This window comes from Saccharothrix sabaoui (assembly GCF_051756985.1).
Lineage (GTDB): Bacteria > Actinomycetota > Actinomycetes > Mycobacteriales > Pseudonocardiaceae > Actinosynnema.
Genome location: NZ_JBPKJK010000002.1, coordinates 57672 through 114257, shown reverse-complemented (window position 1 = coordinate 114257; position 56586 = coordinate 57672). Strand labels below are relative to the sequence as shown.

56 protein-coding genes and 2 tRNA genes (2 of these 58 running past the window's edge) are annotated in these 56586 nt (G+C 71.7%); 38 read left to right on the top strand and 20 right to left on the bottom strand.

Annotated features, from left to right (window positions below):
* Both ACR807_RS01320 and ACR807_RS01315 read left to right on the top strand, forming a co-directional pair.
* On the top strand, window positions 1-768 hold the 3' end of the coding sequence (locus tag ACR807_RS01320; RefSeq protein ID WP_438919292.1) for a hypothetical protein. 3270 nt of this gene lie to the left of the window's left edge; 768 of the gene's 4038 nt are visible here — the last part of the coding sequence; the start codon falls outside the window, past its left edge; its stop codon occupies window positions 766-768.
* 195 nt (window positions 769-963) lie between these two features.
* A complete protein-coding gene (locus tag ACR807_RS01315) occupies window positions 964-5946 on the top strand; it encodes an NAD-glutamate dehydrogenase (protein WP_438919291.1) in 4983 nt (1660 codons plus the stop codon).
* A gap of 49 nt (window positions 5947-5995) precedes the next feature.
* On the opposite strand, the gene ACR807_RS01310 is transcribed toward ACR807_RS01315, so the two are convergent.
* Window positions 5996-7660 (bottom strand): carbohydrate-binding module family 20 domain-containing protein, encoded by a 1665-nt coding sequence (locus ACR807_RS01310; RefSeq protein ID WP_438919290.1) that lies wholly within the window; start codon window positions 7658-7660, stop codon window positions 5996-5998.
* A gap of 121 nt (window positions 7661-7781) precedes the next feature.
* Here ACR807_RS01310 and ACR807_RS01305 point away from each other — a divergent pair, with 121 nt between their 5' ends.
* The 6 genes from ACR807_RS01305 to ACR807_RS01280 all read left to right on the top strand — a co-directional run bounded on the left by ACR807_RS01305 (window position 7782) and on the right by ACR807_RS01280 (window position 15145).
* Window positions 7782-9341: a glycoside hydrolase family 13 protein gene (locus ACR807_RS01305; protein WP_438919289.1), complete on the top strand. Its 1560-nt coding sequence runs from the start codon at window positions 7782-7784 to the stop codon at window positions 9339-9341.
* An 11-nt stretch (window positions 9342-9352) separates the two neighbouring features.
* A complete protein-coding gene (locus ACR807_RS01300; protein WP_438919288.1) occupies window positions 9353-10348 on the top strand; it encodes a LacI family DNA-binding transcriptional regulator in 996 nt (331 codons plus the stop codon).
* Between the two features lie 97 nt (window positions 10349-10445).
* On the top strand, window positions 10446-10877 hold the full coding sequence (locus tag ACR807_RS01295) for an acyl-CoA thioesterase (RefSeq protein WP_438919287.1): 432 nt from the start codon (window positions 10446-10448) through the stop codon (window positions 10875-10877).
* Complete coding sequence (locus tag ACR807_RS01290) at window positions 10870-11508, top strand: DUF8010 domain-containing protein (protein WP_438919286.1); 639 nt, start codon at window positions 10870-10872, stop codon at window positions 11506-11508. Before ACR807_RS01295 ends, ACR807_RS01290 begins: the two co-directional genes overlap by 8 nt.
* 75 nt (window positions 11509-11583) lie before the next feature.
* A complete protein-coding gene (locus ACR807_RS01285) occupies window positions 11584-14610 on the top strand; it encodes an AfsR/SARP family transcriptional regulator (RefSeq protein WP_438919285.1) in 3027 nt (1008 codons plus the stop codon).
* 91 nt (window positions 14611-14701) lie between these two features.
* Entirely contained in the window at window positions 14702-15145 is a 444-nt protein-coding gene (locus ACR807_RS01280) for an NlpC/P60 family protein (protein WP_438919284.1), read from the top strand.
* 86 nt (window positions 15146-15231) lie between these two features.
* On the opposite strand, the gene ACR807_RS01275 is transcribed toward ACR807_RS01280, so the two are convergent.
* The 5 genes from ACR807_RS01275 to ACR807_RS01255 all read right to left on the bottom strand — a co-directional run bounded on the left by ACR807_RS01275 (window position 15232) and on the right by ACR807_RS01255 (window position 21939).
* Entirely contained in the window at window positions 15232-16827 is a 1596-nt protein-coding gene (locus ACR807_RS01275) for a glycoside hydrolase family 13 protein (protein WP_438919283.1), read from the bottom strand.
* Between the two features lie 57 nt (window positions 16828-16884).
* Window positions 16885-17271: a globin gene (locus tag ACR807_RS01270; protein ID WP_438919282.1), complete on the bottom strand. Its 387-nt coding sequence runs from the start codon at window positions 17269-17271 to the stop codon at window positions 16885-16887.
* 56 nt (window positions 17272-17327) lie between these two features.
* Window positions 17328-18734 carry a deoxyguanosinetriphosphate triphosphohydrolase family protein gene (locus ACR807_RS01265; protein WP_438919281.1) on the bottom strand — a complete coding sequence of 469 codons (1407 nt, stop codon included), beginning with the start codon at window positions 18732-18734 and terminating at the stop codon, window positions 17328-17330.
* A gap of 197 nt (window positions 18735-18931) precedes the next feature.
* Window positions 18932-19762 (bottom strand): mechanosensitive ion channel family protein, encoded by an 831-nt coding sequence (locus ACR807_RS01260; RefSeq protein ID WP_438919356.1) that lies wholly within the window; start codon window positions 19760-19762, stop codon window positions 18932-18934.
* An 86-nt stretch (window positions 19763-19848) separates the two neighbouring features.
* On the bottom strand, window positions 19849-21939 hold the full coding sequence (locus tag ACR807_RS01255) for a prolyl oligopeptidase family serine peptidase (RefSeq protein ID WP_438919280.1): 2091 nt from the start codon (window positions 21937-21939) through the stop codon (window positions 19849-19851).
* A gap of 152 nt (window positions 21940-22091) precedes the next feature.
* Here ACR807_RS01255 and ACR807_RS01250 point away from each other — a divergent pair, with 152 nt between their 5' ends.
* Window positions 22092-22748, top strand: coding sequence for an HNH endonuclease (locus ACR807_RS01250; protein WP_438919279.1), 657 nt, complete (start codon window positions 22092-22094; stop codon window positions 22746-22748).
* Window positions 22749-22761: 13 nt separating this feature from the next.
* Here ACR807_RS01250 and ACR807_RS01245 read toward each other — a convergent pair whose 3' ends face one another.
* A complete protein-coding gene (locus ACR807_RS01245; RefSeq protein ID WP_438919278.1) occupies window positions 22762-23088 on the bottom strand; it encodes a DUF2345 domain-containing protein in 327 nt (108 codons plus the stop codon).
* 462 nt (window positions 23089-23550) lie between these two features.
* Between ACR807_RS01245 and ctaJ the strand changes: the two genes are divergently transcribed.
* The gene (ctaJ, locus tag ACR807_RS01240) at window positions 23551-23799 is read left to right on the top strand and encodes an aa3-type cytochrome oxidase subunit CtaJ (RefSeq protein WP_438919277.1); all 249 of its coding nucleotides are present in this window, start codon (window positions 23551-23553) and stop codon (window positions 23797-23799) included.
* On the top strand, window positions 23786-24265 hold the full coding sequence (locus ACR807_RS01235) for a DUF5130 family protein (RefSeq protein WP_438919276.1): 480 nt from the start codon (window positions 23786-23788) through the stop codon (window positions 24263-24265). The genes ctaJ and ACR807_RS01235 overlap by 14 nt, the downstream gene beginning before the upstream one ends.
* 47 nt (window positions 24266-24312) lie before the next feature.
* Here ACR807_RS01235 and ACR807_RS01230 read toward each other — a convergent pair whose 3' ends face one another.
* Together ACR807_RS01230 and ACR807_RS01225 are read right to left on the bottom strand one after the other, a co-directional pair.
* Window positions 24313-24477 carry a DUF397 domain-containing protein gene (locus ACR807_RS01230; RefSeq protein ID WP_438919275.1) on the bottom strand — a complete coding sequence of 55 codons (165 nt, stop codon included), beginning with the start codon at window positions 24475-24477 and terminating at the stop codon, window positions 24313-24315.
* A complete protein-coding gene (locus ACR807_RS01225; protein ID WP_438919274.1) occupies window positions 24440-25318 on the bottom strand; it encodes a helix-turn-helix domain-containing protein in 879 nt (292 codons plus the stop codon). Before ACR807_RS01225 ends, ACR807_RS01230 begins: the two co-directional genes overlap by 38 nt.
* Window positions 25319-25435: 117 nt before the next feature.
* On the opposite strand from ACR807_RS01225, the gene ACR807_RS01220 reads away from it, so the two are divergent.
* Together ACR807_RS01220 and ACR807_RS01215 are read left to right on the top strand one after the other, a co-directional pair.
* Window positions 25436-26284 (top strand): helix-turn-helix domain-containing protein, encoded by an 849-nt coding sequence (locus tag ACR807_RS01220; protein ID WP_438919273.1) that lies wholly within the window; start codon window positions 25436-25438, stop codon window positions 26282-26284.
* Between the two features lies 1 nt (window position 26285).
* Window positions 26286-26558: an HC3 family zinc finger protein gene (locus tag ACR807_RS01215; protein ID WP_438919272.1), complete on the top strand. Its 273-nt coding sequence runs from the start codon at window positions 26286-26288 to the stop codon at window positions 26556-26558.
* Between the two features lie 9 nt (window positions 26559-26567).
* Here ACR807_RS01215 and pepN read toward each other — a convergent pair whose 3' ends face one another.
* Window positions 26568-29129 (bottom strand): aminopeptidase N, encoded by a 2562-nt coding sequence (pepN, locus tag ACR807_RS01210; protein WP_438919271.1) that lies wholly within the window; start codon window positions 29127-29129, stop codon window positions 26568-26570.
* Window positions 29130-29339: 210 nt separating this feature from the next.
* On the opposite strand from pepN, the gene ACR807_RS01205 reads away from it, so the two are divergent.
* Window positions 29340-29954 carry a mycothiol-dependent nitroreductase Rv2466c family protein gene (locus ACR807_RS01205; RefSeq protein WP_438919270.1) on the top strand — a complete coding sequence of 205 codons (615 nt, stop codon included), beginning with the start codon at window positions 29340-29342 and terminating at the stop codon, window positions 29952-29954.
* 68 nt (window positions 29955-30022) lie between these two features.
* On the top strand, window positions 30023-31378 hold the full coding sequence (locus tag ACR807_RS01200) for an aldehyde dehydrogenase family protein (RefSeq protein WP_438919269.1): 1356 nt from the start codon (window positions 30023-30025) through the stop codon (window positions 31376-31378).
* A gap of 199 nt (window positions 31379-31577) precedes the next feature.
* Here the strand turns inward: ACR807_RS01200 and ACR807_RS01195 are convergent, their stop codons facing one another.
* On the bottom strand, window positions 31578-32294 hold the full coding sequence (locus ACR807_RS01195) for a 2-phosphosulfolactate phosphatase (RefSeq protein ID WP_438919268.1): 717 nt from the start codon (window positions 32292-32294) through the stop codon (window positions 31578-31580).
* Window positions 32295-32321: 27 nt separating this feature from the next.
* On the opposite strand from ACR807_RS01195, the gene ACR807_RS01190 reads away from it, so the two are divergent.
* The 7 genes from ACR807_RS01190 to ACR807_RS01160 are packed head-to-tail and all read left to right on the top strand — an operon-like array spanning window position 32322 to window position 37606.
* Entirely contained in the window at window positions 32322-32789 is a 468-nt protein-coding gene (locus ACR807_RS01190) for a ribose-5-phosphate isomerase (RefSeq protein WP_438919267.1), read from the top strand.
* Window positions 32790-32792: 3 nt separating this feature from the next.
* A complete protein-coding gene (locus ACR807_RS01185) occupies window positions 32793-33434 on the top strand; it encodes a hypothetical protein (protein WP_438919266.1) in 642 nt (213 codons plus the stop codon).
* Window positions 33427-34233 (top strand): Fpg/Nei family DNA glycosylase, encoded by an 807-nt coding sequence (locus ACR807_RS01180; RefSeq protein WP_438919265.1) that lies wholly within the window; start codon window positions 33427-33429, stop codon window positions 34231-34233. Before ACR807_RS01185 ends, ACR807_RS01180 begins: the two co-directional genes overlap by 8 nt.
* Window positions 34234-34287: 54 nt before the next feature.
* Window positions 34288-34776, top strand: coding sequence for a YbaB/EbfC family nucleoid-associated protein (locus ACR807_RS01175; protein WP_438919264.1), 489 nt, complete (start codon window positions 34288-34290; stop codon window positions 34774-34776).
* A gap of 37 nt (window positions 34777-34813) precedes the next feature.
* Window positions 34814-35119 carry a type VII secretion target gene (locus tag ACR807_RS01170; protein WP_438919263.1) on the top strand — a complete coding sequence of 102 codons (306 nt, stop codon included), beginning with the start codon at window positions 34814-34816 and terminating at the stop codon, window positions 35117-35119.
* Window positions 35116-36828 (top strand): WXG100 family type VII secretion target, encoded by a 1713-nt coding sequence (locus tag ACR807_RS01165; protein WP_438919262.1) that lies wholly within the window; start codon window positions 35116-35118, stop codon window positions 36826-36828. The genes ACR807_RS01170 and ACR807_RS01165 overlap by 4 nt, the downstream gene beginning before the upstream one ends.
* Window positions 36821-37606: a hypothetical protein gene (locus ACR807_RS01160; protein ID WP_438919261.1), complete on the top strand. Its 786-nt coding sequence runs from the start codon at window positions 36821-36823 to the stop codon at window positions 37604-37606. Before ACR807_RS01165 ends, ACR807_RS01160 begins: the two co-directional genes overlap by 8 nt.
* A 48-nt stretch (window positions 37607-37654) precedes the next feature.
* Here the strand turns inward: ACR807_RS01160 and ACR807_RS01155 are convergent, their stop codons facing one another.
* Both ACR807_RS01155 and ACR807_RS01150 read right to left on the bottom strand, forming a co-directional pair.
* Entirely contained in the window at window positions 37655-38419 is a 765-nt protein-coding gene (locus ACR807_RS01155; protein WP_438919260.1) for a hypothetical protein, read from the bottom strand.
* A gap of 61 nt (window positions 38420-38480) precedes the next feature.
* On the bottom strand, window positions 38481-39683 hold the full coding sequence (locus ACR807_RS01150) for a GNAT family N-acetyltransferase (RefSeq protein WP_438919259.1): 1203 nt from the start codon (window positions 39681-39683) through the stop codon (window positions 38481-38483).
* An 85-nt stretch (window positions 39684-39768) separates the two neighbouring features.
* Between ACR807_RS01150 and ACR807_RS01145 the strand changes: the two genes are divergently transcribed.
* Both ACR807_RS01145 and ACR807_RS01140 read left to right on the top strand, forming a co-directional pair.
* Window positions 39769-40581, top strand: coding sequence for a maleylpyruvate isomerase family mycothiol-dependent enzyme (locus ACR807_RS01145; protein WP_438919258.1), 813 nt, complete (start codon window positions 39769-39771; stop codon window positions 40579-40581).
* Window positions 40582-40648: 67 nt separating this feature from the next.
* Entirely contained in the window at window positions 40649-40771 is a 123-nt protein-coding gene (locus tag ACR807_RS01140) for a hypothetical protein (protein WP_438919257.1), read from the top strand.
* On the opposite strand, the gene ACR807_RS01135 is transcribed toward ACR807_RS01140, so the two are convergent.
* Together ACR807_RS01135 and ACR807_RS01130 are read right to left on the bottom strand one after the other, a co-directional pair.
* On the bottom strand, window positions 40759-41460 hold the full coding sequence (locus ACR807_RS01135) for an alpha/beta fold hydrolase (protein WP_438919256.1): 702 nt from the start codon (window positions 41458-41460) through the stop codon (window positions 40759-40761). The two genes, ACR807_RS01140 and ACR807_RS01135, sit on opposite strands and share 13 nt — an antisense overlap.
* Window positions 41461-41553: 93 nt before the next feature.
* The gene (locus ACR807_RS01130) at window positions 41554-41901 is read right to left on the bottom strand and encodes a VOC family protein (protein WP_438919255.1); all 348 of its coding nucleotides are present in this window, start codon (window positions 41899-41901) and stop codon (window positions 41554-41556) included.
* A gap of 169 nt (window positions 41902-42070) precedes the next feature.
* On the opposite strand from ACR807_RS01130, the gene ACR807_RS01125 reads away from it, so the two are divergent.
* From ACR807_RS01125 to ACR807_RS01115, 3 genes are all read left to right on the top strand, one after another.
* Entirely contained in the window at window positions 42071-42337 is a 267-nt protein-coding gene (locus tag ACR807_RS01125; RefSeq protein WP_438919254.1) for a hypothetical protein, read from the top strand.
* A gap of 290 nt (window positions 42338-42627) precedes the next feature.
* Window positions 42628-43248, top strand: coding sequence for a TRADD-N-associated membrane domain-containing protein (locus ACR807_RS01120; RefSeq protein ID WP_438919253.1), 621 nt, complete (start codon window positions 42628-42630; stop codon window positions 43246-43248).
* Window positions 43249-43690: 442 nt separating this feature from the next.
* Window positions 43691-44251: an HD domain-containing protein gene (locus ACR807_RS01115; RefSeq protein WP_438919252.1), complete on the top strand. Its 561-nt coding sequence runs from the start codon at window positions 43691-43693 to the stop codon at window positions 44249-44251.
* Here the strand turns inward: ACR807_RS01115 and ACR807_RS01110 are convergent.
* The gene (locus ACR807_RS01110) at window positions 44244-44714 is read right to left on the bottom strand and encodes an NUDIX hydrolase (protein WP_438919251.1); all 471 of its coding nucleotides are present in this window, start codon (window positions 44712-44714) and stop codon (window positions 44244-44246) included. The genes ACR807_RS01115 and ACR807_RS01110 overlap by 8 nt on opposite strands.
* A gap of 12 nt (window positions 44715-44726) precedes the next feature.
* Complete coding sequence (locus tag ACR807_RS01105; protein ID WP_438919250.1) at window positions 44727-45470, bottom strand: DUF5919 domain-containing protein; 744 nt, start codon at window positions 45468-45470, stop codon at window positions 44727-44729.
* Window positions 45471-45630: 160 nt separating this feature from the next.
* Between ACR807_RS01105 and ACR807_RS01100 the strand changes: the two genes are divergently transcribed.
* From ACR807_RS01100 to ACR807_RS01065, 8 genes are all read left to right on the top strand, one after another.
* A complete protein-coding gene (locus tag ACR807_RS01100) occupies window positions 45631-46083 on the top strand; it encodes a hypothetical protein (protein WP_438919249.1) in 453 nt (150 codons plus the stop codon).
* Window positions 46084-46099: 16 nt separating this feature from the next.
* A complete protein-coding gene (locus ACR807_RS01095; protein WP_438919248.1) occupies window positions 46100-46291 on the top strand; it encodes a hypothetical protein in 192 nt (63 codons plus the stop codon).
* Between the two features lie 38 nt (window positions 46292-46329).
* The gene (locus ACR807_RS01090; RefSeq protein WP_438919247.1) at window positions 46330-46575 is read left to right on the top strand and encodes an AMED_5909 family protein; all 246 of its coding nucleotides are present in this window, start codon (window positions 46330-46332) and stop codon (window positions 46573-46575) included.
* Between the two features lie 70 nt (window positions 46576-46645).
* The gene (locus tag ACR807_RS01085; protein WP_438919246.1) at window positions 46646-46858 is read left to right on the top strand and encodes a helix-turn-helix domain-containing protein; all 213 of its coding nucleotides are present in this window, start codon (window positions 46646-46648) and stop codon (window positions 46856-46858) included.
* A gap of 358 nt (window positions 46859-47216) precedes the next feature.
* A complete protein-coding gene (locus ACR807_RS01080; protein ID WP_438919245.1) occupies window positions 47217-48686 on the top strand; it encodes an FtsK/SpoIIIE domain-containing protein in 1470 nt (489 codons plus the stop codon).
* Window positions 48683-50287 (top strand): replication initiator, encoded by a 1605-nt coding sequence (locus ACR807_RS01075; protein ID WP_438919244.1) that lies wholly within the window; start codon window positions 48683-48685, stop codon window positions 50285-50287. Before ACR807_RS01080 ends, ACR807_RS01075 begins: the two co-directional genes overlap by 4 nt.
* A gap of 14 nt (window positions 50288-50301) precedes the next feature.
* Window positions 50302-50490 (top strand): helix-turn-helix domain-containing protein, encoded by a 189-nt coding sequence (locus tag ACR807_RS01070; protein ID WP_438919243.1) that lies wholly within the window; start codon window positions 50302-50304, stop codon window positions 50488-50490.
* Window positions 50490-51632 carry a tyrosine-type recombinase/integrase gene (locus ACR807_RS01065; protein ID WP_438919242.1) on the top strand — a complete coding sequence of 381 codons (1143 nt, stop codon included), beginning with the start codon at window positions 50490-50492 and terminating at the stop codon, window positions 51630-51632. The genes ACR807_RS01070 and ACR807_RS01065 overlap by 1 nt, the downstream gene beginning before the upstream one ends.
* Window positions 51633-51699: 67 nt before the next feature.
* Here ACR807_RS01065 and ACR807_RS01060 read toward each other — a convergent pair.
* Window positions 51700-51773 (bottom strand) — tRNA-Gly (locus ACR807_RS01060).
* A gap of 61 nt (window positions 51774-51834) precedes the next feature.
* Here ACR807_RS01060 and ACR807_RS01055 point away from each other — a divergent pair.
* A tRNA-Pro gene (locus ACR807_RS01055) sits at window positions 51835-51908 on the top strand.
* A 45-nt stretch (window positions 51909-51953) separates the two neighbouring features.
* On the opposite strand, the gene ACR807_RS01050 is transcribed toward ACR807_RS01055, so the two are convergent.
* Together ACR807_RS01050 and ACR807_RS01045 are read right to left on the bottom strand one after the other, a co-directional pair.
* On the bottom strand, window positions 51954-52205 hold the full coding sequence (locus tag ACR807_RS01050; protein WP_438919241.1) for a hypothetical protein: 252 nt from the start codon (window positions 52203-52205) through the stop codon (window positions 51954-51956).
* Between the two features lie 181 nt (window positions 52206-52386).
* Complete coding sequence (locus tag ACR807_RS01045) at window positions 52387-53292, bottom strand: LysR family transcriptional regulator (RefSeq protein ID WP_438919240.1); 906 nt, start codon at window positions 53290-53292, stop codon at window positions 52387-52389.
* A gap of 1219 nt (window positions 53293-54511) precedes the next feature.
* On the opposite strand from ACR807_RS01045, the gene tig reads away from it, so the two are divergent.
* Both tig and ACR807_RS01035 read left to right on the top strand, forming a co-directional pair.
* Window positions 54512-55897, top strand: a complete 1386-nt coding sequence (gene tig / locus ACR807_RS01040; RefSeq protein WP_438919239.1) for a trigger factor — start codon at window positions 54512-54514, stop codon at window positions 55895-55897.
* A 113-nt stretch (window positions 55898-56010) separates the two neighbouring features.
* On the top strand, window positions 56011-56586 hold the 5' portion of the coding sequence (locus ACR807_RS01035; RefSeq protein ID WP_438919238.1) for an ATP-dependent Clp protease proteolytic subunit. The gene runs 33 nt beyond the window's last position; only the first 576 of its 609 coding nucleotides appear in the window; it begins with the start codon at window positions 56011-56013; its stop codon lies beyond the right edge, outside the window.

Here is a 56586-nt window from a genome sequence, read left to right as displayed (position 1 = left end):
GCCGCCCGCGCCGACGTGTCGGTTCGGCGGACCGCGCCCTTCCGCGAGGAGGAGCCCGAGCCGGAGCCGTTCGTGCCCCGGCCGTCCCAGCCGCAGCCGGCGCAGCCGGCCGAGGAGCCCGAGCCGCCCCTGCCGCCCGTGCCGGAGCCGGACACGACGCCGTCCGTCCCCGAGCCCAGCCAGGTGCCGCCGGTGCCCGAGCCCGACCAGGTGCCGCCGGTACCGGTGCCGGACCCCGTGCCCTCCGCCCCGCCCGCCCCGCCCGCCAAGCCGTCGCCGTCCGGGTTCCTGGGTGCCGCCGACGTGGAGGCCGAGGAGCCCGAGCAGCCGTTCGTCACGTCCGTCGTGGTCGGCGGTCGCACGATCGAACTGCCCGCCGTGGTCGAGCCGCCGGTGCTGGACTCGCCCAGCGCCACCCGCGCCGCGCGCCGGCCCAAGAGCGACCTCAGCCTCGCGGAGCTGCTGGCCGAGGCGCTGGTGGCCTACGAGGACGCCCGGCGCGAGGGCGACGGGTTCCCGGACGACGACCTGCCGGACGAGGACGGGGACGGGACCGGGGACGGGATCGAGGCCGAGGACGACATCGCGCCGATCGGTGCCGTGACCGGCCCGGCGGGACCGGGTCCGACAGCACCGGGTCCGACAGCACCGGGGTCGGGTCCGGTGGGGGGCGGGTCGGTCGAGCCCGTCCCGGACAACGAGACGACCGTGCCCATCCGCCGCGTGGACACACCCCGGTTCGGCAGCTGGACGCTTCCCGAATCCTGAAATGATTTGAGGTTCTAATAAGGTTTCCCGCCGGTAACAAAGCAGGAAATACACCGTGCTGTGGCGAATTTTCCACTTTCGCGCAAGTGGTTCGATTCAGTGCGAGGGTTGCGGTTAACGGGTTCGCGCGCGTCTGGTTAAGTGGTGCGCGGACCCGGTACACAGAGGTACCGGATAGCGTGGAGTCGCCTGAACATGACCTCGACTGGAGTCCCGTCCCGATCCGAGCACGCCACCGGCAACGGCGCCGTGGCCCGCACGGCCAGTCCCGAACAGGCTCGTGATGAATTGATCGAACGGGCCGCCGCCAACGCCCCCGAGCTCGCCGACCTGATCCGCCTGTACTACCGGCACGTCCCGGCCGAGGAGGTCATCGACGACGACCCGGTCGACCTGGTGGGCGCGGTGCGCTCGAACTACCAGCTCGCCGAGAACCGGGTGCCCGGGCGTCCTGTCGTGCGGATCATCAACCCGACGCGCGTGCACGACGGCTGGGCCTGCCCCGCCACGGTCGTGCAGGTCGTCACCGACGACATGCCCTACCTGGTCGACTCGGTGGCCTCCGAGCTGACCCGCGGCGGCGTGCAGGTGCAGCGGGTCGTGCACCCCATCGTGGTGGTGCGCCGCGACCCGGTCACGGGGGCTCTCCAGGAGGTCCTGCCCACCGCCGACCCGGCCCAGCCGCCCACCGACGCGCTGGCCGAGTCGTGGATGTACGTCGAGGTCGACCTGCTCACCGACCCGGATCGGGCGCGCGAGCTGGAGACCAAGCTGCACACCGTCCTGAACGACGTGCGCGAGGTCGTCGAGGACACCGACAAGATGACCGGCACCGCGCTCCAGCTCGCCGACCAGCTGGAGGGCGACCCGCCGCCGCTGGCGAAGCACGAGGTCCAGGACGGCGCGAACCTGCTGCGCTGGCTGGCCGACGACCACTTCACGTTCCTCGGCTACCGCCGGTACGAGCTGGTCCGCGACGACCCGGCCACCGGGGGCGAGCCGGCGCTGCGCGCGGTCCTGGCCAGCGGCCTGGGGGTGCTCAGGCAGGACAGCCTCGCGGCGCGCAGCCTCACCGCCGGCCCCGACGCGGGCGCGCAGGCGCTGTCACCCGAACTGCTGGTCCTGACCCAGGCCAGCGCCCAGTCGAGCGTCCACCGCTCGGTCTACCCGTATTACGTCGGTGTGAAGACCTTCGACGCCGACGGCAACGTGACCGGCGAGCACCGGTTCCTCGGGGTCTTCTCCACCACCGCCCTGCACGAGGACGTGCTGGACATCCCGGCCATCGAGCGCCGGGTGCGCGACGTCATCCACCGCGCCGGCTTCCCGCTGCACTCCTACTCGGGGCAGCGGATGCTGGAGGTGATCCAGAACTACCCGCGCACCGAGCTGTTCTCGGTCGACACGGACACGCTCTACCAGACCGTCACGGGTGTCATCGCGCTCGCCGAGCGCCGCAGGCTGCGGCTGTTCCTGCGCCGCGACCCGTACGGCCGCTTCTACTCGTGCCTGGTCTACCTGCCGCGCGACCGCTACACCACGACGTCGCGCCTGGCCATGCAGGAAGTGCTGATCGACCAGCTGGACGGCCTGAACCTGGAGTACAGCGCCCGCGTCGGCGAGTCGGCGCTGGCCCGCGTGCACTTCACCGTGCACACCGACCCCAAGAGCCAGGCCGAGCCGGACACCGCGTACATCCAGCAGTTGCTGGCGGAGGCGGTGCGCTCCTGGGACGACCGCATGGTCGAGGCCGTGCTGGAGGACCAGGGGCAGGGGCTGGGCGCCGAGTCGTCGTCGGAGCAGGGCCAGCGGTTCGCCGCGGCCTTCCCGGAGGCGTACAAGGAGGACTTCACCGCGGCCGAGGGCCTGGCGGACTTCCGGCGCATCGAGGCGCTGCGGCCCGGCGACCTGGACATGGTGTTCTACGTGCCGCGCGCCGCCGAGGCCGGTGAGCGGCGGTTCAAGCTGTTCCTGGTCGGCGCCCGGGTCACGCTGTCCGACGTGCTGCCGATGCTCCAGCGCATGGGGGTGGTCGTCGTCGACGAACGCCCCTACCAGCTGGCCCGCGAGGACGGCGCGGAGTGCTGGATCTACGACTTCGGCCTGCGCATCGACCAGGGCGTGCTGGACAAGGTCTCCGGTGACGACCTGGAGTCGGTGCAGACCCGGTTCCAGGAGGCGTTCGCCGCCGCCTGGCGGGGCGAGGCCGAGGTCGACGGCTTCAACACGCTCGTGCTGAAGGCCGGCGTCACGTGGCAGCAGGCCGCGATGCTGCGCGCCTACGCCAAGTACCTGCGCCAGGCGGGCACCCCGTACAGCCAGGACTACATCGAGGACGCCGTCCTCGCGCACACCGACGTGGCGAAGGCCCTGGTGGAGCTGTTCGAGGCCCGGTTCGACCCGAGCCTGACCGAGGAGCAGCGCGGCAGCCGCACCGAGAACCTGGCGTCGGGGATCACGGCCCTCATCGACGACGTGACGAGCCTGGACGCCGACCGCATCCTGCGCAGCCTGCTCACCCTGGTGCAGGCGACGCTGCGCACGAACTACTTCGTGCGCGACGAGCGGGGCGACCCGCGCGCCTACCTGGCCGTGAAGCTGGACCCGCGCGCCATCCCGGACCTGCCGCAGCCGCGCCCCCGCTTCGAGATCTTCGTGTACTCGCCGCGGGTCGAGGGCGTGCACCTGCGGTTCGGGCCGGTGGCCCGCGGCGGGCTGCGCTGGTCCGACCGGCGCGAGGACTTCCGCACCGAGGTGCTGGGCCTGGTCAAGGCGCAGGCGGTGAAGAACGCGGTGATCGTGCCGGTCGGCGCGAAGGGCGGCTTCGTGGTGAAGAAGCCGCCGGCTCCCACCGGTGACCAGGGGCTGGACCGCGAGGCGTTCCTGGCCGAGGGCATCGCCTGCTACCGCATGTTCATCTCCGGCCTGCTGGACCTGACCGACAACCTCAGCTCGGGCACGGTCGTCCCGGCGCCGCAGGTGGTGCGGCACGACGGCGACGACACCTACCTGGTGGTGGCCGCCGACAAGGGCACGGCGTCGTTCTCCGACATCGCCAACGAGGTGTCGGCGTCCTACGGCTTCTGGCTGGGCGACGCGTTCGCCTCCGGCGGCTCGGTCGGCTACGACCACAAGGCCATGGGCATCACCGCCAAGGGCGCGTGGGAGAGCGTGAAGCGGCACTTCCGCGAGCTGGGCCTGGACACCCAGACCCAGGAGTTCACCGTCGTCGGCGTCGGCGACATGTCCGGCGACGTGTTCGGCAACGGGATGCTGCTGTCCGAGCACATCCGGCTCGTCGCGGCGTTCGACCACCGGCACGTGTTCATCGACCCGGACCCGGTGGCGGAGATGTCGTACGCCGAGCGCAAGCGGCTGTTCGAGCTGCCGCGCTCGTCGTGGGACGACTACGACCGCTCGCTGATCAGCGAGGGCGGCGGCGTGTGGCCGCGCACCGCGAAGTCCATCCCGGTCAGCGAGCGGGCGCGGGTGGCCCTGGTGCTGCCCGAGGGCGTCACGAAGCTGTCCCCGCCGGAGCTGATGAAGGCCATCCTGGTCGCCCCGGTGGACCTGCTGTGGAACGGCGGCATCGGCACCTACGTGAAGGCGGGCGTCGAGTCGCACGCCGAGGTCGGCGACAAGGCCAACGACGCGATCCGCGTCAACGGCGCCGACCTGCGGGTGAAGGTCGTCGGCGAGGGCGGCAACCTGGGCCTGACCCAGCGGGGCCGCATCGAGTTCGCCCGCGTCGGCGGGCGCGACGGCAAGGGCGGCAAGGTCAACACCGACGCCCTGGACAACTCGGCGGGCGTGGACTGCTCCGACCACGAGGTCAACATCAAGATCCTGCTCGACGAGCTGGTGCGCGACGGCAGGCTGGAGCAGGGGCAGCGCAACGAGCTGCTGGGCCAGATGACCGACGAGGTCGGCGAGCTGGTCCTGCGGGACAACTACTCGCAGAACTTCGTGCTGGGCGTGTCCCGGGCGCACGCCGCGCCGATGCTGCCGGTGCACGCGCGGCTCGTCGCGGACCTCGAACAGCGGGGCGCGCTGGACCGGACCCTCGAAGCGCTGCCCAGCGCGGCGGAGTTCAAGGCGCTGGAGAAGGCGGGCCAGGGCCTGACCTCGCCGGAGCTGGCCACGCTGCTCGCGCACGTGAAGCTGGCCCTGAAGGAGGAGGTGCTCGCGAGCGACCTGCCGACGGTGGACGTGCTGGCCCGCAAGCTGCCCGACTACTTCCCGAGCGAGCTGCGCGAGCGGTTCGGCGACGCCGTCGCCGGGCACCCGCTGTCCCGCGAGATCATCACGACGGTGCTGGTCAACGAGGTCGTCGACGGCGGCGGGGTGTCCTACCCCTTCCGGTTGGCCGAGGAGCTCAGCGCGTCGGCGACGGACGCGGTGCGCGCCTACGCCGTGGTGACGGCGATCTTCGACCTGCCGTCGCTGTGGCGGGAGGTCCGCGCGCTGGACACCGCGATCCCCACGCACGTCCAGGACGAGATGGTGCTGGAGACGCGCCGCCTGCTGGACCGGGCGTCGCGGTGGCTGCTCACCAACCGCCCGCAGCCGCTGGCGGTGGGCTCCACGATCGCCCGCTTCCAGCCGGTGGTGGCCGCGCTGGCGCCGCGCGTGCCGGACCTGCTCCAGGGCCACGAGCGCGAGTCGCTGCTGGAGCGGGTCGAACGGCTGGTGGCGCACGGCGTGCCCGACGACCTGGCCCGCCGGGTCGCCTCGCTGCTGTTCACCTACGGCCTGCTCGACGTGACCGAGGTGGCGGAGCTGGCCGAGCGCGAGGAGCGCGAGGAGGGCCGGGCGGCCGGTCAGGAGCGGACGCACGAGGAGACGGCCGAGCTGTACTTCGCGCTGTCGGACCACCTCGACGTCGACCGGATGCTCAGCTCGGTGTCCGGCCTGGAGCGCATCAACCGCTGGCACGCCCTGGCGCGGCTGGCGCTGCGGGACGACTTCTACTCGTCGCTGCGCGCGATCACGATCGACGTGCTGCGGTCGGGCGACCCGGGTGACAGCCCGGCGGGGAAGATCGCCGAGTGGGAGCAGGCCAACTCGTCGCGCCTGGGCCGGGCGCGCGCCGCGCTGGACGAGATCAACCGGGTCAACCGGCTCGACCTGGCGACGCTGTCGGTGGCGGCCCGGCAGGTCCGCAGCATGATCCGCTAGTCCGGTGCCGGACGGGGGCGGGCCTCACCGGGGCCCGCCCCCTCCCGCGTCAGGCGCGCCAGGTGTCGTCGAGCGCGGCCGGGGCGGTCGCGGTGCGGTTCGCCCCCGACTCCCACGTCACGTTCCCGGCCCCGTCCTTGCGGACGTACTTGTACTGGAACGCGGTGCCGCTCGTGAGCTGGACGGTCGCCCGCCACGTCGGGTAGGCGGCCGACGACAGCGCCACCGCGTTCGCCGGGTTCCACGAGCCCAGGGACGGGTGGTCGCCGACCACGAAGACGTTCTGGCCCACCGAGGTCGTGGCGTTCACCGCGAACGACGTCGCGCCGGCCGGCGGGGGCGTGGTGCCGCGCGCGTTGACGTGGATCGCCAGCGCCTCACCCGCGCCGAGGGTGGCGGTGAACTGGCCGTTCGAGCCGACGGTGACGCCGGCGCAGCCCTCCTGCTGCACGTTGCAGTACGTGCCGGCGGGCAGGGACGTCTGGAAGGTGCGGGTCAGCGGCGAGGTCTCGCGGTTGATCGCGACGAAGCCCCTGGCTCCCCGGCCGAACGCGATGGCGTCACCGCCGTTGTCCCACCAGTTCACCACCGCCGTGCCGGCCACCGCGTTGCGGAACGGCACCATGTTCGCGATCTGCGTCCACCGGTGCTGGCACTTCCACCCGCTCGTGTAGCACTCGGAGCCGCCGGGCGGGCCGGCGTCGTGGTTGGTGAACTCGTAGCCGGAGTACACGTTCGGGGCACCGTAGGGCCAGGCGAGCATGAAGACGTTCGCCAGCGTGTAGGTGGACCCGTCCTTGTAGGTCAGGGTGGAGCCGTTGCGCTCGGTGTCCCAGTTGTCGACGAACGACCGCGCCTGGCCGCTGGGTAGGTAGCCCCAGGACTGGCCGAAGTTGCTCAGGTAGGCCAGGTTCTCGTTGGTGAAGACCCGCTTGACGTCGTAGGCGTAGCGGAACTCGTCCACGTCGCCCGAGCCGGTGTACTCGCCGGGCTGCACGGCCTCGCCCGCGCCGTAGATCACCTCGTGCACCCAGAACACGTTCGGGTTGCTGAGCCTGGACTTGATCGCCGACATGTCGGCCGCCGCGATGTGCTTGGCCGCGTCGACCCGGAACCCGTCGACGCCCATCGCGATCAGCCGGTTCAGGTACTCGGCGATCTTGCCGCGCACGTGGTCGCTGCCCGTGTTCAGGTCGGACAGGCCGACCAGTTCGCAGTTCTGCACGTTGTCGCGGTTGCGGTAGTCGGTGATGTGCGAGCGGCAGGAGTGGAAGTCCTGGTCGGAGTAGTGGCCGGGGTAGTTGTACTTCGAGTAGGACGAGCCACCGGTGCCGGTGCCGGCCCCCGCGCTCATGTGGTTGATCACCGCGTCCGCGATGACCTTCACACCGGCCGCGTGGCAGGTGTTCACCATGTTCCGGAACGCGGTCTCGTCACCGAGCCGCCCGGCGATGCGGTAGCTGACCGGCTGGTACGAGGTCCACCACTGCGACCCCTGGATGTGCTCGGTGGCGGGGGAGACCTCGACGAACCCGTAGCCCTTGGGGCCCAGGACGTTCGTGCACTCGGTGGCGACGCGGGAGAACGGCCACTGGAACAGGGTGGCGGTGACGTCCTTCGGACCCGGTGGGGCTGCAAAACTTTGCGGAGCCGACAGGAGGCTCAGCACGAGCACGAGCACGGCGAGCAGCGCTCGCCCGGTTGCGGAAACCACGGTGTCTCCTCGGTGGCAGGGATGTGCTCTAGGTCATACCAGCTGCCAGACTTGCTGAAAACACTTGCAAAGTATTTCATTGCCCTCCGGCCGAGGCCGAACCGATCCGGAAGGACCCCCCATGGCTCAGGACTGGTGGCGCGAGGCCGTCATCTACCAGGTCTACGTGCGCAGCTTCGCCGACTCGAACGGCGACGGCGTCGGCGACCTGCCCGGCATCCGCTCCCGGCTGCCCCACCTCGCCGACCTCGGCGTCGACGCGGTGTGGATCACGCCGTTCTACGCCTCCCCGATGGCGGACGGCGGCTACGACGTGGCGGACTACCGCGACGTCGACCCCTCGTTCGGCACCCTCGACGACGCCCGCGCGCTCGTCGCCGACGCGCACGACCTGGGCATCCGGGTGATCGTGGACCTCGTCCCCAACCACACCTCCGACCGGCACCGGTGGTTCCGCGAGGCCCTCGCCGCCGGCCCCGGCTCGCCCGAGCGCGCCCGCTACCACTTCCGCGACGGCCGCGGCGAGGACGGCGCGGCGCCGCCGAACGACTGGGAGTCCGTGTTCGGCGGCCCGGCGTGGACGCGGGTCCCCGACGGCCAGTGGTACCTGCACCTGTTCGCCCCCGAGCAGCCCGACCTGAACTGGGACCAGGCGGAGGTGCGCGACGAGTTCCTCGACGTGCTGCGGTTCTGGCTCGACCTCGGCGTGGACGGGTTCCGCATCGACGTCGCGCACGGCATGGTCAAGGCCGACGGCCTGCCCGACGTCGGCACCCCGAACCACCTCACGCTGCTGGGCACCGAGGCGCTGCCGTTCTTCGACCAGGACGGCGTGCACGAGATCTACCGCGACTGGCGCAAGGTGCTCGACTCCTACCCCGGCCGGCGGATCGGCGTGGCCGAGGCGTGGACGCCCACCCCCGAGCGCACCGCCCGCTACCTGCGCCCCGACGAGCTGCACCAGGCGTTCAACTTCCACTACCTGACCGCCGGGTGGGCCGCCGCCGACCTGCGGCAGGTCATCGACGACTCGCTGGCCGCGATGGCGCCGGTGGCCGCGCCGACGACGTGGGTGCTGTCCAACCACGACGTGCGGCGGCACGTCACCCGGTACGGGGGCGTGGCGCGGGCGCGGGCCGCCGCGCTGCTGATGCTGGCGCTGCCCGGCAGCGCGTACGTCTACCAGGGCGAGGAACTGGGCCTGCCGGAGGTGCTCGACCTGCCCGAGGAGGTCCTCCAGGACCCGGTGTGGGAGCGGTCCGGGCACACCGACCGGGGCCGCGACGGCTGCCGCGTTCCCATCCCGTGGACGCCCGACGGCCCGTCGTTCGGCTTCGGCGACGGCGGCTCGTGGCTGCCGCAGCCCGCGGACTGGGCGCGGCTGAGCGTGGCGTCCCAGACCGGCGACCCGAACTCGGTGCTGGAGCTGTACCGGTCCGCGCTCACGGCCCGGCGCGCCCACCCGGACCTCGGCGCGGGCTCCGAAGTGGAGTGGCTGGACACCCCGGAGGGCGTCCTGTCGTTCCGCCGCAACCGGTTCACGTGCGTGGTGAACACCGGCGCGGAGACCGTGCGGCTGCCCGCCGACGGCGAGGTGCTGCTGTCCTCCGCCGGTGTCGCGACCGAAGGCGCGGACCTCCTCGTGCCGCCGGACACGACCGTGTGGCTCACGCGCCCGTAGAGTCACGGGGTGTGACAGCGCGCCTCAGTGACATCGCGAACCAGGCGGGCGTGAGCGAGGCGACGGTCAGCCGGGTGGTCAACGGCAAGCCGGGTGTCTCCTCCGCCACCCGGCAGGCCGTGGTCGCCGCGATGGACGTCCTCGGCTACGAGCGCCCGCCCAGGCTCCGCCAGCGCAGCGCCGGGTTGATCGGGTTGATCACCCCCGAGCTGAACAACCCGATCTTCCCGGCGTTCGCGCAGGTCATCGAGCAGGTGCTGACGCGCGACGGCTACACGCCGGTGCTGTGCACGCAGACGCCCGGCGGCTCCACCGAGGACCAGCTGACCGAGATGCTGGTCGACCGGGGCGTCACCGGCATCGTGTTCGTCGCGGGCCTGCACGCCGACACCACGGCCGACATGGACCGGTACGTGAAGCTGGCCGGTCGGGGCGTGCCGTTCGTGATGATCAACGGGTTCACCGACCAGGTGTCCGCGCCCTTCGTGTCGGTCGACTACCGCAGCGCCGCGCGCCTCGCCGTGTCCCACCTGGTGGAACTCGGGCACGAGAAGGTCGGGCTCGCCGTGGGCCCGCCCCGGTTCGTGCCGGCGCAGCGCATGGTGGAGGGCTTCACCCTCGTCCGCCCGCACGCGCGCGACCTCGTGGAGCACTCCCTGTTCACGGTCGAGGGCGGGCAGGCGGCGGCCGGCGCGCTGCTCGACCGCGGCTGCACGGCGATCGTGTGCGGCAGCGACCTGATGGCGTTCGGCGCGATCCGCGCGGCCCGCCACCGCGGCCTGTCCGTGCCCCGCGACGTGTCCGTGGTCGGGTTCGACGACTCGCCGCTGATCGTGTTCGCCGACCCGCCGCTCACCACGATCCGCCAGCCGGTCGAGGCCATGGGCCAGGCCGCCGTGCACGCCCTGCTGGAGGAGATCGGCGGCACGCCCGCGCCGCACGCCGAGTTCGTGTTCCAGCCCGAGCTGGTGGTGCGCGGCTCCACCGGCGCGGCGCGCACCCGCTGACCTGCGCCGCTCCGCCCACGTGGACGCCGCCTCAACCGGGGTGTAGTACCTGGATAGGGTTCCTGGCACCGCATCGACACCGGGAGGCGCGTTCAAGTTGGGTGTGTTCGTCACGGGCGTGCGCCCGCGCTGGTCGGACATGGACGCCTACGGCCACGTCAACCACGCCAACACGGTGACGTTGCTGGAGGAGGCCCGCATCGACCTGCTGTTCACCGAGGCCGCCCGGCACGACGTGCCGGACATGGCGCGGGGCGTGGTCGTGGCCAGGCTCGTGGTGGACTACCTCGCGCCGCTGGTGTTCACCGGCGACGAGGTCGTGGTCGAGATGTCGGTGCGGGAGCTGAAGGCGGCGTCGTTCACGCTGGACTACACCGTGCGGGGCGGTCGCCAGGAGGGCAGCGCCGTCGTGGCGACCGCGGAAACCCTCATGGTGCCGTACAACCTGACGGCCGGGCGTCCCCGGCGTCTCCTCGAAGCCGAACGCGACTTCCTCGCGGGTTGGCGAGCCGGAGGTAACGGTGCCTGAACTGGTCTTCGCCGATCCCGCCGAACGGGACGACCTCGGCGCGTTCGTCGCCCGGGCGGTGCGCCTGGACGCCCAGTCCGTGGTGCGGCTGCGCAACCGCGAGTCCGCCGACGGCAGGCCGGACCTGCTGGACGCGTGGGTCGCGACCCCGTTCGACGCGCTGGCCACCCGCACGGTGACCGGCCGGGTCACCCCCGCCGACGTGACGGTGTCCGCGTCCGACCTGCTCACCGGCCTGGCCGTGGTGCGCGGCGCCACCGTCGACCCCGGTCCGGCGCGGGACATGATGTGGCGCTCCGCGCTGCCGCCCGCCACCGGCTGGCTGGCCGTGGACCGGCTGCCCGGCAGCGTCGTGTCCGACCTCGCCGAGAAGGGCGTGGCGGTGGCGCGCGAGAACGCCGGCCCGCGCGGCAACCCGCCCGCGTCCCTGCTCGACCAGACCGTGCTCACCGTCAGCGGCTCCGGCCTGGACGTGAAGGTGCCCATGCGGTGCCTGTTCGCCCTGTCCGGCATGGGTTTCCTCGGCGGCGACGACGTGCGGATCACCGCCACCGACTCGTGGCTGCGCATCGACGCCCGCTTCGGCGCGGTCGTCCGCCGCCGCCACTCCATGCTCCCGCTGCTGGTCTGAGCGACACCCGGTCGGGTGCTTCGCCCCCGTTCGCCGGCTACCCTGGCGATCGTTCGTCTAACGGGGGGCACGCGCGTGGAGTTCAGGGTCCTGGGGCCGGTCGAGGCGCACGTCGGGGGCAACCCGGTCCCGGTGGGGGGACCGAAGCCGAAGACGCTCCTCGCGCTGCTGGCGATCCACGCGGGTCGCGTGGTGTCGCTCGACCAGTTGGTCGACGCGATGTGGGGCGAGCAGCCGCCCGACCAGTCCCGGTCGGCGATCTACACGTACGTGTCGTCCCTGCGCCGCGCCCTGGGCGACGTGCTGTCCCGCAGCGGTGGCGGGTACCTGCTGGCCGCCGACCTCGACCAGGTCGACCTGCACGTGTTCACCGCCGAGGTCACCGAGGGCCGCAAGGCGCTGGCGGAGGGCGACCTGGAACGGGCGGCGGCCCGGTTCGCGGCGGCGCTGGGCGCGTGGCGCGGCACCCCGCTGGGCGGCGCGCAGGGCGCGTGGGCCGAGGCGGAGCGCTCCCGGCTGGCGGAACTGCGGCTCGACGCCCTGGAGGACCGCTTCGACGCCGACCTCGCGATCGGGCGCGGCGAGTCGCTGGTGGCCGAGCTGACCGCCGCGGTCGCCGACAACCCGCTGCGCGAGCGGCTGCGCAGCCAGCTCATGCTGGCCCTGCACCAGGCGGGCAGGCAGGCCGACGCGCTCGCCTGCTACCAGGAGGGCAGGCGCGCCCTGCTCGACGAGCTGGGCCTGGAACCCGGGCCCGGCCTGCGGTCCACCCACGAGCGCATCCTGCGCGGCGAACCCGACTCCCCGCCGCCCGCGCCCGAGCGGCCCGGCCCCGCGCCGACGCCCAGCCAGCTGCCGTTCGACATCGCCGACTTCACCGGCCGCGTCGCCGAGCAGGACCGCCTGGTGGCCCGGCTGACCACGCGGAACGGCGCGGTGCGGGTGTGCGCGATCTCCGGGCCGCCCGGCGCGGGCAAGTCCACGCTGGCCGCGCACGTCGCGCACGCCGTCCGCGACCACTTCGCCGACGGCCAGCTGTACGCGAACCTGCGCGGCGTGCAGGGCGTGCCCGCCGACCCGGGCGAGGTGCTGGCGGGCTTCCTGCGCGCCCTCGGCGTGGCCGACGCGGCGATCCCCGCCGACCCCGAGGAGCGCGCCCGGCTCTACCGCACCCTGCTCGCCGACCGGCACGTGCTGGTCGTCCTGGACGACGCCCGCGACGAGCGCCAGATCCGCCCGCTGCTGCCCGGCGGCCCCACGTGCGCGGTCCTGGTGAGCAGCCGCGAACGCCTCGGCGCCCTCAGCGGCGCGTCCCAGCTGCGCCTGCGCGTGCTGAGCGACGACGAGGCTGTGGAGCTCCTCGACCGCGTCGTCGGCGACGACCGGGCGCACGCCGAGCCGGACGCCGCCGCGCAGATCGTCCGGCTGTGCGGGCACCTGCCGCTGGCGCTGCGCATCGCGGGCGCCCGGCTCGCCGCCCGGCCCCAGTGGCGGCTCGCCCGCCTGGCCGAGCGCCTGGGCGTGCAGCGGCGCGTGCTCAAGGAGCTGACCCTCGGCGACCTGGAGGTGCGCGGCAGCCTCGCCCTGAGCTACGACGGCCTGGCCGAGCGGGAACGCGCCGCGCTGCGCCGCCTCGGCCTGCTCGACGTGCCCTCGTTCGGCGGCTGGCTCGTCGCGCCCCTGTTGGACTGCGGCCCGGACGAGGCGGAGGAGGTCGTGGAGCGGCTCGTCGACTCGCAGCTGCTCGACCTCGCCGGCGGTGACGACGACGGTCCCGCGCTGCGCTACCGCATGCACGACCTCACCAGGGCGTTCGCCCGGGAGCGCGGGGAGGCCGAGGAGTCGCCGGAGCAGGTGCGCGCGGTGTGCACGCGGGCCGCGGGCGCGCTGCTGTCGCTGGTCGAGCTGGCCGGCAGCCGGATGCCGCACGCGAGCTTCGACGGCACGCCGGCCCCGCTGGACCGGCGCTGGTTCCACCCCGGCGAGGTCGACGAGCTGCTCGCCGATCCGGAGGCGTGGTTCGACGCCGAGCAGGCCGGCCTGGTGGGCGTCGTGGACCGGGTGTCCGAGCTGGACCTGACCGACGTCGCGACCCGCCTGGCCGCCGCGCTGTGCTCGTCCCGCTTCTCGGTGCGCAACCTGTTCGGCCAGTGGTGGCGGACGCACTCGGCGGCGCTGGAGGCGGCGCGCCGGGCCGGCGACCGGGCGGGCGAGGCGCGGCTGCTGTCCGGCCTGGGCTGGCTGCGCTACGAGCAGGACCGCTTCGACGAGGCCGCCGCGTACCACGAGCAGGCGCTGGAGGCCCACCGCGCGGGCGGCGACGCCCTGGGCGAGGCCGCGACCCGGCTCGCGCTGAGCACCGTGCTGCGCGAGCACGGCGAGCTGGCCGAGGCCGCCGAGCTGCTGAACGAGGCCCTGCCGGTGCTGCGGTCACTGGGCGAGCGGCAGCTGGAGGCGCAGGCCCTGCACGGGCTGGGCCGCGTGCTCACCGAGCAGGGCGAGCTGGACCGCGCCCTGGAGTCGTGCGAGCGGACGCTGGAGCTGTACCGGGAGGTCGGCGACCGGCGCGGCGAGGCCATCGCGCTGCGCTCGGTCGGCATCGTGCACCGGGCGGCCGGGCGCTGGGAGGCCGCCGCCGAGCGCTGCGCCGAGTCGGTGCGGATGCTGCGCCCCCTGGAGGACCGGCTCATGTCGGCCTACGCCGTGCAGGCGCTCGCCAAGGTCCGCATCCGGCAGGGGCGCGGCGACGCGGTGCGCAGCGAGCTGCTGGAGTGCCTGGCCACGTGCAACGAGATGCAGGACGGGTTCGGCCAGGCCCTCGTGCTGCGCACCCTGGGCGAGCTGGAGCTGGCCGCCGACCGCCCGGACGTGGCCCGCCGCTACCTGGACCGCTCGCTGCACTGGTGGGAGGCGCTGGGGCTGCCCGTGTGGCGGGCCAGGACGCTGCGGGACCTCTCGGCGGCGCTGCTCGCGCTGGACGAGCCCGCGTCGGCCGCCACCGCGTGGGAGGAGGCACTGGGCATCTTCCGCGCCCGCGGCAGCCGCGAGGCCGCCGAACCGCGGCGGGGCGTCCCCGGAGCCCAGCGGAACGCCATCGCCTGACCTGCGTTTTGAGTTTTCTCTCAGCCGCCGGGTGCACGCTGCCGGGCCGGAGGGTGCGCGCCGCGCGCCCCCGGGCAGGAAGGCCGTCGCCGTGCTCCGACCGATCTCCCGCAGCGAAGCCCTGGGCCGGGCCGCGAGCTGGCGGGAGGTGCCGTACAGCCAGACCGCGTTCCACACGAACCGCTACGGCACCTACCGGACCGACTGCTCCGGGTTCGTGTCGATGGCGTTCGGGCTGCCCGACGCGCCCCACGGCGGGCTGAACACGGTCGACCTGATCGCGGTGAGCACCCGCATCGCCAAGGACGAGCTGCTGCCCGCCGACGTGCTGATCGACCCGAACGGCGACCGCACGAGCCGCCACGTCGTGCTGTTCGAGGCGTGGGTCGACCATGACCGCACCCACTACCTGGGGCTGGAGCAGTGCTCCGGGCTCGGCACGGTCCGCCGCACGCTCGCCTACCCCTACCGGGGCTCCCCGGCGGGCTACCTGCCCTACCGGCTCAACCACGTGCTCCCGGTGACGGCGTCCTAGCCCTCCCGGGGCCGGGGCCGGGGGCGGGGGCGGGGCCGGCGGGCGGCGGGGGCGCGGTCCGAAGGGGCCGCGCCGCCCGCACCCGCTCAGACCAGCCAGACCGCCGTGTCCGGTGGCAGCTGGTTGCCGTCCATCGGGCCGCTGGCCAGCAGCACCTCACCGGGCGGCAGCGGCACCGGGCCGCCGGAGGTGTTCAGCGCGCAGATCAGGCCGCCGCCCTTGCGCCGGAACGCGAAGCAGCCCGCCGGCGCGCCGTACCACTCCAGCTCCTCGCCGCTGAACGCCGCGGTCGACTTCCGCAGCTCCAGGGCGTGCCGGTAGAACGACAGCATCGACTCCGGGTCCTCCAGCTGCGACTCGGCGGTCAGGCCCGCCCACTCGTTCGGCTGGGGCAGCCACGTGCTCGCGGCCTCCGAGAACCCGAACGGCGGCGTGTCGCCCTCCCACGGCAGCGGCACCCGGCAGCCGTCGCGGCCCCGGTCGGTGTGCCGGGAGCGGACCCAGATCGGGTCCTGCAACGCCCAGTCGGGCAGCTCGACGTTCGGCAGGCCCAGTTCCTCGCCGTTGTACAGGTAGACGACGCCGGGCAGCGCCAGCTCCACCAGCGCCATCGCCCGGGCCCGCTTCGCGCCCAGCGCGCCGCCGCCGTAGCGGGTCACGTGCCGGGGCACGTCGTGGTTGGACAGCGTCCAGGTCGGCGGCGTGCCGAGGCCGCGCACGGCGTTGAGCGAGTGCTCGATGGCCGACCGCACGCCGTCCGCGTCGAACGGGGCCTCGACCAGCCGGAAGTTGAAGCCCAGGTGCAGCTCGTCGGGCCGCACGTAGGCCGCCCAGCGGGCGTCGTCCTTGACCCAGATCTCGCCGACGGCCATCCGGCCGGGGTACTCGTCGACCACCTTGCGGATCATCCGGTGCACGTCGTGCACGGCGTCGTTGTCGAACCGCGGGTCCACGGCGTTGTCGTGCCGCACGCCCGAGCCCAGCTCGGCCCGCGGGTCCACGTTCCGCAGGTCGTGGGGCTTGGCCATGCCGTGCGCCACGTCGATGCGGAACCCGTCCACGCCCCGGTCCAGCCAGAACCGCAGGGTGCGCGCCAGGTCGGCGGCCACCTCGGGGTTCTCCCAGTTCAGGTCGGGCTGCTCGGGGGCGAACAGGTGCAGGTACCACTGGCCGTCGGGCACCCGCGTCCACGCCGGGCCGCCGAACTGGCTGGGCCAGTTGTTGGGCGGCGCGGAGCCGTCGAAACCGCCGCCGTCGCGGAACACGTACCGCTGCCGCTCGGGCGAGCCGGGGGCCGACCGCAGGGCCGCCTGGAACCACTCGTGCCGGTCGCTCGTGTGGTTGGGCACGAGGTCGATGGTGACCTTGATGTTGTGCTCGTGGGCCTCGGCGACCAGCCGGTCGAAGGCCGCCAGGTCGCCGAACAGCGGGTCCACGTCGCGGGGGTCGGCGACGTCGTAGCCGTGGTCGGCCATCGGTGAGGTGAAGAACGGCGTGAGCCACAGCGCGTCCACGCCCAGCAGTTCGAGGTAGCCGAGCCGGGACCGGATGCCGTCGAGGTCGCCCACGCCGTCACCGTTCGCGTCGGCGAACGACCGGACGTAGACCTGGTAGAAGACGGCGTCACGCCACCAGGCGGACTCGTCGGCGATCTCTTGGGGGAGGTCGGAGGATCGTCGCACGAGAAGTCATCCTGCCATTCGCAACCGACAAGCCGTCCCCGTTAGGGTGATCAACGGTCACGCCCAGGCGTTCATCAGGCTGTTCGCGGCCATGTCGAGGTACGCCCAGAGCTGCTTGCGGTGCTCGTCGGACATCTCCTCGGCGTCCACCGCGACCTTCATGCAGCGCAACCAGGCGTCCCGCTCCACGGGCCCGATGACGAACGGTGCGTGCCGCATCCGCAACCGCGGGTGACCGCGCGTGTCCGAGTAGGTGTGCGGGCCGCCCCAGTACTGCATGAGGAACAGCCGGAAGCGCTCCTCGGCGGGACCGAGGTCCTCTTCGGGGTAGAGGGGCCTCAGGACCGGATCGGTAGCCACCTCTTCGTAGAAGCGCTTGACGATCCGGTGGAACGTGTCGTACCCGCCCACCGCGTCGTAGAAGTTCTCCGGAGGAGTGGTCACCCCTCCATCCTGCCACCCGCCCCGCCCCACCCCCCGGCGAGGCGGGTGCGGGGGTCTCAGACGAACGCGTTGATGTGCCCGCTGACCTGCCCGCTCAGCCGCTGGTGCATCATCGTGGCGTAGGCGTCGGTCATCCCGGCCACGTGGTCGGCGATGAGTCTCAGCACCTCGTGCTTGTTGCCGCTCCGGTCGGCCTGCTGCTTGAGGCGCTTGATGCGCTCGCGGCGGTCGCGCGGCAGCACGTCCAGCGACGAGGCGTTCCCCTCGCACACCAGTGACGCATAGGTCTCGACCAGGAACGACACCACCGCGCGTTGCCCCCTCTGGTGCGTCGCCATCCGGGGGTGCTCGATAACGAACGTCCAGACCAGTTGCTTGAGGATGGCGTTCTCGAGGCGCACCTGGTCGTCGATGACGAGTTTCGCGCGATGCCGCCCGAGAGCGATGTCGCCCTCCGCCCGCGCGCCGTTCACGAACTTCGTGAACAACTCGCTCTTGAGGTGCCGCATCGCCTCCTTCGCTTCGCTGCTGCCGTCGTACTCGGTCCCGAGGTCGTGGAAGTTGGCGAACGCGCCGCTCACCCCGAAGAGGTTTTCGATCGTCGACTCCACGTGCGACTTCGTGGCGTTGATGCGGTTCGACGTAGCGGCGACCACCTCGTCGGCGAGGTGTTGCCGCGCCGCTTTCGACTGGCAGAGCATCGTGAGCGGGATGTACCCCGCATGCCACCAGTCCTCGATATCGTGGGTCGTGTAGGCGACGTCGTCGCTCCAGTCCATCACCTGCGCCTCGAACGACTTCCCGGTGCCGACGACGTCCTCGCGGACCCACTCGAACGCCCAGTCCTCGCTGGGGTAGTAGTTCCACTTGCTGGGGACCGGCGCGGACCGCGAGTAGCTCCAGGGGTACTTGATCGACGCATCGAGCACCGCGCGGGTGAGTTGGAGCCCTCGGTCGTCGTCGCGTGCCCGTCGGAACGACCACACGGCCTGTCGGAAGCTCTGGGCGTTGCCCTCGTAGCCGCCGAGGCGCTCGAAGTCCACCATCCACCTCCCCTTGGCCGCGACCTTCTCCAGGGCTGCGTGGAGGGCGTGCTCGCCGATGTGGCCGAACGGGGGGTGACCGAAGTCGTGCAGGATGGCGGCCGCCTCGCACACGTCCGCCGCCTCGGCCGCGAATCGCTCGTCGACCTCTCGCGTGAGGCGGTAGGCCAATCGGCGGGCTATTTGCGCGACCTCGATCGTGTGCGTGAGGCGGGTGCGGAAGAAGTCGGACTGACCCGGTGTCACCACCTGGGTCTTGCCCTGGAGGCGCCGGAACGCCGCGGTGTGGATGAGGCGGTCGTAGTCCCGGCCAAAAGGGGGACGCCCCGGGTCCTCCGGGAACGGGTGGGTCTTGGCGCGGAGGGGCAACCCGTCGGTCGTCTCGACCGCCAATCGAGCCCTGTCGTGTTCTGCGTACATCGGCATCTCCGATCACCGCCACCCGACTCGGGAGGTGTGTGGTGGATCGCCTTCGCGCTGCCGAACGTTATGCGGCAATGTGCCGTTCACCCGTTCGCGCCCGCAGTGCGGCACGCGGTGTGACCGGCTGGGCACGAGTCATGAATGAAAAGGTCCGGGAATCACAAAGGTGTGATTCCCGGACCTCGGTTATGGCGTCAGGAGGACTTCAGGGAGATGCCGGCGTCCTCCAGGGCGGGCATGAGCTTGGCCCTCAGGGCCCGCTGCACGGCCCACTGGCGGCCCGGCCGCACCTTCACCGTGACGCGCATCGTGATGCCCTCGGGCGTGACCTTTTCCACACCCAGCACCTGCGGCTTGTCGGTCACGTCCTTCGCCATCAGCTCCTCCGCGGCGGCCTTGTCGACCGCCGCCGTGAGCACCTCGGTCGCCGTGCTCAGGTTCGCCCCGTACGCCAGCGGCAGGTCGACGACCGCCACCGCGAAGCCCTGGGACGAGTTGCCGACCCGCAGGATCTCGCCGTTGCGGACGTACCAGACCGTGCCGTTGGTGTCGCGGATCGTGGTGATCCGCAGCGCCACCGCCTCGACGGTGCCGGTCGCCGGCCCCAGGTCGACCACGTCGCCCACGCCGTACTGGTCCTCCAGCATCATGAACATGCCGGCCAGGAAGTCCTTGACCAGGTTCTGCGCGCCGAAGCCGATCGCGACGCCGAGGATGCCGGCGGACGTGAGGATCGGCGCGACGTTCATCCCCAGCTCCGTCAGGACCTGGATGAACGCCACGCCGAACACGATGATCGTGATGAACGACTTGAGCACCGAGCCGATGGTCTTGGCCCGCTGCTCGCGCCGCTCGGACGTGAACGCACCGAGCGCCTGCGGCGCCCTCTCCCGGAGCGGCTTGAGCAACTTGGGCTTCTTGCCCCCGTTGCCGCGCGTCATCCGGTCGATCAACCGCCGCAGCACCGCCCTGACCACCACGGCGATGATCACGATCAGCGCGATGCGGAGGGCACCCTCGGCCATCTTCGGGCCGTTGGTCAGCCACCACTCGACGGCCAGGGTCGACTCCACGTCCACGTTCACCTAGCTGGTCCTCCGTTCGACCGCAGTCACAACTCCAGGCCCGTAGCCCAGGCCAGGAAGGTCAACTGGTCCACGGCGAGCCGCACCGACCGGCTCACCGACCGCCCCGCGTGCCCCACCTCGGTCTCCCGGCGGAGCAGCACCGGGTGCTTCGTCGGGTCGCTCGCCGTCGCGTGCTGCAGCGCGGCGCACATCTTGCGGGCGTGGTTGGGGTCCACGCGGCTGTCCGACTCGAACACCGTGAACAGCACCGAAGGGTACTCAACGCCCGGCCGCACGCGGTGGTACGGGGAGTAGGCCAGCAGCCACCCCAGCTCCTCCGCGACCGACGCCGAGCCGTACTCCTCGGCCCACAGCCGCCCGAGCAGGAAGTTCTCGTAGCGCACCATGTCGAGCAGTGGCGCCGAACACACCACGGCCGCGTACAGCTCCGGCCGCTGGGTCAGCGCGGCCCCGACGAGCAGTCCGCCGTTCGAACCGCCCATGACCGACAGCTGCTGCGGCGTGGTCCACCCGTCGGCGACCAGCCGCTCGGCGGCGGCGTGGAAGTCGTCGAACACGTTCTGCTTGGACTCGCGCATCCCGGCCCGGTGCCACTCCTCGCCCTCCTCGTCACCGCCGCGCAGCGACGCGTGCGCCCACACGCCGCCCGCCTCGACCCAGGCCAGCGCCGTGGCGCTGTAGCCGGGGCCGCGGCCGACCGCGAAGCCGCCGTAGCCGGTCAGCAGGGCTGGCCGGGGCAGGTCCGGGTGCCGGGTCCCGGACACCACGAACATCCGCACGACGGTGCCGTCCGCCGACTCGTAGGCGACCTGCCGGGTGGACAGGTCCGGGATGTCGACCGCGCCCGGCGCGGCGGCGTGCAGCTCCACGGTCCCGGTCGAGACCGAGAACCGGTACACCGACAGCGGCGTGGTGAAGTCCGACCAGCCGAACCACAGCACGTCGCGGTCGCCGTCCGTCCGCACGTCCGCGGTGGACAGCCCGTGCAGCGAACCGGTGCCGGGCAGCGGCACCTCGCGCACCCACGAGCCGTCCGCGGCGTGCAGGTGCAGCTCGGACACCGCGTGCCGGGTCCGCGTCACCACCAGCGAGCCATCCAGCCACACGGCCGACTCCAGCACCGAGTCGGGCTCCTCGGCGACCAGCTCGGTCCACTCGCGCGGGGACGCCGGGTCGGCCGCGCACAGCCGGAACCGCGGCGCGTCCAGGCTGGTCAGCAGGTACAGCCGGCCGTCCGGCTCGACCCACGCCGAGCACTGCGCGCCGTCCTCGGCGAGGATCACCGGGGTCAGCTCGCCGTCGCCGTGCAGGTCCGCGATCCACACCGAGTCCCTGCGCACGGTTCCGGGCGCGCCGTTCACCACGAGCCAGCGACCGTCCTGGGACACCGACAGCCCGTAGTAGTACGTGTGGTCGAGGCCGTCGCCGTGCACGTTCACGTCCTCGGACGCCGGTGCGCCCACGCGGTGCCGCCACACGCGCCGGTGGAACTGCCGCTCGTCCTCCGGCACCAGGGCGGGGTCCACCCGCCGCACGTAGAAGAACTCCTCGCCGCCGGGCAGCCAGCCCACGGGGGAGTACCGGCAGCGGTCGACCGGCCCGTCGAGCAGCTCGCCGGAGTCGACGTCGACGACGTGCAGCAGCGAGTGCTCGTCGCCGCCCACGGACACCTGGTAGGCCAGCCGCGTGCCCTCCCGGGACGGCGACCAGAGGTCGAGCGTGGTCCGGCCGGACGGGTCGAGCGCCGACGGGTCCACCAGCGCCCGCTCCACGCCGTCGACCAGCACGTACAGCACGGCGTGGTCCTGGTCGGGGTCGCGGCGCGTGTAGAACGCGCGGCCGGCCCGCCACACGGGCGTGCCCACCGACCCGGTGCGCATCAGCCCGGCCAGGCGGTCGCCGAGCGCCTCGCGGCCGGGCATCGCGTCGAGCCACGAGCGGGCCAGCGCGTCCTGCGCCTCCGACCACGCGGCGGTGCGGGGGTCCGCGGCGTCTTCGAGCGCGCGGTACGGATCGGCCACCTGGTGTCCGTGCAGGTCCTCGACGAGGTCCAGCCGTTCGGCGGTGGGGTAGGTGATCGTCGCAGGCAGCGCTGCGCGGGAGTCCTCGGTCACCCGGGACAGCGTAGCGACCCTGTTGAAAACGATCACCAATAGGGTTGTGTTCACCGAAGTTTCGGCCACGACTCCGTGACACGTCACATATCACAGGTGATTTTTGGGGGTGATCTGTGGTCTTCTGTAGCTGAACCGGTGGAGGTGGTCGCGTGCCAGACCGACAACCCACCCCGATCGGCGCCCTGGTGAACGCCGGGCTCGCGCCGTCGGTCCCGTCCGGCCAAAAACAGCCCGGTGTGCACGCTGTGGTCGGCGGGGAGGGGCCCGGTCAGGCGCCCTTGGTGCTGCCCTGGGGAAGACGCAAGGTCCTCCTGCTCAACGCCACGTTCGAGCCGCTCACCGCGTTGCCCCTGCGGCGCGCGGTGGTCCTCGTCGTGTGCGGCAAGGCCGAGGTGGTGCACGGCGACCCGGCGGGCGCCGTGGTGCACTCCTCGACCTCCGAGGTCGTCGTGCCGTCGGTGATCAGGCTGTCGAGCTACGTGCGGGTGCCCTACCGCGGCCGGGTGCCGCTGACCCGCGCCGGGCTGATGCACCGCGACCGGTACCGCTGCGCCTACTGCGGCGGGCGGGCCGAGACGATCGACCACGTGGTGCCGCGCAGCCGGGGCGGTCCCCACACGTGGACCAACTGCGTGGCGTGCTGCGCGAAGTGCAACCACCGCAAGGCGGACAAGCTGCTGTCCGAGCTGGGGTGGCGGCTGCGCGTGGTCCCGAACGCGCCCCGCGGGCCGCACTGGCGGCTGCTGGCCGGCGTCACCGAGGCCGACCCGCTGTGGCTGCCCTACCTGGGCGAGCCCGCGGCCTGAGCCGGTCCCGCCGTCAGGCCGCGAGGGCGAGGTCCTCGCGGTGCGCCGTGATGCGCACGGAGTCCGACGCGGTGATCCGGACGGAGTCGGACGCGGTGATCCGGACCGAGTCGTCCGTCGCCGTGATCCGGACGGAGTCGGACGCGGTGATGCGCACCGAGTCGTCCGTCGCCGTGATCCGGACCGAGTCCGATGCCGTGATGCGCACGGAGTCCTCGGAGGTGATGCGCACCGAGTCGGCCGTCGCCGAGAGGTGCCAACTGGCGGTAACTGGCTGGCCCGATTGGGTGTACGGCAAAAGGGTGAGGGCGGCGACCTGGGCGCGGTTTGCGGTGTGCATGTCGTGTCCTCCGAGGCTCAACGGGCGCAAATCGGTAACCAACTTTGATGCGCAAGACCCGTACAGGTGAAAGTTAGAAGCCGAGTGGGCCCAGGACAAGACGCCAAACCGGCCGCGTTGAACACCCGTACGGCGGCAGGCCGCCTGGGTGTACGCACTGCGACGATCGAGAGCCCGAACTAGTGCATCCGGCACCGATCGGCACCGACGGTGACGTTCTCGCTGGTAGGGGTAGTCCACATCACACCGGCACGTGGCGTGCGGCGGGACCCCCGGCGGTGATCCACGCCGGCGTCCGGCCCCTCCGGAACGCCCCGTTGCCCGATCACCGCGCCGTGCGTGGTCGGACGGATCGCGAGGAGGGGTCGCGTTCACAGTTGTGCGCCGCGGGCGGCCGGCCCGACCGGCGCGAACGGTGCCCTCGACCGGACGCGCGCGGACCGATCGGTTACCGTAACCGCCGTGACCATCGTGGAGACCGTGCTCGTCTTCGCGCTGATCCCGCTGGCCATCTACGGCGTGATCACGCTACTGACGCTGAGGCCGAAGGCCACCCGCATCCAGCGGTACCGCCCGGGCCAGGAATGGGGCTACGCCCCCGTGTGGTGGACCGCGAACCCCGCCGGCCTGTCCGGCGGCGGCGCGCACCCGCCCGTCGCGACCCCGGCCGGGGGCCGCACCGCCAAGGGAGGCGCTCGTGGCAACTGGTGAGCTGAACCGGGTCGAGATCGACCCGTCGACCCTGCCGGTCGGCGCGGCCGTCACCAACAGCGGCCGCGTGTCCGTGGCGAAGATGTACGAGCCGCACGCGCCGAGCCTGCCGTTCACGCCCGTGCAGCTGGCGAGCCTGGACGAGGCCCTGACCCTGGCCGGCCGCACCACCGGGCTGGACTTCAGCGTCTACCTGGGCGAGCTGGGCGCCGACACGCGTGCCCGCGCCGAGGAGCTGCACGCCTCCACCGACCGCCCCGCGCACGCCGTGCTGATCGCGGTGTCGCCCGGCGAGCGGGTCGTCGAGGTCGTGACCGGCGAGGAGTCCCACCGCCGGCTCGCCGACCGCGGCGCCAAGCTCGCCGTCATGAGCATGGTCGCGTCCTTCAAGGAGGGCGACCTCGCCGGCGGACTCGTCAGCGGCCTGCGCATGCTGACCGACCAGGCCGGGCACGCGCCCCGCTAGGTCCCGCGGAACAGGAGGCCCCGGTCACCCGACCGGGGCCTTTTTCATCAGGATTTCTTGGCCGCCTGTACGAAAGCCCGCAGGCTCCGGGGGCTGATCTCCAGCACCTCGGACGGGTTCTTGCTGTCCCGCACCGCGCCCAGGTGACCCGCCACCTCCACGCAGTCGTTGGCGCTACCGCTCCTGCGCGACTTCCTCCACCGAACCGCCATGCGCGCCCTCCAGGTCGTCGAGGTGTCGCGTGATCAGCGAGGCCGTCTCCTCCTCGCCCAACGCGACCTCCACCAACCTTGGCAGCCCGTCGCGGTAGCGGGCCACCACGTCCTCCTCTTGGACGAACAGGCAGCCCGCGGTGTTCTCGAAGTGGACGTAGGACGCCGCCGCGTCGTTGACCAGCAGCGAGAACTGGCCGTCGTGGCCGAGGTGCCAGGAGGTGTCGCTCGGCATCACGTGCAGGTGGACGTTGGGCCGTTCGGCCATCCTGAGCAGGTGCGACAGCTGTTCGCGCATCACCCCGGGGCCGCCGAACCGCTGGCGCAGCACGCCCTCGCCGATGACCGCGGTGTAGCGGACCGGGGTGGCGCCGGTCAGGACGTCGCTGCGCCCCACCCGCAGCGCCACCAGCGCCTCGACCTCGTCCGCGCGCCTCCCGGCGTCCTCCATGATCGACCGCGCGTAGCCGGCGACCTGGAGCAGGCCCGGCACGAGCTGCGGCGACCAGTTGACGATCTCCCTCGCCATGCCCTCGATGTCGATCAGGCAGGCCAGCTGGATGCGCTCGTTCGGGACGTCGATCACGTGCAACGGTGATCCGCTGGTGTCGGCGGCCAGGTCGAGGATCTCGTCCCGCTCCGCACCCCCCGCGTTCAGCGCTTTCAGGATCAGTTCCGCTTCGTCACGGGCGAGAAATCGACTTCCTGTTTCGGTGCGGGACAGCAACGAATCCGATACCCCGAGTTGTTGTGCTAGCCTGCGCTGACTGATTCCGCGGCTTTCCCGAGCGTTGCGGAGAAGCGCGCCGAGGGCGATGGCCCGAGAGGTGTTGCGATGCATATCCCCAGCTTAGAGTGGGACCGCTGGTACTAGTGGTCCCCCGATGAGGGGATTGACGACTATTCCGGGGATCATGACATCCTGCTGCGCAATATGAATTGCCAAGCAGGGGGGAATGTGGAGCAGGAAGAGAAGTCGCCGGCTCGTCTGAGCACGGCGCGGAGTCGGGAACTGGGCGAGGAATTGCGCAGGGTGCGGCACCGGTCGCGGATGTCCTCCGCGCAGGTGGCCGAGGCGTTGGGGTGGTCGCTGGGCAAGTTGTCGAAGCTGGAGACCGGCAGCCGGGGCACGAGCCCGTGGGAGATCGGCACGCTGCTGGGGCGCTGCGGCGCGGACAAGGCCACCCGCGACCGGGTGCTGGCCATCGCGATCGAGGCGGACACGGGCAACTTCGTGCGCCGCAACGACCCGACGGCGGACACGCTGCTGGCCGTGACGCTGCACGAGAACGCCGCCCGCACCGTGGCGTCCTACGAGCCGCTGACCGTGCCGAGCCTGGCGCAGACGGAGGACTACGCGACGGCGCTCACCGGCGACCGGGCCGTGGCCCGTGCCCGTGCCGCCCGCCAGGAGGCCCTGCGCCGCGAGACCGGTCCGCGGACGGTGATCTACGTGCACGAGGCGGCGTTGCGCCTGGTCGTGGGCGGGATGAGGGTCATGCGCGACCAGATGCTGAGGCTCACCCTGATGTGCGGCTGGGCGAACTTCAGCCTGCTGGTGGTCCCCATGACGGCCCACTCGCACGGGGTGCTGCGCAACCCGGCCACGCTGCTCACGTTCACGCCGCCGATCAAGCCGCTGGCCTACACCGAGACCGACAGCGCGACGGTCTTCCACGACGACCCGACCGTGATCGCCGAGTACGAGGCCAAGATGCGCGCCCTGAGCCGCCTCGTGCTGCCCGCCGAGCAGTCCCGGGAGGTCTTCGCCCACTGGGCGGACGCCTACGACAAGAGGGGTCGCTGACATGTCCCTGCGTCCGTTCCGCTGGCTGCCGCACAACGGCAAGCGGCACGCCGTGAAGCACGACGCCATCGCCTACGAGGAGACCACCACCCTGTGCGGCGAGGAGGTCACCATCCCGGCCCGCCCGCTCCCGCGCACCGACTGGTACTGGCCCACGTGCCGCGACTGCGACACCGCCTGGCGCGCCGCCGAGGGCATCCCACCCGTCCCGTCGGTGGTTCCGGCGCAACGGGGTGGCACCGAGCGGTGCCACCCCGTTGTCGTTGAGCGCTGACGCCCCGGCTCAGGACCGGTCGAACTCCTGGGCGGCCAGGGCGCGCACGATGCCCGCGCGGCCCTCCGAGACCAGGCGGCGCAGGGCCGGCGGGCGTTCCTCGGCCAGCCAGGCGTCGGCCGCCTCCACGGTGGCCGGGGTGATCGACCAGGACGGGAACAGGCCCACGACCATCGACTGGGCCCGCTCGCTGGAGCGGCGGTCCCACACGTCGGCCACGTCGGCGAAGTAGCGCTCCACGAACGGCTGGAGCAGCGCCTTCTGGCCGGGGTGCTGGATGCCCGCGATGACCGCCTCGGACACCGCGTTGGGCAGCTCGTCGTCGTTGACCGCGCGGTCCCACGCCTCGGTCTTCGCCTCGACGGTGGGGCGCAGGGCCCGCGCCGACTCCGCCCGGCGGCGGCCGGTGGCGGTCGGGTCGCGCTCCTCCTCGGCGGCGATGTCCTCCAGCGAGGCGGCGCCGTGCGCGACCAGCGCGTGCAGCAGCCGCCACCGCAGGTCGGTGTCGACGTCGAGGCCCGGCAGCGAGTCGGTGCCGTCGAGCCAGCTCCGCAGCACCGCGACGGTCGCGTCGTCGAGCACGGACCCGGCCAGGGCGTTCACGAACGCCAGCTGGTGGTCGGAGCCGGGCTCGGCGGCGCGGGCCAGCTCCAGCGTCTTCGCCGTGAACCGCTCCCAGCCGCCGTCGCGCCACGAGGCGTCGGCGTACGACGACAGCGCCGTCTGGGCCTGGAGCAGCAGCCGCTGCACGACGCCGACCTCGGTCTCCGCGTGCAGGCCGCCCAGCACCAGGTTCACGAAGTCGCGCGCCTTCAGCTCGGCCTCGCGGGTCATCTCCCACGCGGCCGACCAGCACAGCGTGCGCGGCAGCGGCTCGGCGATGTCGGCGATGTGGTCGATCAGCGACGCCAGCGAGTCGGGGTCGAGCCGCATCGTGCAGTAGGTCAGGTCGTCGTCGTTGACCAGCACGAGCTTGCCGCGGTGCACGCCCACGAGGTCGGGCACCTCGGTGCGCTCGCCCGTCACGTCCAGCTCCACGCGGTGCGTGCGCACGAGCTTGCCGGAGGCGTCGGAGTCGTACACGCCGACCGCCAGCCGGTGGGTGCGCAGCTCGCCCGCGCCCGGCCGCGCCCCGCCCTGGAGCACGGCGAACTCGGTGAACTTCCCGTCGGCGTCGACGGTGAACTTCGGCCGCAGCAGGTTCAGGCCGGTCGTCTCCAGCCACTGCGCGCTCCACCACGACAGGTCGCGGCCGGACGCCTCCTCCAGCGCGCCGAGCAGGTCGGCGAGGGTGGCGTTGCCCCAGGCGTGCTTGCCGAAGTACACCTTCAGGCCGGACAGGAAGTTCTCCAGCCCGACGTAGGCCACCAGCTGCTTGAGCACCGAGGCGCCCTTGGCGTAGGTGATGCCGTCGAAGTTGACCTCGACCGCCTGGAGGTCCGGGATGTCGGCGGCCACGGGGTGCGTGGACGGCAGCTGGTCCTGCCGGTACGCCCACGACTTCTCGATCTTGGCGAACGTCGTCCACGCCTGCCGGTACTCGGTGGCCTCGGCCTGCGCCAGCACGGACGCCCAGGTGGCGAACGACTCGTTCAGCCACAGGTCGTCCCACCAGCGCATGGTGACCAGGTCGCCGAACCACATGTGCGCCATCTCGTGCAGCACGGTCTCGGCGCGGCGCTCGTAGAGGTAGCGGGTGACGCGGCTGCGGAAGACGTAGTCCTCCAGGAACGTGACGCAGCCGGCGTTCTCCATCGCGCCCGCGTTGAACTCGGGCACGAAGCACTGGTCGTACTTGCCGAACGGGTACTTCACGCCGAACGCGCCGTGGTAGAAGCCGAAACCCTGCTTGGTCTCGGTGAACAGGCGCTCGGCGTCCATGTGCGGGGCCAGCGACGCGCGGCAGTAGATGCCCAGCGGGATCGTGGTGTCCCCGTCGGTGAACTCGTCGCGCCACTCCGCGTACGGGCCCGCGACCAGCGCGACCAGGTACGTCGACATGGGCTTGGTGGTCCCGAAGGTGTGCACGTCCGCGCCGCCCAGACCGTCCTCAGTGGACTCGATCGGGGCGTTGGACACCACCTTCCAGTGGTGCGGCGCGGTGACCACCAGGGAGTAGACCGACTTCAGGTCGGGCTGGTCGAAGCACGCGAACATGCGCTTGGCGTCCGCGGTCTCGAACTGGGAGTAGAGGTACACCTCGCCGTCGACCGGGTCGACGAACCGGTGCAGGCCCTCGCCGGTGTTCATGTACCGGCAGTCGGCCTCGACCGTCAGCTCGTTGACCTCCGCGAGGTCGGGCAGGTGCAGGCCGTCCTCCTCGCGGTAGGACGAGACGTCCACCTCGCGGCCGTTGAGCACGGCGCGGTGCACGGTGGCGGCCACGATGTCGACCCACGACGACGCGCCCGGCGTCCGGCTGCGGAACGCGACCGTCGTCGTGGAGCGGAACGTGTCCGACCCGGGCTTCCCGCCGCCGTCGGTCAGGTCCAGCTCGATCCGGTAGGAGTCGACTTCCAGCAGCGCAGCCCGCTGCTGCGCCTGGTCGCGGGTGAGGTTGGGTGCCGCCATGGTCACCTCGTCTGCCGGCGCACGGGGCGCTGACCTCGTCGGAACGGGGAACGGTGTCGTGAGGGTGAACACGACTCCCGCATCCAATCACGTGGGACGGCCGGAAGTGGACTGGCGTCCGAGGGAAGACTGCGCGGGTCCGGTTGGTTGTGCAGGATCGGGACATCTCATTGGCGGTCGGTCCGCCACCCTCACGGAGGAGAACACCGCATGTCGACAGAGGGCCGCACGAAGGTCGACTTCTACTTCGACCCGATCTGCCCGTTCGCGTGGATCTCGTCCCGGTGGATCCTGGAGGTCGAGAAGGAGCGGGACATCGACCTGGACTTCCGGGTGATGAGCCTGTCGGTCCTCAACGAGGGCCGGGACCTGGACGACCACTACTCCGACATGATGCGGCGGGGCTGGGGGCCGGTGCGCGTCGCGATCGCCGCGGCGAAGCTCAAGGGCGACGACGTGCTGCGCGACCTCTACACCGCGCTCGGCACCCGCATCCACAACCAGGGCGTGAAGGACTGGGACCAGGTGGTCGTGGAGGCGCTGGCCGAGCTGGACCTGCCCGCCGACCTGGCCGGGGCCGCCCACACCGACGAGCACGACGAGGACCTGCGCGCGTCGCACCACCGCGGCATGGACCCGGTGGGCACGGACGTCGGCACGCCCACGATCCACATCGACGGCGTGGCGTTCTTCGGGCCGGTGCTCAGCAGGATCCCGCGCGGCGAGGACGCCCTGAAGGTCTTCGACGGCGCGCGGGCGCTGGCGAGCTTCCCGGAGTTCTACGAGCTGAAGCGCACCCGGACCGGGCGCCTGGACTTCTCCTGAGTTCCGCGGTGTGACACTCTGGGGCTGCTTTTGCCGTCGAGTGTCACACCGTCGTCCGGGGGTGCGCAGTGATCGAGGTCGTCAACCCGACCACCGAGGAGGTCGTCGGTACCGTCCGCGCGGGCACCGCCGGTGACGTGGACGCCGCCGTGACCAGGGCCGTCGTCGCGTTCCCCGGGTGGGCGGCGACGTCGGTGGAGGACCGGCTCGCGGTCGTGCGGGCCGTGGCCGACGGGCTGGCGGCGCGGGCGGACGAGCTGGCGTCCACCATGACGACGGAGATGGGCACGCCCATCACGTTCGCCTCGAAGGTGCAGGTCCCGAACCCCATCGGTATCACCAGGGGCATCGAGGCCACACTTTCGAGTGGTTATTTTGACGGTGAGGAGATCGGCAACTCGTTGGTGCTGCGCGAGCCCGTGGGCGTCGTCGCGGCCATCACGCCGTGGAACTTCCCGTTGCAGCAGATGGTCGCCAAGGTCGTGCCCGCCCTCGCCGCGGGCAACACCGTGGTGCTGAAGCCGAGCGAGCTGGCCCCGTTCACCGCCGACCTGCTGGTGGAGGTGCTGCACGGCGCGGGCGTGCCCGAGGGCGTGTTCTCCCTGGTCCACGGCACGGGCCCGGTGGCGGGGGAGGCCCTGGTGGCGCACCCGATGGTGGACGCGGTGTCGTTCACCGGCTCGACCCGCGCCGGCCGCCGCGTGTCCGCGCTGGCCGCCGAGACGGTCAAGCGGGTCTCCCTGGAGCTGGGCGGCAAGTCCGCGAACGTCGTGCTGGACGACGCCGACCTGGCCCGCGCGGTGAAGGTCGGCGTGGCCAACGCGTTCATGAACAACGGCCAGGCGTGCAGCGCGTGGACGCGCCTCCTCGTGCCCGCCGAGCGGCACGACGAGGCCCTGGAGATCGCCGTCGCCGCCGCCGCGAAGTACACCCCCGGCGACCCCTCGCTGCCCACCACCCGCCTAGGCCCGGCTGTGTCGGCCGCCCAGCGCGACCGCGTGGTGGCCCACATCCGCGCCGGCGTCGCCGAGGGCGCGAAGCTCGCCCTGGGCGGACCCGACCACCCCACCGACCGGGGCTTCCACGTGCGGCCGACCGTGTTCGGCGACGTCGCCCCGGACATGTCCATCGCCCAGGAGGAGATCTTCGGGCCGGTCCTGTCCGTCATGCCGTACCGCGACGAGGACGACGCCGTCCGCATCGCGAACTCCACCGTCTACGGCCTGGGCGGCGCCGTCTTCTCCGCGGACCCGGACCGCGCCCTCGCGGTCGCCAAGCGCCTGCGCACCGGCCAGGTCGACATCAACGGCGCGGCCTTCAACACCGCCGCCCCCTTCGGCGGCTACCGCCAGTCCGGCAACGGCCGCGAGTTCGGCCGCCACGGCCTGGACGAGTTCACCGAACTCAAGTCCGTCCAACGCTGACCCCCGGCGAGAGTCCAACGCCCAGGCCCCGAGAGTCGTACCTTCAGGTCGCGAGAGTCGTACCTTCGGGACCTCTGAGTTCTACGTTCCGGACGTAGAACTCAGGGGTCCTGGGCGTTGGACTCTCGAGGCCCCGGCGTTGGACTCTCGCGACCTGGGCGTTGGACTCTCGGGGCCTGGAGGTTGGACTCTCGCGGGGTCAGGCGGAGCGGAGGACGTTGTCGACCAGGCGCGGGACGGCGGTGCTCACGTCGACCTCGCAGGCCAGGGCCACGTCGGCGACGTGCCCGGCGGCGATCAGCTCGCGCCCCGACACGCACCCGGCCACCGCGTCCGCCACCGACGTGCGCTCGAACGCCCCCGCCGCCATCGCGGCCTCCACCGACGGGGTCCCGTGGTCCAGCAGCGCCGACACCACCGCGCCCGCGCCGAGCAGGTCCTCCACGGCCGGGCGCAGCGGACCGGAGTGCGCCGTCTTCGGGCTGTTGATGTCGATGCCCCACCGCTCACCGCCCGGCACCACGCCGATCGGCCCGCCGCCCGCCAGCGACCGCGCGGCCTCCGCGACCGCGCTCGCGTTGCGCAGGCACGCCGCCAGCACGATCGACCCGCTGTCCGCCGCCAACGCGCACAACGTGGCCCCGTTGGGCGACGGCAGCTCCAGCTCCGTCCCCGCCGGCACCCCCACCAGCGACGACGGCCTCAACGACCACGACGGGTCGGCCGGGCGGGCCGCCCGCGACCTGTCCACCCACCGCACCGGCCGCACCGAACCGCCGCGCGCGACCACGACGTCGGTCGCCGTCGTGAACGACAGCACGTCCACCACGACCAGGACCGCGCACAACCCGCCGAGCGCGGCGACCCCCTCCGCACCCCACTCCAACCGGAGCCGGTAACCCTCTTGACCGAACACCCGGCCAAGGATGGCAGACTTCCTGACGTGCGCGTTTACCTGGGATCGGATCACGCGGGCTTCGAGCTGAAGACCGCCCTCGCCAAGCACCTCAGCGACGCCGGCCACGACGTCGTGGACGTCGGCCCGGCGGTGTACGACGCCGAGGACGACTACCCGCCGTTCTGCATCGAGGCGGCCACCCGGGTCGTCGCCGAGCCCGGCACCCTGGGCGTGGTGATCGGCGGCTCCGGCAACGGCGAGCAGATCGCCGCCAACAAGGTGCCCGGCGCCCGCGCCGCCCTCGCCTACAGCGTGGAGACCGCGAAGCTCGCCCGCGAGCACAACGACGCCCAGCTGATCGGCCTCGGCGCGCGGATGCACACCACCGAGGAGGCGTTCGCCATCGTCGAGGCGTTCCTGGCCACCCCGTTCTCCGGCCAGGAGCGGCACGCCCGCCGCATCGGCATCCTCGCCGACTACGAGCGGACCGGCGAAGCGCCGCCCCTGGCCTGACCGGTGATCCGCGAGCTGCTGTTCCGCGACCTCGACGACGTCTACCTGACCGAGCCGCGGACCGTGATCGAGGGCGCGTTCGACGAACCCCGGTACCTCGAACGGGTGCCGGGGCTGCGCGCCGTCCTCAGCGACGACTCGGAGCGGCGCCACCACCGCTACCTCGCCGTGGTGGCGCTCGCCACGTGGGGCCACGACCCGGTGTACCCGGTGGTCGAGGGCATCGCCGAGGCCGGTCGGCGCTCGCCGTGGTTCAACACCGTCCTCGCCGAGGACCGCGACGCCACGTTCCCGGAGCTGGCGGGCGCGGTCGCCGAGGGCCGCCGGTTCACGTCCTCGCCGGCCCGCCTCGCCGCGGTGAACGCGCTGATCGGCCTCGGCGACGAGGTGCACTTCGGCTGGCCGCTGCGCTACGCCGCCGACGAACCCGGCACCGCCGACGCGCTGGCCGCCGTGCTCGACCGCGGCCTCGACCGCACCGACGAACCGGACTTCGACCGGACCGCGCAGCTCGCCATGCTCTGCTCGGTGCTGGCCGCGCACGCCCCCGGGCGCGCCGTCGACCCGGCCCGCCGCCTGCTGCGCCGCGACTCCCGGCAGCTCGTCCGCCTCTACCTGAACCAGGTGGTCCCGTTCCGTGCCTGAAGGCCACACGCTGCACCGCCTCGCCCGCCTGCACCAGCGCCGCTACGCCGGTTCGGTGGTGCGCGTGTCCAGCCCGCAGGGCCGGTTCGCCGCGTCCGCCGTCGACGGCAGGCTGTTCGAGCGCGCCGAGGCGCACGGCAAGCACCTGTTCCACGTGTACGGGCCGGACGCGACCGTGCACGTCCACCTCGGGCTCTACGGCGGGTTCACCGAGTCGCCGCACCCGGTGACCGAACCCGTCGGCCAGGTGCGGATGCGGGTCGTCGGCCCCACGCACTGGACCGACCTGCGCGGGCCCACCCGGTGCGAGGTGCTGACCGACGACGAGGTCGCCGCGCTGCACGCCCGCCTCGGCCCCGACCCGCTGCGCCGCGACGCGGAACCCGACCTGGCGTGGGCGAAGGTCCACGGGTCCCGACAGACGATCGGCGTGCTGCTGATGGACCAGTCCGTGCTCGCGGGCGTCGGCAACGTCTACCGCGCCGAGGTGCTGTTCCGGCACGGCCTGAACCCCTACGTCCCGGGCCGCGACCTGGACAAGGCGCTGTGGGACGACATGTGGCTCGACCTCGTCGTGCTGATGCGCGCGGGCGTGGGGGCCGGCCGGATCGACACCGTGCGGCCCGAGCACCTGCCCGAGGTCACCGGCCGCGCGCCGCGCGAGGACCGGCACGGCGGCGAGGTCTACGTGTACCGGCGCACCGGGCAGCCGTGCTACCTGTGCGGCACGCCTGTGGCCGGCGCCGAGCTCGCCGGCCGCAACCTGTACTGGTGCCCCACCTGCCAGCCGGCGCGCTAACGGAATACCGTCCCCGCACGATCCTGTGACGCAGGAGGACTGAGGGGGCGTGCGGTGACCGATCCCGTGTTCGGTGGCGACGAGGTGCGCACGGAGCAGGAGATCGCCCGGTGGGCGGCGGGCGTGACGGCGAAGGCCGAGAAGTACCAGGAGATGAGCAGGCGGGTCGCCGCGGTGAGCATCACCGAGGTGTCCCGCGACGGCCTGGTGCGGCTCACCGTGGACGCCACCGGCGCGGTGCAGACCCTGGAGATCAGCGAGCGGGCGAACGGCGGCGCGCAGCTGGCCGCGACCATCCTGGCCACCATGCGCCGCGCGCAGTCCCGGATCGCCGGCGCGGTCTCCGACGTGGTGGGCGAGGTCGGCATCCAGGAGCCGGGAACCGCCGACGCCCTCGTCTCGTCGTACCGGCAGCGCTTCCCCGAACCACCGTCGGACACCCCGCCCTGGGCGGACCAGGTTCGTCCGACCGCACCACCGCCGCCTGCGCGGCGGCCCGTTCAGGACGACGACGACTGGGAAGGCCCCTCGGTCACCGAATGAGGACCACCGGGTGGGGCAGGCGAGCGAGGGGCGGAACGTGAGCGGTTACGAGGTCCCGGTCGAGGAGCTGCGCGGGCACGCCGACCGGTTGCGGGCGGTGGAGGACCAGCTCAACCAGGCCCTCGACGCGGCCCGCCGGGTCAGCATGTCCGGCGAGGCGTACGGGAAGGTCTGCACGATGTTCCCGCCGATCGTGTCGTTCGTCAGCGGCGCGGGCATCGAGTCGATCGGCGAGTGCGCGACCTCCGTCGGCGACGCCATCGCCTCCGTGCGGGGCGCGGCCGACGACTACGAGAACGTCGACCGCGGCAACGCCTCCGCGTTCGCGGGCGGTGCCGCGTGAACAACCCGTTGGTGGCGGAACGGCGCGACTCCACGACCGGTTACACCGGCATCGGCATCGCCGAGTCGGCCGCGGACCTCTACAACGGCGTCTCGTCCGGCTCGTGGGTCGAGGGCGGCCTCGGGTTCGCGGGCACCGGCCTGGAGATGCTCTCGCTCGTCCTCGACCCGCTGGGCACGCTGCTCCAGTACGCCGTGTCGTGGATCATCGAGCACGTCGGGCCGCTGCGCGACGCCCTGAACTGGCTGGCGGGCGACGCCGACCAGATCGCCGCCTACGCGACGACGTGGCAGAACGTGTCGCAGTCCGTCGGCCGGGCGCACGAGGCGCTGACCTCCGAGGTCGCCCGCGGCACGGCCGGCTGGACGGGTGCCGCGGCCGACGCCTACCGCCGGTCGGCCGCCGAGCGGGCCGAGCACATCACCGCGGCGGCCGGGTGCTCCGCCACCGTGGGCACGGTCGTGCAGGTCGTCGGCGTGCTGGTCGGCACGGTGCGCGGCATCGTGCGCGACCTCGTCGCCGAGTGCGTGGCCACGCTCGTCGCCCGCATCCCGCAGTGGCTGGCCGAGGAGGCCGTGACGCTCGGCTTCGCCACGCCGCACGTGGTGGCCTCGGCCGTGGCGATCATCGCCAAGTGGGTCAACCGGATCTCCGACGTGATCACCAAGCTGGTCCGGTCGGTCGCCAGGCTGCGGCCGCTGATGAACCGGCTCGGCGAGATCTGGGAGGCGATCGGGAAGGGGCTCAAGGGGCTGAAGCGGGCCGACGCGCCCGGTGCGCCCCGCACGCCCGACCCCGTGACGCCGCACGCCTCGCCCGACGTGAAGCCGCAGGGCGGGACGATGCCGTCCGGCACGACCGCGCCGTCGTCCACCCCGGGCCCGACCGCGCCGACCGTGTCCGCGCCGCCGACGACGCACACCCCGCCCGCGACGCCCTCCGGTACGACCGCGCCGTCCGGCGCACCCGTGTCCGCGCCGCCCGTGACGCACGCCCCCTCCGGGAGCACCGCGCCGTCCGGCACCACGACGCCTTCCGGGACCACCGTGCCGTCGTCCGCGACCACGTCCCCGCCGACCGGCACGACCACGCCCTCCGCGACCACCACCGCGCCGCCGACGACCCCGGTGTCGACCGGGGGCGGCGGCGGGTCCGGGCCCAAGATCATCCGGCGCGACGACCACTTCCCGGACACCGTCAACAGCGGCGGCATCCGCAAGTCGCACCTCGACGCCGACGGCAACCTGGTGCCCGCCAACCCGCACGGCAAGACCGAGCCGTGGCAGCACGTGCTGGGCGGCAAGGACAAGGTGGCCAAGGCGGACAGCCCGTACACCTCGTTCAGCGTCGAGGGCGGCGACGCCAAGCTGTACGGCAACAAGGAGGTCCGCCTCGACCACGAGCGGCTCCAGGCCGACATCGACGCGGGCAAGGTCACCGACGTCGAGATCCTGCCGCCCGCCAAGGTGGAGGCGTCGTTGCAGGGCGAGGTCAACCGGCTCGCCGGGCGCGACGTCGACGTGACCCTGCCGCACGACGCGACCCCCGACCAGGTGCGGAGGTTCGCCGAGGACCTGGGGCTGTCCAAGGGCAAGACCGAGTCGATCATCAGCCGCGTCCAGGGCCTGCTCAACACCCGCCGCGACGGCGAGTGGCTGATCAAGGGCACCGTCCCGGCCGAGTACGTCCAGGGGCCATACGATGTCTGAGGTGGACGGCCTGGTCAGGGAACTGCTCTACACCGACTTCGACGGTCACCCGGTGGGCGACCCGGACGAGGTGATCAACGCCGCGTTCGACGACGACCGGTACACCGCGCGGGTCGAGCCGCTGCGCGGGCTGCTGGCGACCGGAACGCCCTACGAGCGGTTCCTGGCCTGCTGCGCGCTGGCCACGTGGGGCGAACTGGACGGCTACCGGGCCGTGGTGGACGCGGCGGCCGACCCCGACGCCTCGCCGTGGCGCGGTGAGCTGGTCGACCGGCGCTACTCGGTGGACGAGACGTTCGCCCACCTGGCCCGCGCGGTCGGGCTGGGGGAGGACTTCACCGCCGCCAAGGGCACCGAGGAGGAGCGGCTGGGCGCGCTGCGCGCGCTCGTCCGGATCGCCGACACCGAGTACTTCGACTGGCAGCTGGCGTTCGCCCTGGACCGGCGGACCCTGCCGCGCGTCGTGGACGACGTGGCGGCCGTGGTGCGGCGCGGCACCGACCGGTTGGCGGGGGACGAGCGGCCGTCGTTCGACCTGGGCGTGCAGCTGGCCGACCTGGTGGCCGCTGCGGCGCAGGTCGACGAACGCCTCGCCGTCGGCCTGGGCGGCGACCTGGTGCGCGTGGACAGCTCGCCGAAGGTGCTCGTGCACCTGGCGGCCGTCGTGTCGCGCGGCACCGGGCCGGTGACCCTCAAGTTCGCCGACTACCTCGCGTCGGTCGGCGACGACGAGGTGCGCAAGGCGTTGGCCGACGCCCTGGCCCGCCGCAACGGGTAGGGCGCCGGCCGGGACGTGCCCCCGGTCGGGACCGGGGGCCGGCGGGGGCTAGAAGTCGAAGCCCCCGCCGAAGTCGCCGCCACCGAAGTCGCCGCCGCCGCCGAAGTCACCGCCCGCGTCGCCACCGGCGTCACCACCGTCACCGCCGCCGTCACCACCGTCGCCGCCGTCCTCCTGGCCGTCGGCGTACCCGTCGGCGTAGGCCACGCCCGCCATGCCCGAGAACATCGCGCTGAACAGCAGCATCGAACCGAGGCCCCACGCGCCCGCGACCAGCGCCGGCTTCCACCACGGCTCCGAGTACCAGCCCTGCGGCACCGGCCGACCGGCCACCACACCGCCGGGGTAGTAGTGCGGCGTCCGCGAACCCGGCTTCGGCGAGGCGATGTAGCGGTGCCCCTCCACCTCGACGTCGCGGTCCTCCGACACCTTGCCCGCGCGGCCCTGACCGGTGAGGTCGGGCAGCTCCGGACCCGGGTCGATGCCCATCGCGGTGCGCGCGGCCCGCACGTAGTACAGGCCCTCCATCGCGGTCTGCGTCACCAGCCGGCACTGCTCCACCGTGCGGGCCTGCTCCATCTGCGACCCGGCCGCGGTGAACCGCTCCGAGGCGTCCGCCATCGCCTGCTGCGAGGCCACGTCCGTGCCGGTCAGGTTCATCACCTGCCCGCCGAGCCGCTCGACCCACCGCCGAGCGTCGGCCTGCGCGTCCTCCAGCTCCCGCTGCCGCCTGGTCGCGGCCGTCTTCACGTAGTACCAGCCGGCGCCCACGACGAGGACCAGCAGCACGAGCAGCACTATCCCGGTGCCCATCAACCCTCCCGGTGCCTGTGTCCCGACAACGCGCGGTGACCGGTGCGGGTTCCCGAAAAGCCTAGAAGACCTCGGGGCAGTGGGGTTCGCGCTCACCGAGGAAGGCGTGCGACAGGGCGCGCACGGCACCCGGCGTGACCTCGTGCACCTGCTGCGCGCGGGCCAGCACGGCGAGCCTCGTCCCGCCGAGGTAGGCCGCGCCCAGCGCCTGCGCGTCCAGCCGCACGTCCGGGTCGGCCGTCACCCGTTCGACGGTCGCCGCGCCGCCCTCCGCGGTGAACCTGACCCGGCCCGCGTTCCACGGGCAGAACGCGTCCTCGACCTCCAGCACCAGGTCGACGTCCGAGGAGTAGCGGCGGGCGGCGAGCGCGCGGTCCACGTCCACCAGGCGCGCCCACAGCGAGTCCGCCCGGCCGCGCAGCGCCAGCCGCGGGTCCGCCAGCAGGTGCGTGACCGGGTCGTCGGGGGCGGTGTAGAACTTCAGCTCGCCCACCATGTCGAGGTCGAGCAGGTAGCGGTACAGGGCGGCGAACGCCTCGTCGGTGCGGGCGACGAGCTCGCGCACGTGCACCTCGTTGCGCGGGCCCCGGTCCTGCCAGTCGTGCTTGACCCGGTAGACCACGTACCCGTCCGGGTGCAGCGCGTACCGGTAGGCGGTGAGGCCGCCGCGGTCGCGCTCCTCGTCGGCGAGCTGGTGGGCCCAGTTGGCGCCCGTGCGGCTCAACCAGCCCGGCCGGGTGGGGCGGAGCTCCTGGTAGAGGGCGTCGAGCACCGGCATCGCCTCGTCCCGGCCCACCTCGCGCACCCGGCCGTCACCGGTGCGGACGTCCCGGCGGAACGCCGCGCCGCGCGGCACCGACAACCGCGTGAACTCCGCGGCCTGCCCGTAGCCGAACCGGCCGTAGATGCCCGCCTCCGACGCCCACAGCAGGGCCACCGCCTCGCGGCCCTCCTCGTGCAGGCCGTGCAGCTGGGCCGTCATCACCCGGGTGAGCACGCCGCGCCGGCGGTGACCGGGCCGCACGCCCACCGACGTCACCGCCGCGACCGGCACCGGACCCGCGCCCGGCACCGTGACCTCGCGCGACTGGACGCCCCCGCCGCCGATCAGCTCGTCGCCGTCGAACACGCCGTGGTGCCGCTCGGGTTCGAACAGGTCGCGCCACCGCTCGGCGTCGACCGTGTCGAACTGGAACGCCTGGTCGACCATGCGCTGGAACTCCGGCAGGTCCGCCGGGCCCAGGGTGCGGAGGGTGAGCGCCATGCGCTCGTTCATACGCCGGTCACCGCCGTCGCGCGAACGGATTCAGGGGTCGCGCCCGCCGGTCGTGATCGGCCATGCTGCGTCCTTGGACGCCCAGGCACCCGACCGGCAGGCACCCGGACAGCCGCCGGACCCGCGGTCGCCGGACCCGCGGTCGCCGGACCCGCAGTCACTGGACCCGCACGAGCTGGCGAACGCCCTGCGCACCGAGGCGGCGTCGCCGGCGGCGGCGGTCGACCTCTCCCGCCTCGACCGCCCGGTGCCCGCGTGCCCCGGCATGACCGTGCGGGACCTGGTCGAGCACGTCTCGGCGGTCCACCGGCACGTGACGCGCTGGGTGACCCGGGGCGCGCGCCCGTCGACCACCGCCCCCGAACAGCCGCCGCCGGGCACCGACCCCGTGGACCGCTACCGCGTCGGCGCGGCGGCGCTGCTCGGCGTGCTGGACCCGGCGCGCGCGGCGGAACCCGCGGCCACGTGGTGCCCGTGGGACCAGACGCTCGGGTTCTGGCTGCGCCGCATGGCGCACGAGACCGCCGTGCACCGCGTCGACGTGCAGGCCGCCGACGGCCTGGCCGCGCCCCTCGAACCGGGGCTCGCCGCGGACGGCGTGGACGAGGTGCTCCGCCTGTGGCTGGGCTGCCACCAGCCGCCGCGCGCCCACGCGTCCGGCGCCGCCGTGTCGCTGCGCGTGCCGGGCCGCGAGTGGACCGTCGCCCTGCACGAGGGGATCGTCGACTACTGCCCCGGCGCGGCCCCGGACGCCGTGGTGAGCGGCTCGGCGTCCGACGTCGACCTGTGGCTGTGGGGCCGCTGCCCCGAGTCGTCGCTGTCGGTGGAGGGCGACGTCGCCGCCGTGCGGGCGTTGCGCGACGCCGTGGCGGCCGTGACGGTGTAGGAAGGCGCCAGTGCGTTCACCGCACATCGCGGTGAACGAGGGCCGTACGGGGGAGGACACTGTTCCGGTGCGCAACCTGTCGCTGGTCCTGAGGTGCCTGGTGACCTTCGCGATCGGCGTGCTCATGGTCCTGCTGGCGATCAGGTTCGGCGAGGTCCTGTGGCGCGCGGTGACCGCCTACGGCAGGTGATCCGCCAGGTCCGGCGGCACCCCGTGGCCGCCGTCGAACACCCGGACGACCACCCCGGGCAGCTCCCGCACCCGCCGCACCACCTTCCGCGCGTCCTGCGCCCGGCTCCGCCGCCCCACCAGGACCGTCGCCCTGGCCCGGACCCGCGCGAGGTCGACCCGGCGCGGCAGCACCAGCCCCGTGCGCCAGTGGGTGAGCGCGATGACCGCCGCCGCACTCGGCTCGACCCCCGAGATCCACCGCAGGTAGCGCCGCCAGGCCCACTCGCCCCCGCTCACCTTCGCGGCCACCGCGTAGAGCACCGCGCGAACCCGGTAGGGCGCGAAGGCCCCGGCCGCGGGCTCGACCAGCACCACCTCGCCCACCGGGTGCAGCGCGGCGACCCACGCCCCGTAGGACACGCCCACCAGCAGCGGGTCGTCCAGCCCGAGCCCGTCGAGCACCTCGCTCAACCACGCGTTCATGTCCGTCAACGGCCGCGTCTGCACCCCGCCACCCGCGTCCCCCAGGACGTCGACCGCGTACACCGGCCTGCCGATGCCGCGCACCACACCGGCCCACATCGCCGACGTGACCCCGGCCCCGTGCAGCAGGACGACGGCCCGACCGCCACCGTTCCGCCGGTAGACCCTCGTCGTCCCCCACGAGGTCGGCACGTCGAGCACCTCGTGCTCCGGCCACTCCGCCATCGCCGCCGCGTAGGCCGACCGGAACCTCCCCGCCGCCGCCCCACTCCGAAACTGCCCCACCCCGGCCACAGTTCCCCCCTCAGCGTCTGTCAGTCATCCTCGACAAGGGGTGACGAAGCAGAACTCGTTCCCCTCGGGATCGGCCAACACCTGGAAGCTGCCGCTCTCGTCGGTCCGAACGTCACCCACCACGGTCGCCCCCAACCCCGCGGCCAGCCGGGTCGCCGCGCCGATGTCGTCGGTCGTGACGTCGAGGTGGAGGCGGTTCTTCACGGCCTTGCCCTCGGGCACGGGCTGGAACGCGAGGCGGGGCCACCCGGGCGGCACGACGTGCGACCACCCGGAGGGGCGGTCGACGACGTCACCCCCGAGCACCGCCGCCCAGAACCGGACGAGCGCCGCCGGTCGCCGGCAGTCCACGACGATCTGCTCAAGTCGCACACCCCATGATGCGCGCCCCGGGCCCCGGCGTCCCCCGAACCGCGAAGTCCACAAAGGACGCACCCTCGCCCGCGCCTGGCACCAGGTTCACCCGCAGGAGGTCCACCCGTTCCGCCCCACCGGTCCGATCCCTTGTGCCACCCCGGGTCCGAGGACCAAGCTTCGCGCCGTGCACCACCACCCCACCGCGGCCACCCCGCCGCGCACCTACTACGCCGCCGTGACCCGGACGGTGCTGACGGCGCTGGGCACCACCCGCCCAACCGCGCCCACCGCCGTGGTCGTGGAAGAGTTGGCAACCGTCGAGGAGCTGCGCGAAGCAGTGGAGGGGCAGGGGCACGCCGGAGGCACGACGGCACCGGCGGAGCAGGCCGCATCACCGGGTGAACGACACCTGCACGCGATTGACCTGCAAGGGGAAGACGAGAGCGGGTGACGGGAATCGAACCCGCATGACCAGCTTGGAAGTGCGGCGTCAACCCCAGCTCACCGCTCGTGACCAGTTGGCGCCTCAACCGCAGTTGACCGCTGCTGGCCCCGTTGGCCTGGGCTAATCGCACGCTAATCGCACGGTCGGGCAGGGTGTCCCGCCTACCTTAAGACGCCCGCAAGCCTCGCAAACGGGTGAATCCACGGTCACTTTGTCGGAAGTCGCACAACGACAGCAGTGATCTTGAATCAAGTAGTAAGGTCGACTACGTTGCTTGGACTGACGGGAGCGTCTCGATGAGTGGCGAAGATGGCGACCAAGACATAAACGACAACAGAGTGGTCAACGTTTTCCATGGGAATGTTGTTCAATCTGTTCAGTTTGGCGGGCGCGTAACTCTTGACGGGAAGATTGATGCGTACTCGGAGCGCCGTCAGTCCTTCTTGTTCGACTTCTATTCACAGGCCTTCAAGCAGGCTGAAATTACTTTCCGTATGAGCTTTATATTTATGGCAATCGGTGCGGCTGTCGTACTTGTAGGCGGTGGTCTGGCACTCCTGCGTGGGGGTGGCCCCGGTCTCAACTATGCGGCTCTCGTGTCGAGTGTGAGTGGTGTCATCATTGGAACGTGTGGCGGCGCATTCGCACTCCATGCTAATCGTGCGCGGAAGCACTTGACCGAGCAGGCTGAGAAAATTGAGAAAGATCTTCAATCCGATCGGCGAGTGCAGCAAACTCTTCAACTCATCGAACAGGTCGACGACCAAGTGCTAAGAGATCGACTGAAGAGTGTTACTGCTATGCGCGCTCTTGATGTCGAGCCAGATGCCCAAACTGTTACCAGTCACCTGCTGTCAGAGATTCCTGCTGTAGAGCCGAAAGCGTTGCCTCGAAACAGGCGGCGCGATTCGCGGTGAACCGTTCTGGTGGGGTTTGAATCGTATGCAGGCTCGCTGCTCGGAGGCGGTGATTTTCGTTAGGCGCATGTCGCGAAACCGCGATCCTCGTTGGCAAGACGGCGGAGCCGTCGCGGCAGTCGATCGCCGTGCCCAGCGCTGGCAGTCGTATGACCGTGCGATCGTCCCGAGCCTGGTGACTGGGAGTGGCTTGGCGACAGCACGCATCCGTGTGCGCGCCGCTTCGCCTGCCACATGCATCGACTCCGCGCGCGGCCGACGGGCGGAGCGGAGCGGGAGCCCGGCGTGCCGCGATGCGGGGAGTCGGTGCAAGTGTGCACCGGGACTGGCCGCGCGTCGCCGCATGCGGCGCGCCTTGATCCCGTAGAGCGGAATTCGGCAACGCAGCAGGTTAGACCGGTTGCGGTGCTGCGGCGCGAGCGGTCTGCCTAGGGTGTTGGGCGTGGATCTGGTCGCACGGGCCTACTCAGTGGCTGAAGGTCGGCTCGCCTCATCGTTGCCTCGGCGGTGGACGCATGTGCGAAGCGTTGCGAAGCGGGCTGGGCTGGCGGCTGAGGTCGTTGAGGATGCGGAACGGGAGCTGTTGACGGCGGCGGCTGTACTTCACGATGTGGGGTATGCGCCGGAGCTGGCGGAGACCGGGTTTCATTCGCTTGATGGGGCTCGATACCTCGAACGGCAGGGCTTTCCGGAGCGGTTGTGTGCGCTTGTGGCTCATCACTCGTGCGCCTACCGGGAGGCGGAGTTGAGAGATTGCTCGGCGGAGCTGGCGCGCTGGATGGATGAGCAGACGTCGCTGCGGGATGTGCTGTGGTGGGCGGACATGACCACCGGGCCGGATGGCGACACGATCGGAGTTCGCGAGCGGATCGCGGAGATTCAGGCTCGGTATGGGCCGGAAGACCTGGTGACCTTCTTCGTCCGCCAGGCGGAGCCTGAGTTGGTGGCTGCGGTGGAGCGTACGGAGGCTCGGTTGTGGGACGCTGGGGTTGAGGTCAGGTGAAGTAGGGATCGGCGCGGTTGCTTAGGCCGTGCTCGATGCGTAGGCGGATCGATGGGTGGATGTCCAGGTTCGGTAGGCGGTCGGGTTCTACCCAGTCGACCTCCTTGGACTCACTGCTTGTGCGCAGCTCGCCTCCAATGGGCTGAGCGCGAAAGCAGATGGAGAACTCCTGGCGCACCTCGCCGTCGTCGTAGGCGATGACGTGGTTCGGGTTGGAGTACAGACCGACTAGGCCGGTGACCTCTACGTGGATGCCGGTTTCCTCTTCGACCTCGCGGACGACGGCTCGGGAGAGGGTTTCGCCTACCTCTTGACCACCGCCGGGGATGGCGTACTTGTCGTTGTCGGTGCGCCGGATCATGAGGAGACGGCCGGTTGAGTCCTGGACGATGGCGCTGACGGCTACCCGGATGCTGTTCGCCTTCGGGCCGTTCGGGTCGTTGAGGTAGTCGGTGCGACTCATGGCTCGACCTTGTCAGAAGGTGGCGCGCTTCGCTCCGGCCCAGACGGCTTCCATGCTCTCGGAGTAGGTCTCGAAGAGGTCGCCTGCGGAGAGGCGGCGCAGGTGGAGGGCTGGAGCGTGGGCACCGGGGAAGCCGTAGACGTGGGTGTTGACGATCATCTCGTCGTCGAAGCGGAACACCGAGTTGTAGAGGGTCGTCTTGTGGAGGCGGACCTCGATGCCGGGGACGTCGGCCAGTGGACGGACGAACGCCAGGGCGTTGCGGATGCGGGCGGCGACGGTGCCCTTGCCCAGCTGTTCCTCCTCGCTCCGCCTGGACGCCTCGCGGGCTGCTGGGTCGCCGAAGAGGAGACGGATGCGGGTTCCGGCCTCGGCCTTGCGGCGCAGCTCCTTGGCGAAGGTCGGGCGTTCGACCAGGAACAGGGCGGCCAAGGAGAGCACTTCGATGTGCTTGGTGGCGTCGTTGAGGAGGCGGTCCCACAGGTCCGCGGGGACGTTGTTGCGGTGGGGGTAGACCTTGACCACCTCGGACTCTGCGATCTCCGCCTTGCGGTCGGCAGCCACCGCGTCGGGCCACAGGTAGTTCTCGGTCTCTCGGACCATCGAGGCGATGGCGTGACGGTGGCGGGGGTAGGGGACTCGGCCCCTGGTGATCCAACGCTCCACGGTCTTGGGGTCTACGCCGGTCGCCCTTGCCACGTGGTCCAGGTCCAGGCCGTTGCGGAGCAGGGCTTCTCGGAGGCGTTCGTTGGCCATCGGTACCTCCGTGGTGACGACTTGGGACGTCTTCAAAGTAGCAGGGACGTCCTTAGAAGTCCCGCTATGCGGTGCTTGCGTCCCGCTGATCAGCCGAAAGTGGTGAGTGTCGAGATGCCGGACAGGTGGTCCGGCCGACGCTGACGACAGGAGAACGGCTGTGGCGATCTCGGGTGGGAGCAGGCTCCCCACGTCGCACGACTTCGTGTTCCCCCGTGGGGCGCTGGTGATGGGTGTGGAGCCGGTGCTCAAGTTCCAGACGGCGGAGGAGCGCAGCAAGGGGCTGCCCGTCCAGCAGGAGACCGACAAGGAGTCGGGGCTGTTGGTGTGGTCGGTGCTGGTGATCGACCAGGCGGCGGAGCGCAAGACCGATGCTGTGGTCACGGTCAAGATCGCCGCTCCTCACCAGCCGGTGCCGCCGGAGGCGATCCCGGGCACGGACGTGCGACCGGTGGTCTTCGAGGGGCTGACGGTCACCCCTTGGATTGACGACAAGGCGTGCCGGGGTGCGCACGGAGGTGAGCGGCACCGGTGCCGGGCGAAGCTCGGGTACAGCCTGCGGGCCTCCGGCATGGGGCCGGTTGTCGTGAAGTCCTCTGCCAAGGCCGCGTAGTCCGGTGGGTGCGGACATGGTGCGGGTTCACGTCACCGCTGACTTACCGATTCGCGGGTCGGCCCTGCCCTTCGCCGATCGGGTGGAGGTCCGGTTCGGCAAAGCGTTCCCGGTGGTCCTGGTGATCGACCGAGCGGCGCTCGCCGGGCTGCGGGCCGCGCTGGAGCAGGGAGCGAACGAACTCGACAGTGCGGGAGGTGCGGTGTGAAGGCCAAGACGAGGACGCCTGACCCGTGGGCTGCGGCGATGGCGGTGACATTGCTCAAGGACGCGCACGAGATCGTGGGTCGGTTGATGCCCGCGCCGGATGCCGAGCCTGAGGTGTTGCGGGACTTCTACCTGCGGTCGGCTCAGGTCTACGACCGGGTGGCGGAGGTGGACCGGGGGCACCACCACGAGGCGCTGTACTGGGCGAAGCGGGAGCGGTCCAAGGGTGAGCGCATCGCCCGTGTGCTGGAGATGGGTACGGCTGGGGGTGGGAGTGATGAGTAGTCCGCGGTTGCGTTCGGTCCCGGTCGGGAGGTCCGGGCGTGTCGTTGGTCGGCGCGATCTGGGGTACACGGTGCGGCTGCGGGCGGAGGTGTTCCGCAAGGCGGTGACGCTGGCCGGCTACCGGTCGGACTACGAGTTGGCGCGGGCGATGGGCGTCAACCGCTCGACCATCAGTCGGGTGAGGTCGGGGACCTTGACGCCGGGGCAGGGGTTCATCGCGGGGGCGTTGGTGGTGCTCGCGCCGATGGGGTTCGACGACCTGTTCACAGTCGATTCGCAGTAGGACCTGTGTGGCGTGGTGTGGGCCGCGTCGGCGGACAACTGAACAGATCACGTCCTGGTGGGTGTGGTCGCGGGGAACGGGCCGAGTCTTGGCGGGCCAAGCCTGTTCCCCGCGACGCACTGACCGGGCATCTCATGCGGTTTTCGTTGACACACAAGGGAAATCCGGTCATGTCAAGGCTATCGGTACGTGGGGGACGTGCGTCAAGTCGACGCGGTTCGTCCGATGTGTGGAAGCTGTCCAACGGTCGCCCCTGCGGGATGTGCGGGCGGTTCGGCGTCTACGCCCCGAACCAGCTCCTCTGCTGTTCCTGCCTGGGCTGGTTGCCTCTGATCTTCGCCCCAGTGGGGCGTGCGTGATGGGCGGTGGTGGTCGATGGGTCGATCCGGCTCCGTTCGAGGGTGCTCGGCCTCGGGTGCCGTGGTGGGTGCTGGTGCCGGGCAAGCTGCGGTGGCTCGCGTTCTTGGTGGCGCTGGTGTGGCTGGTGTTCGCCGGGGGCATGCGCCTGGTGCTCGTTGTCATCCGGTACCCCGTGGTCACGTTGGTGCCGGTCTCGGCGGCCTGGTGCTGGTGGCGGTTCGGGTTCTCGCCGCTGGTACTGGCGCTGTTGTCGCTGGTAGCGGGTCTGATCATCTGGTCTGGGCTGGATCGGGACTCGTTCCTGCGGCACTGCTGGTACCGGCTGCTCACCGAGTGGCGGCGGGCAACCGTCTATGTGCCTCGCTGGCGGTCGGTGATGCGCCTGGCGGACCTCGTCAAGCGGGATCGGGGGCGTGAGTACCGGCCCGAACTGCGGCGGGTGCGGTCGGAGGGGTGGCGGGACCGGGTTCGGGTGCGGATGATCCCGGCGCAGGCCCCGGAGGCGTGGGAGCTGCGACGGGACGGGCTGGCGCACTCGTTCGGTGCTCGGTCGTGCCGGGTGCGGGTGCTGCGGCCTCGGGTGATCGAACTCGACTTCGTCCACCGCGACCCGCTGGCCCGACCGCTGCCCGTTCCCGCGCTGACTGATGGCGAAGTCGACCTCAAGCGGGTGGTGGTCGGGCGGACGGAGACCGGCAAGCCGTGGCGGCTGCGACTGCTCGGGTCACAGGTGCTCGTGGTCGGCGTGCCCGGTGCGGGCAAGGGCTCGGTCCTCTGGGCGATCGTGTGGCAGCTCGCCCCGGCGGTCCGGGCCGGGCTCGTGCGCCTGGTGGGCATCGACCCGAAGGGCGGCATGGAACTCGGGCAGTGCCCGGACGCCTTCGACCGCGTCGTGTACGACAACGGCCCGGAAGCTGTTGCCCTGCTTGAGGAAATGGCCGCAGAGGTCAAGGAGCGGGCGACTCGGTACCGGGGTGTGCGGCGGCTGTGGGCACGCTCGACCGGGGAGCCGTTCACGGTCTTGGTGGTCGATGAGCTGGCGGACCTGATCGCCTATCAGCCGGACAAAGGGCTGCGGGAGCGCGCGGCGCGGGCCATCCAGACGATCACCTCTCAGGGGCGGGCTCCGGGGTACGCGGTCGTCGGGCTGGTACAGGACCCGCGCAAGGAGGTCGTGGGGTTCCGGCACCTGTTCAGCACCCGCGTGGCGCTCCGCCTGGACGAGCCACAGCAGGTCGACATGGTCCTCGGCGACGGCGTGAGGCAGCGGGGCGCGGCGGCTCACGAGATCGGCGAGAACACGCCCGGCGTCGCCTGGGTCAAGCAGGACGGACAGCGGGAGCCGGAGCGGGCTCGGGCCTTCCACGTCACCGACGCGGACCTGGTCGAGCTGAGCACGTTCCTGGCAGACGCCCAAGTGCACGACTTCCCGGCTCGGCCGGACGGCACGGGGGAGGTGGCGGCATGAGCGAGTACCTGACCCGTGCGGACCGCATGAAGCAGCCGGCGGCGCTCGACGTGGCTCGGGCGGTGGCCGAGGAGCACGGGGTGTGCGTTCGTCCGCTCGCCAAGGAGCGGATCGACCTGGACACCGGCCGGGTGGACATCGTGCCGGTGCCGTGCGGCTCGACGGTCTCCAGCGTGTGCCCGACCTGTGCGGAGAAGAACCGGCGGTTGCGGATGGCGCAGTGCCGTGAGGGGTGGCACCTGGCCGAGGAACCCGACTTCACCCCCGACGCGCCGACCGAGGATCAGCGGGCGCTGACGGCGTTCCGGGCCGACCTGGTCAAGGCGTACCGGGCGGCCGTCGAGGAGGAGGACGAGATCGGCGCGGAGGAGGTGCGCGAGGAGGTCACCGAGGTTGACGAGGAGCTGCGGCAGCTTGGAGTCCGCGGGAAGCTCCCGGCCCTGGAGGCCCGGCCTCGGGCTGTCCGGAAGCGGTCGACCAGGCGGCGGCAGGACGCGCCCAACCTGCCTCGGCGGCCCGTGACCAAGCGGACGGTGGGGCGGGTGTTCGGGGGCAGGTACCGGCCCTCGACGTTCCTCACCCTGACGCTCGACAGCTACGGCAGGGTGCGCAGCGACGGCACGCCGGTCGACCCGACGACGTACGACTACCGGCGGGCGGCTCGGGACGCGGTGCACTTCGCGGCCCTGCTCGACCGGTTCGTGCAGAACCTCCGGCGCTGCGTCGGCTGGGACGTGCAGTACTTCTCCACCGTCGAACCGCAGCGTCGGCTGGCGCCGCACTGGCACGCCGCCGTCCGGGGCTCCATCTCGCGCACGGAGCTGCGGGCCGTCGCCGAGGCCACCTACCACCAGGTGTGGTGGCCCGCCCACGACGAGATCAAGTACAGCGGCGACCACCGCCCGGTCTGGGACGCGCGGGCCAGGGGGTTCGTCGACCCCGTCACCCGCGAAGCGCTTCCCACCTGGGAGGAGGCGCTTGACCAGGTCGAGCGTCCGGCGCACGTGGCCCGGTTCGGGGTGCAGGTGCACTCCAAGGGCATCCTCGGCGGCACGGAAGAGGCCGGGCGGCACATCGGCTACCTGACGAAGTACCTCACCAAGTCCATCGGTGAGTGCTTCGAGGCGCGGACCGGCCGCCAGGAGGACCACGCGGAACGGCTGTCCGCCGAGCTGGCCGTCACGCCCTGCTCGCCGCAGTGCCCCGTCTGGCTGCTCTACGGGGTCCAGCCCAAGGGCGCTCGGCTGTCGATGGAACCCGGCAAGTGCAAGGGCAAGGCGCACAAGCGCTCCACCCTCGGCGTGGCCGGCCGGCGGGTGCTCGTGTCCCGGAAGTGGTCCGGCAAGTCGCTCGCCGACCACAAGCACGACCGACTCACCTTCGTTCGGCAACTGCTCGCCGACGTGGGGATCACCGGCGACGACCAGCCCCGGCGGGTCGTCTGGAACAACGTCCGGCCCGGTGACCCGAACGTGCCCCCAAGACCACACCTGCTGCTGCGGGCGGTCGCGGAGCGGCGTCGCTGGAAGGCCGAGTACACGGCGGCGCTGCTCGCCTCGGCCGGACCGCCGAACTCTTCGGCAACCGCTCAAGCTGCGTGAACAGGGGGGCAGGCATGACCGATCACCTCACCGTCGCGGAAGCGGCGGAGTACATGAACACCACCGTCCGGTTCGTCCGGCGGCTCATCGCGGAACGGCGCATCGCCTTCCACCACCTCGGGCGGCACGTGCGGCTCAAGCGGGCCGACGTGGACGACTTCATCGACACCGGCCGGGTCGAACCGGTCAGGAGGGCCGCCTGATGGCGAACAAGAAGAACCACCGGCAGTTCGGCCACATCCGCAAGCTGCCGTCCGGCAGGTTCCAGGCGAGCTACCTGGGGCCTGACGGGCTGCGGAGGTACGCGCCGGACACCTTCACGACCAAGACCGACGCCAACGCCTGGCTGTCCACGGTGGAGGCCGATCTCCTCCGGGGTGAGTGGGTCGACCCGCTGCTCGGGAAGGTGGCGCTCAAGGAGTACGGGGAGCGGTGGATCAAGGAACGGCAGCTCGGTGTCCGCACTCGCGAGGAGTACAACCGGCAGTTCCGGCTCTACGTCGACCCGTTCCTCGGGGCGAAGCTGCTCAACTCGATCACCACGGAGACGGTGCGGACCTGGCGGCAGCACCTGCTCGACAGCGGCCGGTCGCACAGCACAACGGCCAAGGCGTATCGGCTGCTGCGGGCGATCATGAACACCGCCCTGGACGACAACCGGGTCAAGCGCAACCCGTGCCGGATCAAGGGGGCAGACCAGGAGCACGCGCCCGAACGGCCCGTGGCGACCGTGGAACAGGTCTTCGCGTTGGCGGAGGGCATGCCCTCCCGGTTCCGGGTGCTGGTGCTCGCCGCCGCCTTCACCGGTCTGCGGTGGGGTGAGCTGATCGCCCTGAGGCGCTGTGACGTCGACCTGGACGCGCCCTCGGTCCGGGTGCCCCGGCGGCTCGCCCAGCTCGACAGCGGCCGGCTCGTGGAGGGACCGCCGAAGTCGCAGGCCGGCTTCCGGACGGTCGCCCTGCCGGGCATCCTCGTGGACGACTTCCGGCGTCACCTGATGGCGTTCGTCAAGGCCGGGGCGGAGGAACTGGTCTTCATCGGCCCCAAGGGCTCACCGCTGAGGCGGAGCAACTGGCGCAAATCGGTCAAGTGGGCCAGGACCGTGGAACTGCTCGGCCTGCCCGAGGGCTTCCACTTCCACGACCTCCGCCACACGGGCAACAACCTCGCCGCCGCGTCCGGTGCCAGCACGCGGGAGCTGATGCACCGCATGGGGCACGGGAGCATGAGGGCGGCCCTGATCTACCAGCACGCGACCAGCGAGCGGGACAAGGAGATCGCCGACAACCTGAGCGAGAGGGTCCAGGCGGCGAGGGACCAATCGCACGCCAATCGCACGACGTGATCGACGGGCGCTGCGGGGGTGTGGCCTCGAAGGGGGCTGCACCCCCGTTGACCTGCAAGGTAAGTGCTGGAGCGGGTGACGGGAATCGAACCCGCATGACCAGCTTGGAAGGCTGGGGCTCTACCATTGAGCTACACCCGCGACGCGCCTACCGGGGTGGGCGCGGGGGTAGTTTAGCCGGTCGCGATACCCTTGTGGTGACCGGGGCGTGGCGCAGCTTGGTAGCGCACCCGCTTTGGGAGCGGGGGGTCGCAGGTTCAAATCCTGTCGCCCCGACGGTTGCCCTGACCGGCCCGGAGCCGGGTTGGTCAGGGCGTTCGGTCAGCCGCCCAGCTCGGTGACGGCGGTGGTGATCGCCGCGGCTTGTTCTTCGAGTTCCCGGTCGCTCGACCCGTCTTCGACGCCGCGTCCCAGGAGTTCGGTCCTCGACACGAGCACCAGGGCGCCGCGGAGGGGGTCGGTGTCCAGGTCGTCCTGCTGCACGACCTCCACCCGTCCTTCGACCAGGACCAGGGTGGGGTCCGGCAGGGGTGACGCCAGCAGTTCGCGCAGGTGGGTGGCGGTGACGGTCATGCCGTCTGCCTACCCGTGTGCCGCGGTGCGAAACGCCGCGACGCGAAACGCGGCGGTGCGGGACGCGGCGGTGCGGGACGCGGCGGTGCGGGACGTGGTGGTGCCGGACGTGGCGGTGCGGAACGTGGCCGTTCTTGAGCACACCCGCGCCATCGGGTGCTCAAGAACGGCTCCCCCGTCGCTACGCCGGAGTAGCCACCTGCTCGCTCACCACCTGGGCCGCCGCGGACACGAGGGCCGTGACGGACGGGTTGGTCGAGTTGTCCTGCCGCCACGCGAACTGGGTGTAGACCCGGAACGGCGGCACCCACGGCAGCCGGCACAGCCGACCGTCGGCGAGTTCCGCGGCGACCGTCACCTCGGGGACGAGCGAGATGCCCAGGCCCGACGTGACCGCGCGCTTGGCGGCGTCGATCGAGTCCAGCGCCAGCACCGGCGACCTGGACTCGGTGTCCTGCAGACCCAGGGCCTGCTCGAACTGCTCGTAGTAGCTCGCGCCGTTCTCGGCCCGGATGAGCGTGCTGCCGCGCAGCTCGTCCTCCGTGATCACCGAACGGCGGGTGAGGGCGTGCGTGGGGCCGGCGACCATCACCAGCGGCTCGGGGCACAGCACGGTCGTCTCCAGGCCCTCGCGCGGTTCCACGGAGCCGATGAAGAACGTGCAGTCCAGTCGCCCTTCCCGCACCGAGGACAGGTTCGCCTGGGTGTTGCGGGAGTGCAGGGAGATCTGGACGCTCGGGTACCGCCAGCACATGTACTCGATCAGCGGTAGCAGACGGTAGTCGGTCAGACTCTGCGCGCTACCGATGACCAGCTTGCCGTGCGGCTCGCCGTTCATCGTGATCGCTTTCCGCGCTTTGTCCGTCAACGTGATGATGTTGCGTGCGAACGGCAAGAGCTCGACCCCGGCGGAAGTCATCTGGATACCGCGCGGCAGTCGGCGGAACAAAGGCACTCCGAGGGTTTCTTCGAGCGCCTTGATCCGGGTTGTGATGGTGGGTTGCGAGCAATTCAGCGTGGCTGCTGCCTTGGTGAAACTGCCCGTTTGAACCACAGTTGTGAACGCCAAAAGCTGACGCGTCTCCATGGAGCTCCCCAACGGTGCGTTTAATGTGGTCCACGAGAGGCCGTTGTGCGGCGGCCTCGTGGTCTCCTGTGCGTGGCGGCGATCGACCCGGCAGCGCCGACGTGCCGACGCGGCCCGGGATCGATCAACATCGCCGCTCGACCGCGAGGGGCGTTACCCGGTAAGCCGGTGGTGCGCCCGGAACGCGCCGGGCGCCGGTCCCGCGACGGGCGCCCGCGGGTGGTCCCGGGGTGGTGTTCGGCAGCGGCGGAATGGATCTCATGGGGTCATCGGCACCTTGTCTGGTAGGTGGTTAAAGAGCTCGATGACATTGTCTCGCTCGTTCCTGTCGGTTCTCGGCGCCGGTTGCGTCCGCTGCTGACCCCCCAGAACGTCCGGCAACGAGAATTATTCCTGGCCCAACGCGCGGGTCCGGGCGTCACGCTACCTGAAACCCACACTAATGGACTACGGCGAGTGGAGTCATCTCGACGGGTGAAAGTTTTCTGTCGAACGTTGCTCCGAACGGCCTCAATTCACTCTACGTGGCGAACGTCCCTCCGGTCGCGGTTGCCGACGGTTAGTCGGTGCTGCGGCATCCGTGTTACACGAGCCTCGGACGGCTGCGCTCGGTGATGACGCGCGGACGGGGGTCGCCGGCTCCCCCGGTCCCTCGAACGGAGTAGCCGAAAGGCCCTGGGACCCGCCGGATGGCCCAACGGGTGCGTCCGAAGCGGTCAAGGGCGCCCGCGGGTGCTCCGAACGCGGTGGCGACGACTCGCCGTGGTGGCCCGCCGAAGGGGCGTCGGCGCGCCGGCACACAGGTCGACGGCTGTGGGGTACCCGCGCCCGGCCCGCCGGAGGGGCAGGTCGGGGCCCCGCCCGGCGGCGCGGCGGCCGGTCCCGCCGGCACCACCACGTGAGACGCGACCGAAGAACTCCCGAAGAACACCCGAAGCGGTTCCGCGCACGCGGCGGCCGGCGTGGAATCACGGACCCGGACCGCGGCACCGGGTGAATTCCCGCCGCGCCGCCGCGCACCGTTTTCCGGGACCGCGGGAATGCGGTCACAATGCGCGCGCGGTGCGCCCGGCGGCACGGCGCGGTCCGTTAGCGGTCCCGGACCCGGGGTGCGGGCGTCGCCGTCCCGGGCCGACCGCCTAGACTCAGGCGGAATCCCGGCGCGAACCACCGCGTCACCGGGATGTTCCGCACGTCCTGCCCCAACGAGGAGACCACGTTGAAGAGCACCGTCGAGCACCTGAGCCCGACGCGGGTCCGGATCAACGTCGAGGTGCCGTTCGACGAGCTCAAGTCGGACTTCGACCGCGCCTACCGCAAGCTGGCCAAGCAGGTCCGCATCCCCGGCTTCCGCCCCGGCAAGGCCCCCGCCCGCGTGCTGGAGAGCCGCATCGGCCGCGCGCCCGTCCTGGACGAGGTCGTCCAGGAGGCCATCCCGGCCAAGTACCTGGAGGCCGTGAACTCCGGTGAGCTGCGCACCCTGGGCCGCCCCGACTTCGAGGTGACCAAGATCGAGGACGGCGACACCCTGGCGTTCACCGCCGAGGTCGACGTCCGCCCCGAGATCGCCGTCCCGGCCTTCGGTGAGCTGACCGTCAGCGTCGACGACCAGGAGGTCACCGACGAGGACGTGGACACCCAGCTCGACGAGCTGCGCGCCCGCTTCGCCACGCTGACCGGCGTCAAGCGCCCGGCCGAGAACGGCGACTTCGTCGTGGTCGACCTGTCGGCGACCGTGGACGGCGAGGAGGTCGAGGAGGCCAAGACCACCGGCCTGTCCTACGAGATCGGCTCCGGCCAGCTCGTCGAGGGCATCGACGACGCCCTCATCGGCGCGTCCGAGGGCGAGTCGAGGAACTTCACCACCACGCTGGTCGCCGGTGACCACGCCGGCCGCGACGCCGACGTCACCGTCGTGCTGAACTCCGTCAAGGAGCGCCAGCTGCCCGAGCTGGACGACGAGTTCGCCCAGCTCGCGAGCGAGTTCGACACCCTCGACGAGCTGAAGGCCGACCTGCGCACCCGCCTCGGCCGGGTGAAGAAGATGCAGCAGGGCGTGCAGGCCCGCGACAAGGTGCTGGACGCGCTGCTGGCCAGCGTCGACGTGCCGCTGCCCGAGGCCGTCGTCAAGAGCGAGGTCGAGGCCCGCGAGCACGACGCCGTGCACGCCCTCGACCACGACGAGGCGCGCTTCGCCGAGTGGCTGGCCGAGCAGGGCCAGACCCGCGAGCAGTTCGACGCCGAGGTGCTGGAGGCGTCGCAGCAGGCCGTGAAGACCCAGCTCGTGCTGGACGCCATCGCGGACGCCGAGCAGCTCAGCGTCACCGACGGCGAGCTGACCGAGCGCATCGTCTACCAGGCCCAGCGGTTCGGCATCAGCCCGGACGAGTACGTCAAGCGGGCCCAGCAGTCCGGCCAGCTCGGCGCGATCTTCGCCGACGTGCGCCGCGGCAAGGCGCTGGCCTCGGTCGTGCGCCAGGCCACCGTCACGGACTCCGCCGGCAACGCCCTGGACCTCGACGAGCTGTTCGGCGAGCCCAAGGCCGAGGCCCGTCCCGAGGCCGCCAAGCCCGAGTCCACTGAGGAAACCGCTACCGCGGAGTGAAGCCCTGAGCGAACGCGGGCGGTGTCGGGAAGTCGACGCCGCCCGCCTTCGTTAAGGTCGTTGACACGAGACTCTTTTCGGCACAGCTAGTCGGCAAAGTTAGGCAGGCAGACGTGACGCAGCACTCTTTCCCGACGCCCGAGATGCGGTCGGCCACGGGGATGAACCTCAACGACTCGGTCTACGAGCGCCTGCTCCGCGAGCGGATCATCGTGCTGGGTTCGCAGGTCGAAGAGGGCATCGCCAACCAGATCACCGCCCAGCTCCTCCTCCTCGCCGCCGAGGACCCGGAGAAGGACATCACGCTCTACATCAACTCGCCCGGCGGCTCGGTGACCGCGGGCATGGCGATCTTCGACACGATGCAGCTGATCGAGCCGGACGTGGCCACCTACGCCATGGGCCTCGCCGCCTCGATGGGCCAGTTCCTGCTCTCCGCGGGCACCCCCGGCAAGCGGCACGCCCTCCCGCACGCCCGCATCCTCATGCACCAGCCCTCGGCGGGCGTCGGCGGCACGGCGGCCGACATCGCGATCCAGGCGGACATGCTCACCCGCACCAAGCGTGAGATGGCCGAGCTGATCGCCCAGCACACCGGCCAGCCGGTCGAGCGCATCATCGCCGACTCGGACCGCGACCGCTGGTTCACCGCCCAGGAGGCCCTCGAGTACGGCTTCGTGGACAAGGTG

Bases quoted from the DNA above. Each gene is read 5' to 3' on its own strand.
- ACR807_RS01205 (WP_438919270.1), top strand. From the start codon at position 29,340: ATGTCGACAGAGGGCCGCACGAAGGTCGACTTCTACTTCGACCCGATC.
- ACR807_RS01080 (WP_438919245.1), top strand. From the start codon at position 47,217: ATGGGCGGTGGTGGTCGATGGGTCGATCCGGCTCCGTTCGAGGGTGCT.
- ACR807_RS01315 (WP_438919291.1), top strand. From the start codon at position 964: ATGACCTCGACTGGAGTCCCGTCCCGATCCGAGCACGCCACCGGCAAC.
- ACR807_RS01065 (WP_438919242.1), top strand. From the start codon at position 50,490: ATGGCGAACAAGAAGAACCACCGGCAGTTCGGCCACATCCGCAAGCTG.
- ACR807_RS01045 (WP_438919240.1), bottom strand. From the start codon at position 53,292: ATGGAGACGCGTCAGCTTTTGGCGTTCACAACTGTGGTTCAAACGGGC.
- ACR807_RS01245 (WP_438919278.1), bottom strand. From the start codon at position 23,088: ATGCACACCGCAAACCGCGCCCAGGTCGCCGCCCTCACCCTTTTGCCG.
- ACR807_RS01225 (WP_438919274.1), bottom strand. From the start codon at position 25,318: ATGCATCGCAACACCTCTCGGGCCATCGCCCTCGGCGCGCTTCTCCGC.
- ACR807_RS01305 (WP_438919289.1), top strand. From the start codon at position 7,782: ATGGCTCAGGACTGGTGGCGCGAGGCCGTCATCTACCAGGTCTACGTG.
- ACR807_RS01110 (WP_438919251.1), bottom strand. From the start codon at position 44,714: ATGAGTCGCACCGACTACCTCAACGACCCGAACGGCCCGAAGGCGAAC.
- ACR807_RS01260 (WP_438919356.1), bottom strand. From the start codon at position 19,762: ATGGCCGAGGGTGCCCTCCGCATCGCGCTGATCGTGATCATCGCCGTG.
- ACR807_RS01070 (WP_438919243.1), top strand. From the start codon at position 50,302: ATGACCGATCACCTCACCGTCGCGGAAGCGGCGGAGTACATGAACACC.
- ACR807_RS01050 (WP_438919241.1), bottom strand. From the start codon at position 52,205: ATGACCGTCACCGCCACCCACCTGCGCGAACTGCTGGCGTCACCCCTG.
- ACR807_RS01075 (WP_438919244.1), top strand. From the start codon at position 48,683: ATGAGCGAGTACCTGACCCGTGCGGACCGCATGAAGCAGCCGGCGGCG.
- ACR807_RS01135 (WP_438919256.1), bottom strand. From the start codon at position 41,460: ATGGCGGAGTGGCCGGAGCACGAGGTGCTCGACGTGCCGACCTCGTGG.
- ACR807_RS01160 (WP_438919261.1), top strand. From the start codon at position 36,821: ATGTCTGAGGTGGACGGCCTGGTCAGGGAACTGCTCTACACCGACTTC.
- ACR807_RS01150 (WP_438919259.1), bottom strand. From the start codon at position 39,683: ATGGCGCTCACCCTCCGCACCCTGGGCCCGGCGGACCTGCCGGAGTTC.
- ACR807_RS01230 (WP_438919275.1), bottom strand. From the start codon at position 24,477: ATGGCGGTTCGGTGGAGGAAGTCGCGCAGGAGCGGTAGCGCCAACGAC.
- ACR807_RS01155 (WP_438919260.1), bottom strand. From the start codon at position 38,419: ATGGGCACCGGGATAGTGCTGCTCGTGCTGCTGGTCCTCGTCGTGGGC.
- ACR807_RS01265 (WP_438919281.1), bottom strand. From the start codon at position 18,734: ATGTACGCAGAACACGACAGGGCTCGATTGGCGGTCGAGACGACCGAC.
- ACR807_RS01090 (WP_438919247.1), top strand. From the start codon at position 46,330: ATGGCGGTGACATTGCTCAAGGACGCGCACGAGATCGTGGGTCGGTTG.
- ACR807_RS01215 (WP_438919272.1), top strand. From the start codon at position 26,286: ATGTCCCTGCGTCCGTTCCGCTGGCTGCCGCACAACGGCAAGCGGCAC.
- ACR807_RS01105 (WP_438919250.1), bottom strand. From the start codon at position 45,470: ATGGCCAACGAACGCCTCCGAGAAGCCCTGCTCCGCAACGGCCTGGAC.
- pepN (WP_438919271.1), bottom strand. From the start codon at position 29,129: ATGGCGGCACCCAACCTCACCCGCGACCAGGCGCAGCAGCGGGCTGCG.
- ACR807_RS01095 (WP_438919248.1), top strand. From the start codon at position 46,100: ATGGTGCGGGTTCACGTCACCGCTGACTTACCGATTCGCGGGTCGGCC.
- ACR807_RS01120 (WP_438919253.1), top strand. From the start codon at position 42,628: ATGAGTGGCGAAGATGGCGACCAAGACATAAACGACAACAGAGTGGTC.